The sequence below is a fragment of the Streptomyces sp. NPDC001902 genome (assembly GCF_042891295.1).
GTDB lineage: Bacteria > Actinomycetota > Actinomycetes > Streptomycetales > Streptomycetaceae > Actinacidiphila.
The window spans coordinates 54247-96799 of record NZ_JBIATA010000036.1; the positions used below are offsets into that span (position 1 = coordinate 54247).

37 protein-coding genes and 2 pseudogenes (1 of these 39 cut by a window edge) are annotated in these 42553 nt (G+C 73.8%); 13 read left to right on the forward strand and 26 right to left on the reverse strand.

What is annotated here, in order from left to right; translation table 11 throughout:
• On the reverse strand, window positions 1–312 hold the 5' portion of the coding sequence (locus ACFYYN_RS38540) for a phosphotransferase family protein (protein ID WP_500549480.1). Its footprint begins 516 nt before the window's first position; the window shows 312 of its 828 coding nt (coding positions 1–312); the start codon lies at window positions 310–312; the stop codon falls past the left edge of the window.
• A 29-nt stretch (window positions 313–341) separates the two neighbouring features.
• Window positions 342–1253 carry an NUDIX hydrolase gene (locus tag ACFYYN_RS38545; RefSeq protein ID WP_500549481.1) on the reverse strand — a complete coding sequence of 304 codons (912 nt, stop codon included), beginning with the start codon at window positions 1251–1253 and terminating at the stop codon, window positions 342–344.
• Window positions 1254–1456: 203 nt separating this feature from the next.
• Between ACFYYN_RS38545 and ACFYYN_RS38550 the strand changes: the two genes are divergently transcribed.
• Entirely contained in the window at window positions 1457–2380 is a 924-nt protein-coding gene (locus tag ACFYYN_RS38550; RefSeq protein ID WP_500549482.1) for an SAM-dependent methyltransferase, read from the forward strand.
• Between the two features lie 49 nt (window positions 2381–2429).
• On the opposite strand, the gene ACFYYN_RS38555 is transcribed toward ACFYYN_RS38550, so the two are convergent.
• Window positions 2430–4142: an ArnT family glycosyltransferase gene (locus tag ACFYYN_RS38555; protein WP_500549483.1), complete on the reverse strand. Its 1713-nt coding sequence runs from the start codon at window positions 4140–4142 to the stop codon at window positions 2430–2432.
• Window positions 4143–4298: 156 nt separating this feature from the next.
• On the opposite strand from ACFYYN_RS38555, the gene hemC reads away from it, so the two are divergent.
• On the forward strand, window positions 4299–5234 hold the full coding sequence (hemC, locus tag ACFYYN_RS38560) for a hydroxymethylbilane synthase (RefSeq protein ID WP_500549484.1): 936 nt from the start codon (window positions 4299–4301) through the stop codon (window positions 5232–5234).
• Between the two features lie 88 nt (window positions 5235–5322).
• Window positions 5323–5997, forward strand: coding sequence for a ThuA domain-containing protein (locus ACFYYN_RS38565; RefSeq protein ID WP_500331778.1), 675 nt, complete (start codon window positions 5323–5325; stop codon window positions 5995–5997).
• A gap of 20 nt (window positions 5998–6017) precedes the next feature.
• Here the strand turns inward: ACFYYN_RS38565 and lexA are convergent, their stop codons facing one another.
• Window positions 6018–6716, reverse strand: a complete 699-nt coding sequence (gene lexA, locus ACFYYN_RS38570) for a transcriptional repressor LexA (protein WP_500331777.1) — start codon at window positions 6714–6716, stop codon at window positions 6018–6020.
• Between the two features lie 437 nt (window positions 6717–7153).
• Here lexA and ACFYYN_RS38575 point away from each other — a divergent pair, with 437 nt between their 5' ends.
• Window positions 7154–8077, forward strand: coding sequence for an RNA polymerase sigma-70 factor (locus ACFYYN_RS38575; protein ID WP_500549485.1), 924 nt, complete (start codon window positions 7154–7156; stop codon window positions 8075–8077).
• Window positions 8078–8131: 54 nt separating this feature from the next.
• Here ACFYYN_RS38575 and ACFYYN_RS38580 read toward each other — a convergent pair whose 3' ends face one another.
• Entirely contained in the window at window positions 8132–8902 is a 771-nt protein-coding gene (locus tag ACFYYN_RS38580; protein ID WP_500549486.1) for a hypothetical protein, read from the reverse strand.
• A gap of 245 nt (window positions 8903–9147) precedes the next feature.
• Here ACFYYN_RS38580 and ACFYYN_RS38585 point away from each other — a divergent pair, with 245 nt between their 5' ends.
• A complete protein-coding gene (locus ACFYYN_RS38585; RefSeq protein ID WP_500549487.1) occupies window positions 9148–10014 on the forward strand; it encodes an alpha/beta fold hydrolase in 867 nt (288 codons plus the stop codon).
• A gap of 22 nt (window positions 10015–10036) precedes the next feature.
• Here ACFYYN_RS38585 and ACFYYN_RS38590 read toward each other — a convergent pair whose 3' ends face one another.
• Window positions 10037–11437, reverse strand: a complete 1401-nt coding sequence (locus ACFYYN_RS38590; RefSeq protein ID WP_500549488.1) for an aldehyde dehydrogenase family protein — start codon at window positions 11435–11437, stop codon at window positions 10037–10039.
• 157 nt (window positions 11438–11594) lie between these two features.
• Here ACFYYN_RS38590 and ACFYYN_RS38595 point away from each other — a divergent pair, with 157 nt between their 5' ends.
• A complete protein-coding gene (locus ACFYYN_RS38595; protein ID WP_500549489.1) occupies window positions 11595–12245 on the forward strand; it encodes a TetR-like C-terminal domain-containing protein in 651 nt (216 codons plus the stop codon).
• On the opposite strand, the gene ACFYYN_RS38600 is transcribed toward ACFYYN_RS38595, so the two are convergent.
• From ACFYYN_RS38600 to ACFYYN_RS38645, 10 genes are all read right to left on the reverse strand, one after another.
• Complete coding sequence (locus ACFYYN_RS38600; RefSeq protein ID WP_500549490.1) at window positions 12229–13692, reverse strand: aldehyde dehydrogenase; 1464 nt, start codon at window positions 13690–13692, stop codon at window positions 12229–12231. The two genes, ACFYYN_RS38595 and ACFYYN_RS38600, sit on opposite strands and share 17 nt — an antisense overlap.
• Before the next feature lie 317 nt (window positions 13693–14009).
• Window positions 14010–14438: a hypothetical protein gene (locus tag ACFYYN_RS38605; RefSeq protein WP_500549491.1), complete on the reverse strand. Its 429-nt coding sequence runs from the start codon at window positions 14436–14438 to the stop codon at window positions 14010–14012.
• A gap of 254 nt (window positions 14439–14692) precedes the next feature.
• Window positions 14693–15052, reverse strand: coding sequence for a hypothetical protein (locus ACFYYN_RS38610; protein ID WP_500549492.1), 360 nt, complete (start codon window positions 15050–15052; stop codon window positions 14693–14695).
• Window positions 15053–15059: 7 nt separating this feature from the next.
• Entirely contained in the window at window positions 15060–15689 is a 630-nt protein-coding gene (locus tag ACFYYN_RS38615; RefSeq protein ID WP_500549493.1) for a DUF1349 domain-containing protein, read from the reverse strand.
• Between the two features lie 130 nt (window positions 15690–15819).
• Window positions 15820–17049, reverse strand: coding sequence for a PP2C family protein-serine/threonine phosphatase (locus ACFYYN_RS38620; protein ID WP_500549494.1), 1230 nt, complete (start codon window positions 17047–17049; stop codon window positions 15820–15822).
• Window positions 17050–17058: 9 nt separating this feature from the next.
• Window positions 17059–17910: a PP2C family protein-serine/threonine phosphatase gene (locus tag ACFYYN_RS38625; RefSeq protein ID WP_500549495.1), complete on the reverse strand. Its 852-nt coding sequence runs from the start codon at window positions 17908–17910 to the stop codon at window positions 17059–17061.
• A 54-nt stretch (window positions 17911–17964) separates the two neighbouring features.
• The gene (locus ACFYYN_RS38630; RefSeq protein ID WP_500549496.1) at window positions 17965–18531 is read right to left on the reverse strand and encodes an NADPH-dependent FMN reductase; all 567 of its coding nucleotides are present in this window, start codon (window positions 18529–18531) and stop codon (window positions 17965–17967) included.
• A 152-nt stretch (window positions 18532–18683) separates the two neighbouring features.
• Window positions 18684–19142 carry an ATP-binding protein gene (locus tag ACFYYN_RS38635; RefSeq protein ID WP_499509268.1) on the reverse strand — a complete coding sequence of 153 codons (459 nt, stop codon included), beginning with the start codon at window positions 19140–19142 and terminating at the stop codon, window positions 18684–18686.
• Between the two features lie 104 nt (window positions 19143–19246).
• Window positions 19247–19678 carry a response regulator gene (locus ACFYYN_RS38640; protein ID WP_500549512.1) on the reverse strand — a complete coding sequence of 144 codons (432 nt, stop codon included), beginning with the start codon at window positions 19676–19678 and terminating at the stop codon, window positions 19247–19249.
• A complete protein-coding gene (locus tag ACFYYN_RS38645; RefSeq protein ID WP_500549497.1) occupies window positions 19678–20058 on the reverse strand; it encodes a hypothetical protein in 381 nt (126 codons plus the stop codon). Before ACFYYN_RS38645 ends, ACFYYN_RS38640 begins: the two co-directional genes overlap by 1 nt.
• Before the next feature lie 168 nt (window positions 20059–20226).
• Between ACFYYN_RS38645 and ACFYYN_RS38650 the strand changes: the two genes are divergently transcribed.
• On the forward strand, window positions 20227–21858 hold the full coding sequence (locus tag ACFYYN_RS38650) for a sensor histidine kinase (RefSeq protein ID WP_500549513.1): 1632 nt from the start codon (window positions 20227–20229) through the stop codon (window positions 21856–21858).
• Window positions 21855–23099: a PP2C family protein-serine/threonine phosphatase gene (locus tag ACFYYN_RS38655; protein ID WP_500549498.1), complete on the forward strand. Its 1245-nt coding sequence runs from the start codon at window positions 21855–21857 to the stop codon at window positions 23097–23099. The genes ACFYYN_RS38650 and ACFYYN_RS38655 overlap by 4 nt, the downstream gene beginning before the upstream one ends.
• On the opposite strand, the gene ACFYYN_RS38660 is transcribed toward ACFYYN_RS38655, so the two are convergent.
• Window positions 23064–23999: a Ppx/GppA phosphatase family protein gene (locus ACFYYN_RS38660; protein WP_500549499.1), complete on the reverse strand. Its 936-nt coding sequence runs from the start codon at window positions 23997–23999 to the stop codon at window positions 23064–23066. The genes ACFYYN_RS38655 and ACFYYN_RS38660 overlap by 36 nt on opposite strands.
• Window positions 24000–24293: 294 nt before the next feature.
• Window positions 24294–25600: pseudogene (locus tag ACFYYN_RS38665) on the reverse strand (amidohydrolase).
• A gap of 437 nt (window positions 25601–26037) precedes the next feature.
• Here ACFYYN_RS38665 and ACFYYN_RS38670 point away from each other — a divergent pair.
• Both ACFYYN_RS38670 and ACFYYN_RS38675 read left to right on the forward strand, forming a co-directional pair.
• The gene (locus tag ACFYYN_RS38670) at window positions 26038–26241 is read left to right on the forward strand and encodes a cold-shock protein (RefSeq protein ID WP_018557881.1); all 204 of its coding nucleotides are present in this window, start codon (window positions 26038–26040) and stop codon (window positions 26239–26241) included.
• Between the two features lie 154 nt (window positions 26242–26395).
• The gene (locus ACFYYN_RS38675; protein WP_500549500.1) at window positions 26396–27157 is read left to right on the forward strand and encodes an MBL fold metallo-hydrolase; all 762 of its coding nucleotides are present in this window, start codon (window positions 26396–26398) and stop codon (window positions 27155–27157) included.
• A 45-nt stretch (window positions 27158–27202) separates the two neighbouring features.
• On the opposite strand, the gene ACFYYN_RS38680 is transcribed toward ACFYYN_RS38675, so the two are convergent.
• Entirely contained in the window at window positions 27203–27643 is a 441-nt protein-coding gene (locus ACFYYN_RS38680; RefSeq protein ID WP_500549501.1) for a GNAT family N-acetyltransferase, read from the reverse strand.
• 133 nt (window positions 27644–27776) lie between these two features.
• Between ACFYYN_RS38680 and ACFYYN_RS38685 the strand changes: the two genes are divergently transcribed.
• Window positions 27777–28655, forward strand: a complete 879-nt coding sequence (locus ACFYYN_RS38685; RefSeq protein WP_500549502.1) for a DMT family transporter — start codon at window positions 27777–27779, stop codon at window positions 28653–28655.
• 42 nt (window positions 28656–28697) lie between these two features.
• On the opposite strand, the gene poxB is transcribed toward ACFYYN_RS38685, so the two are convergent.
• Window positions 28698–30437, reverse strand: a complete 1740-nt coding sequence (gene poxB / locus ACFYYN_RS38690) for a ubiquinone-dependent pyruvate dehydrogenase (protein WP_500549503.1) — start codon at window positions 30435–30437, stop codon at window positions 28698–28700.
• Window positions 30438–30622: 185 nt separating this feature from the next.
• Window positions 30623–31618, reverse strand: a complete 996-nt coding sequence (locus ACFYYN_RS38695) for a helix-turn-helix transcriptional regulator (RefSeq protein ID WP_500328909.1) — start codon at window positions 31616–31618, stop codon at window positions 30623–30625.
• A gap of 169 nt (window positions 31619–31787) precedes the next feature.
• Here ACFYYN_RS38695 and ACFYYN_RS38700 point away from each other — a divergent pair, with 169 nt between their 5' ends.
• The gene (locus ACFYYN_RS38700) at window positions 31788–35237 is read left to right on the forward strand and encodes a S8 family serine peptidase (RefSeq protein WP_500549504.1); all 3450 of its coding nucleotides are present in this window, start codon (window positions 31788–31790) and stop codon (window positions 35235–35237) included.
• A gap of 142 nt (window positions 35238–35379) precedes the next feature.
• Here ACFYYN_RS38700 and ACFYYN_RS38705 read toward each other — a convergent pair whose 3' ends face one another.
• From ACFYYN_RS38705 to lepB, 4 genes are all read right to left on the reverse strand, one after another.
• A complete protein-coding gene (locus ACFYYN_RS38705; protein ID WP_500549505.1) occupies window positions 35380–36864 on the reverse strand; it encodes a SpoIIE family protein phosphatase in 1485 nt (494 codons plus the stop codon).
• A gap of 59 nt (window positions 36865–36923) precedes the next feature.
• Window positions 36924–38186 (reverse strand): PP2C family protein-serine/threonine phosphatase, encoded by a 1263-nt coding sequence (locus ACFYYN_RS38710; protein WP_500549506.1) that lies wholly within the window; start codon window positions 38184–38186, stop codon window positions 36924–36926.
• A gap of 475 nt (window positions 38187–38661) precedes the next feature.
• A complete protein-coding gene (locus tag ACFYYN_RS38715; protein ID WP_500549507.1) occupies window positions 38662–39450 on the reverse strand; it encodes an IclR family transcriptional regulator in 789 nt (262 codons plus the stop codon).
• A 132-nt stretch (window positions 39451–39582) separates the two neighbouring features.
• Entirely contained in the window at window positions 39583–40329 is a 747-nt protein-coding gene (gene lepB / locus ACFYYN_RS38720; RefSeq protein WP_500549508.1) for a signal peptidase I, read from the reverse strand.
• 128 nt (window positions 40330–40457) lie between these two features.
• On the opposite strand from lepB, the gene ACFYYN_RS38725 reads away from it, so the two are divergent.
• Window positions 40458–41384: a hypothetical protein gene (locus ACFYYN_RS38725; protein ID WP_500549509.1), complete on the forward strand. Its 927-nt coding sequence runs from the start codon at window positions 40458–40460 to the stop codon at window positions 41382–41384.
• A gap of 53 nt (window positions 41385–41437) precedes the next feature.
• On the opposite strand, the pseudogene ACFYYN_RS38730 reads toward ACFYYN_RS38725, so the two are convergent.
• Window positions 41438–42553, reverse strand: a pseudogene (locus ACFYYN_RS38730) (M4 family metallopeptidase); the annotation flags it as partial.

Below are 42553 nucleotides of genomic sequence, written 5' to 3' on the forward strand. Positions count from 1 at the left end.
GAACATCGCTTGTTCCTCCTCCGGGGGCCGGACGCCGACGTGGAGCGGACGTCCGGGGACGGCGGTCACGACGATCGCGCGCAGTCGTTCGTCGGCCGCCACCAGGCGTGGCGTGGCGGCTCCCAGGGCCCGCACCCAGGTCCGGTAGGCCGTCACCTCCCGGTGGTGGAAGCGGTCGTTCTGGTGGATCTTGACGTAGCCGACGAGGCCGCCCGCACCGCATACCCGCCACACCCGACTGCTCTCGCGGGGCCAGGACGTGTCCGTCCACCGTTCGATCGGGCCGACGGCGCGTTCCGCGAACCGTCGCACCCGGGCTTCCGGCAGGCCCGGTCCGCAGGTCATGCCCAGCCCGACTCGGTGTAGTGGCGGCCGGCCCGGATGCCTTCGATCGCGGCCCGGGTGTACGGCACGAGGCGTTCGGGGAGGGCGTCCGGGTGCCACCAGCGCCAGGACAGGCACTTGTCGGGCTCGCGGACCACCGGTTCGCCCTGCCAGCGGCGTACGCGGAAGACGAGTTGCAGCCGGGGGCGGCCGCCCGGCGCGTCGACGAGGTGCACGGCGTGCGCGAACTCGGCGTCCTCCGGCCTGATCCGCAGGCCCGTCTCCTCGTCCGCCTCGCGGACCAGGCACGCGACGGCGCTCTCCTGCTCGCAGTGCCCGGCGGGGAAGTGCCACTCGCCGCCGGCGAAGGCGGAGTCGGGGTGGCGCAGTCCGAGCAGGACCTGGCCGCCGGGGTTCTCCAGGTACAGGTGCGCGCCGACGACGTGGAGGACGCCCCGCCCGGCCGCCCGGGCCCCGGTGCCCGGCGGCACGGCCAGGCCGGCGTGCCGGCGGACGAGCTCCAGGGTCGCGTGGCCCAACCGCAGCCGCGGCATGACATCGGGCCGGAACCAGCGCAGCAGGACGCCTTCGGTCAGTCGCAGGGCGTCGGGATCGCCGTTCCAGCGGCCGGTGAACACCTGGACCGGCAGGAGCGACCCGTCCGGCTCGTGGACGTGCTCCACCGCGAAGGCGCGCAGCGCGGGCAGGTCGAGCCCCGCCTCCTCGCGCAGTTCACGCCGGGCGGTCGCCTCCAGGGACACGTCGCCCGGCTCACGGCCGCCGCCGAGCAGTGACCAGGCGCCGGGGTTGCGGATGTCCGGGCGGTGGTCGCGCAGGTGCAGGAGGTACTCGCCCCGGTCGTTGTGGATGAGCACCGAGGCGTTGCGCGGTTCACCGGCAGCCGGTGCACCGTCGTGGATCGACGTCAAGCGAGCCTCCAAGCAAGCTCCGGGGGTGTGCGGTCACCAAGGTCAACGAGCGGGGACGGCCAACGGGAGGGCAGGTTCCGGCCTTTCTGCGCGCCCCTGTACGGGCCGCCCGCAGGAGCGGGCAGGGATGGCGCCAACTCGCAGCTTCAACAGCTAAGTTGTGTGCAGATCAGTTCGCGTATTCGAGTCCCCAGGGGATGGCCATGACCAGCGGCAGCGACGCTCCCGACGACTACGACTCCGCCGAGCAGCTCCGCCGGCGGATCGACACCACCAAGGCGCACCCGGCGCGCGTCTACGACGTCTTCCTCGGCGGCAGGGACAACTACCCCGTCGACCGTGAGGCGGCCGCGGCCGCGCTGGCCGCAAATCCCCGGGGCTACCTGGACGTGCGGCACAACCGCGACTTCCTGCGCCGCGCGGTGAACCACATCGCGGGGGAGACCGGCACACGCCAGTTCCTCGACATCGGCACCGGCCTGCCCACGCAGGAGAACGTGCACCAGATCGCGCAGCGGATCGCCCCCGACGCGCGGGTCGTGTACGTCGACAACGACCCCGTCGTCCTGGCCCACGCGCGCGCCCTGCTGACCAGCGGCCCCGAGGGACGGACCGACTACATCGACGCGGACCTGCGCGACCCCGCCGCGATCCTGCGCCAGGCGGCCGGCACGCTGGACCTCACCGAGCCCGTCGCGCTCGTGCTCGTCGCCGTCCTGCACTTCGTCGAGGACGACGAGGCGTACGGGATCGTCAAGCACCTCGTCGACGCGCTGCCCTCGGGCAGCCACGTCGTGCTGAGCCACCTCACCTCCGACCTCAACGCCGAGCAGATCGCCAAGGTCGCCAAGACCTACCAGGACCGCGGCTTCTCCTTCGTGCTCCGCGAGCACGCCGAGGTCCTGCGCTTCGTCACGGACAACGGCCTGGAGATCGTCGAGCCCGGGCTCGTCCCCGTCCACCACTGGCGCCCCGACGACGTCGATGACACCCTCGCCACCCACGCCGACGCCTCGCCGGAGTTCGTCGAGGGCCTCGAGGACATCGACGCGATCCGCTACCGGAGCATCACCGACGTCACGGACGCGGACATCAACGTCTACGCCGTGGTGGCCCGCAAGCCCTGACCCCGCCGTGCCCGACGCCGCCCCTCCCGGACGGGGGGCGGCGCGGTCGTCAGCCGCGGCGGTAGATCGTGATCGAGTGCCCCACCTGGTCGATCGGCTCGCTAGTGGCGATGAGTTCGGCCAGCGCGCCCTCGGCCTTCGCGACCGAGGAGTCCGACACCACGAGCAGCCCGTGGACCTGGTCCTCGGGGACCTGGCGCGGATCGACGGCGTGGATGCCGTAGTGGGCGGGGACCCCGCTGCCCTTGTAGACCAGCCAGACCCGCTCGCCGGGGTAGCGGTCGCGAAGCCGGTCCGCGAGGCGGCCCAGGTCCTGGCCCCAGTCGACGTTGGAGTCGTGCAGGCGCAGATGGGTCCGGGACGTGCCGCCGAAGGCCTCGTTGGAGTACTGCAGGTAGTAGGGGAAGGTACGCAGCGAGCTGACGGCGACGAAGGCGAGGAGGGCCGGCGCCGCCACGTCCGCCCACCGCCGTCGCAGGGCGGTGACGCAGGCCGCGGCGACGGCCCCGAACATCGGCAGGAAGACCACGTAGCGGACGCCGAAGTCGCGTGAGCCGGTCATGGCGGCGGCCGTCAGCACGGCCGCCGGGACGAGCAGGTACGGGGCGGCGGGGCGCAGCCGGGGGAGGGCGAGCAGCGCGGCGGTGCCGGCGAGCCACAGGGCCAGCATGCCGAGCGGAGTCTTCACCAGCACCGCGGCGGGCAGGTAGTACCAGAGCGCCCCGCGGTAGTGGCGGCCGAAGAGGAACCCCTCGAAGGTCGAGTCCTCGAAGCCGAACTGGACGGCCATCCCGTCCCGGTACGCCCGCGGGAGCGGGAGCGCGTCCACGGCCCAGCCCCGAAGTCCGTGCAGGGCCGGCAGGGTGTCCGGCGCGGTCCAGCGCAGACGCGGGTCGATGACGAGGTAGGCCGCCCACACCACCGCGACGGCGACGAGCCCGACCCCGCCCGCCGCGATCGCGGCGCGCCGCAGCGACCGGGCGGTGCCGGGCCGCTGCGCGCCCCGCGCACCAACGTGCCGCACCGACAGCGCTGCCAGGAGCAACAGGACCGGCACCGCGGGGAGCGTGCTCATCCGCGTGGCGACCGCCGCGCCCAACGCCGCACCGGCGAGCGGCAGGTACCGCCGGGGACGCTCCCGGGCCCGCCACAGCGCCCACACCGACGTCAGCAGGAAACCGGCCGCCGGGACGTCGAGGGTGGCGAGCGAGCCGTGCGCGATGACGTCCGGCGAGAACGCGTACAGGGCGAGCGCGAGCAGCCCCCCGGCGGGCCCGGTGAGATCGCGCGCGAAGGCGAGCACCACCAGCCCGAACAGCAGGGTCAGCGCGATCACCGGCAGTCGGGCCGCCAGCATCAGGCGCCGGGGATCGTTGCCCGACTCGTAGAGCACGCTGCGGCCGAGCTCCGTCTGGTCGCCCTCGAAGGCCGGGTCGAGGTGGGGGTGGGCGAACGCCAGACCACCGGCGATGAGGAGCTTGCCGAGCGGCGGGTGCTCGGGGTTGAAGCGCAGGCTGTGCTCGCGCAGATACACCGTAGCGGTGCCCACGTACACCGGCTCGTCGATGGTGGGCGTCTGCTGGACGGCCGTGGTGACCATCGCGAACGCCATCTGCGCCAGGAGCACGAGCACGGCCAGGACGTACAGCGGACGCCGGTGGCGCAGACCGGCCGGGAACCCGCGGACCGGGACCGTGGCGAGGGTGGTGGGCGTCGCCGGTTCGGGGGACACCGCGGCGGGCGAGGGCCGTTCCTGCGTCATCGTGCGCTTACCCCGTCGCCTGTACCTGTGGCGCCACCGCTCCGCGCCGGCGCCCTCCCGGTGGGCGCCGCGGGACACACTAGCCCCGCCGTCGTCACGGCGCGTGGGGTTCGGGGTGTTGCGCGGGACGTGTGCCGGACGCCGTACCGTGGGCGCATGGCAGTCCCCGAGCTGATCCGCATCGTCTCGCGTTCCTCCCCGATGGCGCTGGCCCAGGTCGAGCGCGTCCGCACGGAACTGGCGGCGCTCCACCCCGGCATCCGGACGGAGGTCGTGCCCGTCACCACCTCCGGTGACCGCTGGATGGGCGACCTGGCCCAGCTCGGCGGCAAGGGTGCGTTCACCAAGGAGGTCGACGCCACGCTGCTGGAGGGCCGGGCCGACCTTGCCGTCCACTGCGTGAAGGACGTCCCCGCCGACCGGCCGCTGCCCGCCGGGACGGTCTTCGCCGCCTTCCTCAAGCGGGACGACATCCGCGACGCCCTGGTGCACCCCGGCGGCCTCACCCTCGACCGGCTCCCGCCCGGCACGCGCATCGGCACCTCCTCCGTACGCCGCATCGCGCAGATCATGGCCGCGCACCCGCACCTCACCTGCGTCCCCATGCGGGGCAACGCCAACCGCCGCCTGGAGAAGCTCGCGGCGGGCGACGCGGACGCGCTGCTGCTGGCCGTGTCCGGGCTCGAGCGGATCGGCAGGACCGACGTGATCAGCGAGGTGCTCCCGGTCGAGACGATGATCCCGCCGATCGGCGCGGGCGTCCTCGCCCTGCAGTGCCGGGAGGGCGACGCCGGGACGATCGACGTCGTGAGCGACCTCGGCGACCCGGCCGCGCACCGGGAGACCACGGCGGAGCGGATGTTCCTCCACGTCCTGCAGGGCCACTGCAACAGCCCCATCGCCGGCTACGCCCACGCCGAACGCGACGGCCGGCTCTCGCTCCGGGCCCGGGTCTTCTCCCCGGACGGCAAGACCGTCCTCGACGCCCACGAATGGGCAGGACCGCTGGACCCCGCCACCCTCGGGACGTCGGTCGCGGTGGCACTGCTGCGGCAGGGTGCCCGCGAGCTGATCGACAGCATCGGCCACTGACGGGACCCGGGCCGCCGCCGGCGCCCGGACCGCGGCGGGGAGACTGGTGGGCGCTGCCCGTCGTCCGTCACCGTCCTGGGAGAGCCGATTGTCCCGCCGCGACCCCCGTGTGCTCGTCTACACCCGCACCACCGACTACCGGCACGAGTCGATCCCCGACGGCGTCAGGGCGCTCACCGAGCTGGGAGCCGGGCACGGCTTCCGGGTGGACGCCACCGAACGGCCCGAGGACTTCGAGGGGGCCGGCCTGCGCGCGTACGACGCCGTGGTGTTCCTCTCCACCAGCGGGGAGGTGCTCAGCGACGCGGGCCGGGCCGCCCTCGCGGCGCACCACGCCGACGGCGCGGGGTTCATGGGCGTGCACGCCGCGGCCTGCACGGAGTACGACTGGCCCTACTACGGGGAGCTGCTGGGCGCGCGCTTCACGGGGCACCCGCCCTTGCAGGCGGGCACGGTCCTCGTCGAGGACGCCGCCCATCCGGCGACCGCGCACCTCGGCGCGGCGTGGAAGGTCACCGACGAGTGGTACGACTTCGACCGCAGTCCCCGCCCCGGGGTGCGGGTCCTGGCCTGCGCCGACGAGTCCTCGTACACGGGGGGCTCGATGGGCGCGGACCATCCGCTGGTGTGGTGCCACGAGTACGGCGGAGGGCCCGTCTTCTACACCGCGCTGGGGCACTCCGCGCAGGCCTACCACGACGCGGCCTTCCGGGCCCATCTGCTCGGCGGGCTCCGGTCGGTGCTGCCCGCGGCGACGGACTGAGCGGGAGCCGGCGGACGGCCTCAGAGGCGTCGCAGCACGGCGACCACCTTGCCCAGGATGACCGCCTCCTCGCCGGGGATCGGGTCGTAGGCGGGGTTGTGCGGCATGAGCCAGACCCGGTCGCCCTCGTGCTTGAGCCGCTTGACGGTGGCCTCGCCGTCGATCATCGCGGCCACGATGTCGCCGTGGTCGGCGGCGTCCTGGCTGCGCACCGTGACCCAGTCGCCGTCGCAGATCGCGACGCCCGTCATGGAGTCGCCGACGACCTTGAGGGCGAACAGCTCGCCCGCGCCGACGATCTGCCGGGGGAGTACGAAGACCTCGTCGACCTGCTCCTCGGCGAGGATCGGGGTGCCGGCCGCGATCCGGCCGATCACCGGCACGCGCGCGGACGGGGAGGCGCTGACGGGCACCGCACCCGGCTCGGAGTCGTGCTGCGACGGCCAGGAGCACCGCACGCGGTAGGCGCGGGGCCGGTGCGGATCCTGCTCGAGCACGCCCTTGCGCTGCAGCACCGCCAACTGGTGGGCGACCGAGGAGGTGCTCGCCAGCCCGACGGCCTCACCGATCTCGCGCATCGACGGCGGGAAACCGCGGCTCTCCACCGAGCCCAGGATCGCCTCGACGATACGGGTCTGACGGTTGGTCAGCCCGTCGGGGCCGGGGTTGTCCGAGCCCTGCGGGCGCCCACGGCGCACTGTCGTCCTGGTGGGCTCCATGCCCCGTCCCTCCCTGTGCGGATCTTGCTGCGATACGTAACGTTACCCTGCTCCACGGCGTTTTTGGAACGCGTGTGCGAAATCCCGTGAAGATCTGTGAGCACACCGCGCGGAACCGGCCGGGACCACCGGCGGAATCCCGCTGTCACAAACGGCGCCGCTGTCCGGTCAGAACTTGGGGTCCGTGCGCCCGGAGGCCGCGACCGGAATGGGTCCGCAATGGCTCCGGAATTCCCCGACCCGGCCGGAAGGCCCCCCGGTGGGCCCGCCACGGCAATTCGCGCGCGGCGCGGGAAATGCCTGCCGTACCGCGACGTCGCTCCTCAACTGCGCTGAATGGGGCCCGGGCGAAGTGCCCCCGGGCCCGGAGGAAATCGCCGTCTGTGTACGCTGGAACGGGCAGTCGGGCGGATCTGACGGTGGAGGAAAACGCGACGATGCAGCCAGGCGACGCGGAACGCGGCGGCTCGCTCGACGAGGCCGCGGAGGTGTTCACGGCCCTGCGCCCCCGATTGTTCGGCATCGCCTACCGGATGCTCGGCAGCGCCGCGGAGGCCGAGGACGTCGTCCAAGACGTCTGGCTGCGGTGGCAGGCCGCCGACCGCGACGCCGTGGAGAATCCGACCGCGTTCCTGACCACGGCGACGACCCGGCTGGCGATCAACGTCACCCAGTCCGCCCGCGTGCGGCGCGAGGGCTACGTCGGGCCCTGGCTCCCGGAACCGGTCGACACGCGCGCCGACCCCGTGCTCGGCGCCGAGCGCGGCGAGGCGGTGGAGTTCGCGGTCCTGCTCCTGCTGGAGCGGCTGACGCCCACCGAGCGGGCGGCGTACGTGCTGCGCGAGGCGTTCGACTACCCGTACCGGGAGATCGCCACCGTGCTGGACCTGAGCGAGGCCAACTCCCGCCAGCTCGTCAGCCGCGCCCGCAAGCACATCGCCGCCGGGCGGCGCGAACAGGTGGGGAGCGCGGAGCACCGCCGGCTCCTCGAGGCGTTCGTGGCGGCGGCCAGGGCGGGCGACCTGGCCGGCCTGGAGAAGCTGCTCGCCACGGACGTGGTGAACTACGGCGACGGCGGGGGCGCCGTGCGCAACGCCGCCAAGATCCCCGTGGTCGGCAGCGCCAAGGTGGCGAGGTTCGTCACCGCCTTCGCCCCGCGCTTCTGGCCCGACACCGAGGTGGTGTGGGTCGAGGCGAACGGGCAGACCGCGGCGCTCGTGTCCCAGGCCGGCACGCCGATGGCCCTGCTGGCCATCAGCGCCTCCGAGCAGGGCATCGACCAGCTCATGTGGGTGCTCAACCCGGCCAAGCTGACCGGCTTCAGCGCCTTGGCGGCGGGCCCGGACGCGCCGTCCGCGTAGGACCGGGCCCGGGGCGGCGCCCCGGGCCGCACATGGAGACCGCCTGGCCTCCGGTCAGACGTCGGCCGCTGCCCGGCCCGGGGCGCCGTCGCCCGCCCGCAGCAGCCGGAGGAAGGCCTTGAGACCCGTGATGATCTCCTCGTTGTCCGTGAGCCGGTTGACCGTGGCCTCGAACTCCCGTGCCAGCGCGGTGATCCGGCGGTCGGTGTCCTCGGCCCGCTCGTAGACCGACACGCCCAGCACGTCCACCGTGCGCCGCAGCTCCGCCAGGGCCCGGTACTGCTCCTCGGCCTTCTCCTCCAGGACCTTGATGCCGCTGTCCGTGCGCTCGACGCCCTTCTTGAGCTCCAGGACGTCGTCGCGTGGGTAGGTGACGTCCTTCAGCAGGGTTCCCAGCCGCTGCCGCATCTGCCCGAACCACGCGCCCGCCGGGCGGAACACCGTGCTGAGCAGGAAGAACCCGGCGATCCAGTACCCTGCGCCGTGACCGGTCGCAAGCGTCACCGCCAGCACCCCGGCCGTCGTCAGCAGGTGCCCCGCCAGGGCGGCCCGCAGCATCGTCCGGGCGATCCGCGCGGCCTCGGCGTCCCGCGCCCGGGGGACCACCAGGCCCTTCTCCCGGCTCACGGCGATCTCGGCCAGCACCGCGTGCGCCCGGAAGTAGACGTTCCACGGCACCGTGAGCAGCACCAGCAGCCACAGCAGGCAGAGCACCCCCGCGCCCACGCCCAGGACCACCGGCAGCGGCGCGCCCACCGCGTAGACCAGTGCCAGCGCCCCCGCGGTCACCGCCAACGCCAGCACCGCGCCAAGGAATCTCCCCATCGCCGTCACCAACCTCCTCCGTCCGAGGGTTCGTTGCCGCCATCGTCCCGCCCGGTCGGCCTGCGGGCATGAGTACGGCTACTCACCCCGCCTGCGCCCCGGTGCTGTGGCGCGGGGGCCGGTGGGACCGAATCGCATGCCTGCCGGAGAAGCGAGCAGCAACCGCGTGAATCCGTCCGCCGGAACGTGATTCCCCTGCCCCACGTGGCATGCGACAGGAAGGTCGTGCTCCCAGGAGGTCAGCGATGGTCCCGGTCCACCACCTCACGGCCGCCGTCGCGGACCGGGAGGTCTTCTACCGCGAGGCGGGCCCCCGCGACGCCCCCGTCGTCGTCCTGCTGCACGGCTTCCCCGCCAGCTCCCACATGTTCCGGCACCTCATCCCGCTGCTCGCGGACCGTTACCGGGTCCTCGCGCCCGACCACATCGGCTTCGGCCGGTCCTCGATGCCGTCCCTGCAGGACTTCCCCTACTCCTTCGACGCCCTCGCCGACGTGACGGCCGCCCTGCTGGAGCACCTCGGCGTCGGACGCCACGCGATGTACGTCCACGGCTACGGGGCGGCGATCGGCTGGCGCCTGGCACTGCGCGCCCCGGCGCGCATCACCGGGATCGTCACGCAGAACGGGAACGCCTACGCGGAGGGCCTCGTCGACTCCTTCTGGTCCGACGTGCGGGCCTACGCCGCCGACCCGTCACCGGGGAACGAGAAGGCCGTGCGCTACGCCCTCACCACGGACGCCGTCCGCTGGCGGTACCTCAACGGCGTCCCCGACCCGGACCTGGTCAGCCCGGACACCTGGGCCCACGACGCCGCGCTCCTGCAGCGTCCAGGCAACGACGAGATCCAGCTGCGGCTGTTCCGCGACCACCCCCGGGACGTGGACCTCCACCCGGCGCTGCACGAGTACTTCAGGGCCGGCCAGGTGCCGCTGCTGGCCGTGTGGGGCGCGAACGACGAGGTCTACGCCCCGGCCGGTGCCCGCGCCTTCCTCGGCGACCTGCCCGAGGCCGAGGTGCACCTCCTCGACACCGGGCACTTCGCCCTGGAGAGCCACCTGGACGCCGTCGCCGGGTACGTGCGGGGCTTCCTCGGCCGCGTCGTGCCTTGACCCCCGGGCGGACCGGGTGCGCTCAGCGGGGCCGGGTGATCGTCCGGTGCGCGACGTACGCGTCGACGCCGACCGTCCCGTCGAGGCCCGCCGGGGCCCCGTTGACGGTCACCGGGCCGGTGCGCAGCCTGCGCGCGACGGCGACGGCGCGTCCGGGGTCGGTGGACCACACCCCGCCGGACACCCGGTACTCGCAGTCGTCGGCGATCCGTACCGCGTCGTCGTCCCCGTCGTGCGGGATGACCGTGACCACCGGGCCGGAGACCTCGTCCTGGGCGATGCGCATGCGGGGGTCGACGTCCGCGAAGAGCGTCGGTGCCACGTAGTAGCCCTCCTCAAGGCCCGCGGGGACCCGGGGACCGCCGGTCACCAGCCGGGCGCCCTCCTCGATGCCCAGCTCGATGTACGACATCACCCGCTGCTGCCGCTCACGGCCGGCCATCGGCCCGATGCGGGTGTCCGGTGCCGCCGGGTCACCGACCTTCAGCGACGTGACGGCTTCCTCGACCGCCGCGACGAACTCCTCGTACCGGCGGCGCGGGGCGAGGACGCGGGTCCGATCGGCGCACGTCCCCCCGTCGTCGCCGGGTGACGCGAACAGCCCCCGCACCGTCCGCGGGACGTCGGCGTCGTCCAGGACGATCGCGGCCGCCTTGCCGCCCAGTTCCAGCCGGACCCGCTTGAGCTGCTCGCCGGCGAGGGCGGCGACGCGGCGGCCGGCCCGGGCGGAGCCGGTGAAGGCGATCGCGTCGACGTCCGGGTGGGTGACCAGGTACTCGCCGGTGTCCCGGTCGGCGGGCAGTACGCTCAGCGTGCCCTCGGGTAGTCCGGCCTCGGCGTACAGCTCGGCCAGCAGTCCCATGCCCAGCGAGTTCTCCGGCGTGACCTTCAGGATGACGGTGTTGCCCGCCAGGAGGGCCGGGGTCAGCTGCGCCGTGGCGGCCGCGAACGGGCACTGCCAGGGGATGACCGCCGCGACCACGCCGACCGGATCGCGCCGCACGATGGTGTCGAAACCCGGGGTGGGGTCACAGGGACGGACGGCCTCCTCCCAGCCGACTTCCCCGGCGGCCTTGAGGCAGGCGTCGACCCGCCGCGTGAGGGAGGCCTGCTCCGCATCGGTGAACCGGCGGGGCGTCCCGGTCGAGGCGGACACCCGTGCGGCCGCCTCCTGCGCACGCTCCTCGCGCAGCCCGTTCACCCGCCGGACCACCTCCTGCCGTTCCTTGGGGCCCAGATGCGGCCACGGCCCGCTGTTGAAGGCGGCGCGCGCCGTGGCGACGGCGGCGTCGGCGTCGCCCGGCGCGGCCTGGGCGGCGCGTCCGACCAGGGAGCGGTCGTGGGGTGAGCGGATGTCCAGCAGCCCGGGATGCGCCGGGGCGGTCCAGGCACCACCGATGTACAGCCTGTCGTACACGATCATCGAGTGTTCCTCTCGGAGTCCGGGTCCGGGACGGTCCTGTCGCTCCGGGGAATCGACGGGATGCCCGATATAGGCTCGTTGGCAGTGATTTCCGTGATCAGCCCGCAGCGGCGCCCCACCGCGGGGCGGGCGGGCGGACCGCAGGACGGAGCCGGGAATGAGCGCAGCGCGCGGAGCGGGCGCCTGGGCGGCCGGGGGGACCGACGAGGCGCCGCGGCCCGGGCAGGGCCGCAGGCCGGCCGCCCTGGTCCGCGGCGAGGTGCTCGCGGCCGCGCGTGAACTGCTCCTCGCCGAGGGCATGGCCGCCTTCACCGTCGAGAAGGTGGCGCGGCGCTCCGGGGCGAGCCGGATGACCATCCACAAGTGGTGGCCGTCGCGGGGCGCACTGGCCCTCGACGCCTACGTCGCCGTCGTCGACGAGCGTCTGGTCTTCGAGGACACCGGCGACATCGAAGCGGACCTGACGGCCCACATGCGGAAGTTCGTGCGGCATCTGTGCGGCACCCCCGCGGGACGGGTCGTGTCCGAGCTCATCGGCTGCGCCCAGACCGATCCACCGCTCGGCGAGCTGTTCCGCGAGCGCTACTCCGGGCCGCGCCGCGCGCGCATGGCCGCCGTCCTGGAGCGGGCGCGGGACCGGGGCCAGCTGGCGGCGGACATCGATCCGCAGGTGCTGATCGACCAGTTGTGGGGGGCCTGCTACTTCCGGCTCCTGGTGGCCGACCACCCCGTCAGCGAGGGGTTCGCGGAGACCATCGTGCATAATCTGCTGCACGGCGTGGGCGGCCATGTCACGGACCCGGCATGAAGACGGCCTTGGTCTCCAGGTAGGCCTCCAGCCCCTCGGGGCCGCCCTCGCGCCCCAGGCCCGAGGACTTCCGGCCGCCGAACGGGACCGAAGGTGCCAGTTCGAATCCGTTGACGCTCAGCTGGCCGGTCGTCACCCGGCGTGCGACCTGGTAGGCGCGTTCGGGATCGGCGCCGTGGACGCTGCCGCTGAGGCCGAAGTCGGTGGCGTTGGCGATCGCCACCGCCTGGTCGACGTCCTCGTAGGCCTGGACGGTCACGACCGGGCCGAAGATCTCCTCGCGGGCGATCTTCATGCCGGGCTCGACGTCGGCGAACACCGTGGGCAGCACGTAGTGGCCGTGCTCGTGGCCCGGGCTGCGGCCGCCGCCGGTCACCACCCTCGCGCCCTCGCGGCGGCCGCTGTCGATGTAGCCCAGGACGCGGCGCAGCTGCCGTTCGTTGAGGACGGGGCCGACCTGCGTCGTACGGCTCCAGGGGTCGCCGACCCTGAGCAGGCGCACGCGGTCGGCGTACGCCCCGAGGACCTCCGCGATCCTGGAGCGCGGCGCGAGGATGCGGGTCTGGGCGAAGCAGATCTGTCCGGCGAAGGGCATGCTCAGCGGGGTGAGGGTGTCGAGGGTGTCCTGCAGGTCCACGTCGTCGAGCAGGATCGCGGCGGACTTGCCGCCCAATTCGAGGGTGACCCGGGCGAAGCGCTCCAGTGCGGCCGTGGCGACGGCGCGGCCCGTCGGCACGCTGCCGGTGAAGCTGATCTTGTCCACGCCGGGCGAGGCCACCAGCGTCTGCGACTCCTCGCGATCCGCCGTGATCACGTTGACGGCCCCCGGCGGCAGCCCGGCCGCCTCGGCGCACTCGGCGACCACCAGGGCGTCCAGCGGGCTCTCCGGCGGCGACTTCACGACCACCGTGCAGCCTGCCGCCAGGGCCGTGGGGATCTTGTGCGCGAAGATGTTGAAGGTGGCGTTCCACGGGGCGAACAGCGCGGCGACGCCGACGGGTTCACGGGTCACACGGGCGTGCCCCCGGGAGGTGGGACGGCGGTCCTCGAACGCGTACGAGCCGGCGAGCTTGGCGAAGTAGTCGAAGCGGCTCTGGCCGGCCTGGACGAGTCCCTCGGCGAAGGCGACCGGCGCCCCGACCTGGGCCGTCCACAGACGTGCCAGCAGCGGCAGCCGCCGGCGCACCTGGTCGGCCAGCTGTCTGAGGTGCGCGGCGCGTTCGTGCGCGGACATCCGCGGCCAGGGACCCTCGTCGAAGGCCGTGCGCGCGGCGGCGACCGCGCGTTCGACGTCCCGGGTGTCCGCGAGCGGCACGTGCAGCAACTCCTCCTCCGTGGAGGGGGAGACGATGGGTGCGCGGCGGGTCCCGCTGGGGGAGACCCAGCGGCCGCCGATGTAGAAGCCCTGGCCGGTTCCCGCGGAGACTGCTGAGGACAGGTCGAACATGGCGCTTCCCTGAGGTCGGCCGGACCGCCGCCACCCCATCGGCCGGATCCGGCGATATGAGCACAGTGTCAATATAGTACGTAAGGAATGTTTCACGGGAAACATTCTTTATCGGGCAATTCGGCGCACGGAAGTGGTGCACCGGGGCACGGAGACGTGAAGAGCGGAAGCCGCGCCCACCGGTCTCCCGTGGGCGCGGCTTCCGCTTCCGTGAGGTGCGCGACCGTCCAGTCGCTGGTCAGAGGCCTGCTGTGGCCGGTCGCCAGATGTTCGGCTGGTGTCGGGGGCCGGTCGAGGGCCGGTCCCCGGTCGGGGTGTTACCGGCCGCCGCCACCGCCGCCGCCGTGGCCGCCGCCGCCACCGCCGCCGCCGTGGCCGCCGCCACCGCCGCCGTGGCCACCGCCACCGCCGCCGCCGTGGCCACCGCCACCGCCGCCGTGGTCGTAGCCGCCGCCCCAGCCACCGCCGTAGCCGTGGTCGTAGCCGCCGCCCCAGCCGCCGCCGCGGTCGTAACCGCCGCCACCGTAACCGCCGCCACCGTAACCGCCGCCGCCGTAGCCGCCGCCGCCGTGGCCGCCGCCACCGCCGCCGTGGCCACCGCCACCGCCGCCGCCACCGCCGTGTTCGGCGTAGCTGACTGCTGAGGCTGGTGAGCTCGTCGGTGCCGCGACGGCCGCTGAGGCCGCACCCCCAAGGGCGAGCGCGAGGCCTGCCATTGCGGCGAGGGGCCACTTGGAAATACGCATGAGAACTCTCCTAGCCCGGTCGGTTCCTGGGCGTGGACGAGGTTCAAAGGCCGCTGCGCCGGACGGTAAGAGCGGCGCCCCACCGCTCTGCGGGTTGTGAGGTCCGCAGTCAAGTAGGTGATGTTCGAAATGTTGCCTTTGCCACTATTTGTCCACGCCCCCCACGCTGCGACTGTCAGGTCGTGACGTCAAGGAGCGAGCCTGGTAGTGCCACTACCAGGCTCAGGGGGAGGGGGGTGCCGAGGGCGGGGACGTCAGTCGCTCGGCGAGTCGTCGTCGAAGGGCTCGTCACTCCACCGGAACCAGGCCCGGTCGTCCTCGATGTGCAGCAGGAACTCGGCCACGGGCCCCGAGGGCGAGCGCAGCGACACCGCACGCCGGACCTCGTCGTACGCCGCCTCCCACGCGGCCCAGGGCTCGTCCTCCTCGGCCGGCGCGGTCATCGCCGTCTCCATCAGGGCGAGCTCGCGCGCGAACAGCGGCCGGACCCGGTCGAACGCCGCGGCGGGCTCGAACCGCCCCGACAGCCACGGGAAGTCGGCCTCCTCGACCGTGATGTCCCCGACGGGATCCCCGTCGCTCAGCACCCGCCAGATCCCGCCCACGAACCCCATCGTGTGCTCACCGGCCCTCAGTGGCCTCGGCGCCCGCCTGCTGCGGCTCCTCGTGCAGCGCCGAGTCGGCCGCGCCCCGGGTGAAGCCCGTGAAGGCCACGCACAGCCCCGCGCGTTCGGGCGAGCAGCAGAAGGGCCCCGCGGTGGCGGCGGCGTCCGGGGACAGCGGCGCCAGCCGGACCAGCCGCCAGGGACCGTCGTCGCGGCGGGCACGGATCGTGAGGGCGTCACCGGAACGGCTGGCGCGCACGGTCACCGCGTGTCCGGCCCAGTCGGGCACCGGCGCGAGCGACCAGTCGGACACCCCGCGGGTGACCACCGCGCCGAGGTGCGGCACGCCGTCGGACATCTCGATCCCGGCCTTGACCCAGTTCTCGGCGTCGACGCGGATCATGAGCCCGGCCTGGTCGTACAGCGTGTCGAAGTCCGCGCGGAAGGTCACCTCCATCGACGTGTCCCCCGGGAAGGCGGTGAGCAGGGCGTGCCCGTCGTCGCGCACGAAGCCGTAACCGGTGGTGCGCCAGAAGTCGCTGCGGTCACGGGTGGTGACGAGCATCCCGGATCCGTCCGCCGTGGCCTCCTGCGGGGTGTTGAGCCACGTGGCCTCGTCCCAGTCGATCGGGCGCTGCTCGTTCATGGACCGTCCTTCCGGTCGGGCGGGCCTCTGGGCAGGGTGCGTCGGGGCCGCCGGTCGCGTGGGCGGCCCCAGCGTAGATCAGCGCTCCGACAGCGGGACACGGCCGGGGGTGAGGGGGCGCGAGGGCGGGTCATTCCCGCTCGGGGCCGAAGGGCGGCACCTTCGTGGGGGGACCGGGTTCCGGGCCGCCCGACAGGGCCGAGGGCCCGTCGACCGCCCGTGGCTCGTACGACAGGCCGAGACCCAGCGGCTCCCTCCGTACGGTGATCAACGCCGCGTCGTCGCCGAGTCGGCCCCCGCAGTACAGGAGGAGGTCCTCGCGTACGTGCCGCACCAGGTCCTCCGGGGTCTGTTGACCCGGCCACGACGCGATGCGCTCGGCGAGGGGGTAGAAACGGCCGGACGCGTCACGGGCCTCGGTGACCCCGTCGGTGTAGAGCAGCAGCATGTCGCCGGGTGCGAAGGGGAAGGTGTCCACGCCCGGGTGCGAGGGCTGCAGCAGCCCCAGGCCGATGGGCGGCGCGGGCTGCGTCGGGTCGAGGGGCGCGAGGCCGTCGGCGGCCAGCCGGTACGGGGACGGGTGGCCGCAGTTGAGGATGCGGACCTCCGGACGGTCGTCGGGGAAGTCGACGAGGATCGCGGTGATGAACGACTCGACCGCCGTGTCCTCGTCCAGGCCGTAGGCGCAGCCCTGCGCCGCCTTCCAGGACACCGTCGCCTCCAGGTGCGCGTACATCGCGGGCAGCGGCGGGGCCCGGTAGGCGACGCTGCGGAACGCCCCGAGCAGCAGTGAGGCGTCGCCGATCGCCGGCAGGCCCTTGCCGCGGACGTCCCCGATGAGCAGCCGGGTGCCGCCGGGCGTGCGCACCGCCGCGTACAGGTCGCCGCCGATCCGGGCCTGGTCCTCGGCGGCCTGGTAGTCGAAGGCGATCCGCAGCGGGCCGATGCGCTCCGGCAGGGGCTGCAGGACGACCTGCTGCGCGGCCTCCGCCACCGAGCGCACCTGTTGCAGCTCGGCCTGGTGCCGTTCGCGCAGCCGGCAGAAGAGCACGGTGAGGGCCGAGACGAGGACGAGCGCGATGATCTCGCTCTGCCGGTACGACGTGGTGATGGTGCCGTCGGCCACCGACACCACGGTGAGCGACGCCACCGCCAGGGCACCGATGAGGGCGGTGAGCCGGAGCCCGCCGAACGACGCGGTCAGTGCCGGTGCCACCACCAGGAGCGGTCCCAGGTGCCCCTCCGTGGGGATCACCAGGTCGCTGATGACGATCGCCACGATCAGCAGCACCGGGACCGCGATCAGGGCAGGGGTCCGCTCGGCTGACCAGTACGTGCCTGCGCGTGGTGCAAAACGCATATCTCTTGCTTACACCCCTCCCGTCGCCCCCGCCCGTGGCGGGACCTCGGCGGGAACGGGGAGGAGCAGCGCCGTCACGTTGTCGTGCCCGCCGGCGTCGAGCGCGTACCCGACCAACGAGCGCGCGCCCTCCAGAAGCCCGCCGCCGCGGGAGCCGGGTGCGGGAGCCAGCCGGGCCCGCAGCGCCTCCGCGCCGGGGAGGTACCGCCACAGCCCGTCGGTGCACAGCAGGAGACGGCCGGGCACCGCCGGCCGGCTGCTGCGCACCCGCGGTACGGGCTCGCCGTTCCCGGCACCCAGCCAGCCGGTCAGGACGTCGAGTTCGCCGGTGTCGTCCTCGGTCAGCGCGATGGCCAGGCCCTCGTCCGGCAGCCAGTACGCACGGCTGTCACCGATCCACGCACACCACAGGCCGTCCGGACCGGCGACGCCCGCGACGAAGGTGCAGGCCGGTGCCTCGTCCGGTGCCACGGCGAGTGCCGCGACCGCGCGTCCCGCGCGCCCGGTGGCGTCCTCGAGCGCGACCTCCGGTACGGTCCCCGCCCGCAACGCCGAGGCCAGCGCGGCCGAGGCGACCTCGGCCGCGAGCAGGGCCGCCCGCTCGGACCGGGGTGACATGGACACCCCGTCGCACACCACCCCGATCGTCCATGCGCCGGCCGTGGTCACGGCCATCGCGTCGGCGTTCACCTCACGCCGCTTCCCCCGGTCGCTGACGCCCGCCGCGCCGCCCGCGGATACCTCCACCCGCGACCGGAACGCCGCCTGGGCGACACCGCAGTCCCAGCAGTAACCGTCCGGGGCCACCGTCCCACCGCAGCGTTCGCACGTCGGCGTACCGCCCCCCTGTCGTCCGTCCATGACAGGACCCTACGAGGGGCCGTGCGCTACGGGAGGGGCGGGGCGGGACCGAGGTCAGGACGGCGCCCGGCGCAGCGGCTCCAGCGCCTTGGTCCAGGCCAGGACCTCGTCGAGGACGACGCCGAGCTCGCCCGCGCGGCGCGGGCCGGGCTCGAAGCGGCTCATGTCGGCGAAGTCGCGGAAGAGGGAGAGCGCCACCTGGGCACGCACGGTGGCCACCCGCAGCTCGGCCATCACCAGCCGCAGGTGCTCCACCGCGCGGCTGCCGCCGACGCTGCCGTACGCGACGAACCCGGCCGCCTTGTTGTTCCACTCGGCGAAGAGGTAGTCGATGGCGTTCTTGAGCGCCCCCGGGATCGAGTGGTTGTACTCGGCCGTCACGAAGACGTAGCCGTCGAAGGAGCCGATCTTCTCCGCCCACGTGAAGGTGTGCGGCCGGCTGTACTGGCCCAGTGACGGCGGCAGCGGTTCGTCGAGCAGCGGGAGGTCGTAGTCGGCGACGTCCACCAGTTCGTACTCGGCGTCGCCGCGCAGCGTGGCGTTCTCGTACACCCACCGGGCGACGGCCTCGCCGAGGCGCCTGGGGCGTGTGCTGCCGAGGATGATGGCGATCCTGGTCATGGCGTTGCTCCTGGACGGTCCTGTTCCGGTGGCCGGGCGGGGCGCCGGAGGCGGCGGACCGGCGCGTGAGGCACCTTCCATGCGCGCCCGCCGGTGAACCCGGCGGGGCCGGGGGTTCACCCGATCGCCGTGACGGCGGCGCCTGCCGCGGCTCAGCGGGTCCGGGGCTCCAGGGAGATGCGGACCGTGATGCGCTTGCCCACCGGCTGCCGCTGCACGTCGTAGCCCTCGCACAGGGCCAGGATGATCTCCAGGCCGTGCTGGCCGATCCGTCCCGGCTCGGCGGCGCGGGCCAGGGGCAGGGTGCTGCTGGTGTCCCACACGGACACCAGCAGCGTCGCCGTGTCGACGTCCACCTCGAGGTCGAGCAGACCGGGGCCCGGAGCGTACTTGCAGGTGTTGGTGATCAGCTCGCTGACGACGAGCTGTGCGGTCTCGACCGTCTCCACCGGTACCGGGACGCCGTGCTCGCCCTGGACGCGGGCGAGGAACCCGCCGGTGAAGCGCCGCGCCGCGGAGATCGCCTCCGAGTCGCCCTCGTGCGCGAATCCGGCGTGGATGCACGGCCAGTCGGCCAGGTGGGCGGGGTGGCCGTCCAGCCTCGGTTCCATGGTGGTGCCTTTCGTACTGCTTCCCGGCCGGCCGCGCTCAGGCGCGGCCAGCCGTCCGTCTACCCCGTTTTCCGCGACTGACGCTCATCCGCTTCCGGTCGCGTTCACTGGCGGGGGAGCTTGGTGACGGTGTCCAGGTAGAAGGCGTCGATGCTGTGCACGGCGCGCTCGAAGTCGTCCAGGTTGACCGGCTTGGTGACGTACGCGTTGGCGTGCTGCCGGTAGGCGCCGGTCACGTCGTCGGGCGCCGCGGAGGTGGTGAGGACGACCACCGGGACCGCGCGCAGTTTCTCGTCGTTCTTGAGGATCGAGAGCAGTTCGTGGCCGTTCATCCGCGGCATGTTGAGGTCGAGGACGATCAGGTCGGGGAGCCGGTTGGCCGGGTCGCGCAGGTACTCCAGCGCCGCGAGGCCGTCCTCGACCTGGGTCAGGTTGCGGGCACCGCGCTCGGCGAGGGCGTCCCCGATCAGCATGGCGTCCGCAGGGTCGTCCTCGACCAGCAGCACGTCGTGGGGGCGGGCGGGGGCGATCATCATCATTGGCTCCGGGTCCGGTCGGTGCGCCGCGGGGGACGGTGGGGGGTGTCGCTGGTCACCAGGCCGGGCCAGCGGCGGCGGGCGCCCTGGCGGCTGATGTTGCAGGCGCGGCCGATCTGGGGGTATCCGGCACCTGCGGCGGCCGCCTGCTCGGCCGCCTGGTTCTCCAGGTGCTCGACCGCCTGCTGGAGGAGGCTGAGCATGTACAGGTACGCCAGGGCCTCCCCGCGGGCTTCGGTACCGTCGTCGGTGGCCCCGGGGACGGCGAGCGGGCGGAGGGCACGACGGGCAAGGTGCCGGGCGAGGTCGTCGACCGCGCCGATCGCCAGGGCGGCGAGCTCGTCCTCCGGCAGGCGCGGAGCGAAGTGGGTGCCAGGCATGGCCCCCACCTTAGGACCTGCACAATCGCACGACAACAAGTGTTGTCGGTGGCCGATACAGTGGTTCCGTCCTCGGGCATCCGGCGGCGGCGAGCGAAGCGGAGGGCGCACAGCGTGGCAACGGGCGAGACGATCGTGCAGGCGACCGGCAGGCCGGAGACGGCCCGTGTGCCCGATGACGCCCGGCGCCCGGGCCGGCTGTCGGCGTGGACCACCCGGCGGTGGCTCCGGGTGGGGGTGAGCCTCGCACTCGCGGTGCTCGCCGCGCTCGGCGCGCTCGGCATCTGGGCGCTGGACCGCAGCTCGGCCCTGACGGACCAGCTGGTCGACGTGCGGTCCCCGGCCCTGGTCAACTCCGTCCGGCTGGAAGCGGCGCTGGTGAACCAGGAGACCGGTGTCCGCGGCTACGGCCTCAGCGGGCAGCGGGAGTTCCTCGACCCGTACACCCAGGGGCTGGCGGACGAGCGGACCGCCCTCGACCGGCTGCGTCCCCTCGTCCAGGGTGACGCGCGGGCCCGCGCCGACCTCGACGCCGTCGTGGACGCGGCCACCGCCTGGCAGGGGCTGATCGCCCGGCCCGTCGCCTCGGCGCCGGCCACGCCGGGGGAGCCGGTGCCGCTCGCCACCGAGCGGGCAGACGAGGGCAGGGCCGCCTTCGACCGGGTCCGCGACGCCCTCGGCTCCCAGCAGGAGCACCTGCGGCAGGCCCGCATCACCGCCGGCACCCAACTCGACGCCGCCGTGCGGCTGCGCAACGTGGTGCTCACCGCCATCGCCGCCGTCATCGTTCTGCTGGCCGTGCTCGTCTTCGAGGGCCTGCGCCGCGGCATCACCAGGCCCCTGGAGCTGCTGGGCACCGAGGTCCGGTACGTGACGCGGGGCCGCTTCGACCACCCCATCACCGTGAACGGCCCGGCCGACCTGCGCCGGCTCGGCGGGGACGTGGAGGGCATGCGGCGCCGGCTCGCGGAGGAACTCTCCTTCGCCGAGCGGGCCCGGCAGCTCCTCGACGAGCAGTCCGCCGACCTCAAGCGCTCCAACGCCGAGCTGGAGCAGTTCGCCTACGTCGCCTCGCACGACCTGCAGGAGCCGCTGCGGAAGGTGTCGAGCTTCACCCAGCTCCTGCAGCGCCGCTACGGGGACCAACTGGACGAGCGGGCCGACCAGTACATCGCGTTCGCCGTCGACGGCGCGAACCGCATGCAGACCCTCATCAACGACCTGCTGGCGTTCTCCCGGGTGGGCCGGGTCCACAACCAGCAGGGCACCGTGGACCTGGAGCGGATCGCCGGCGCGACGGAGGAGGCGCTGAGCGTCGCCCTGGAGGAGTCCGGCGCCGAGATCACCCGCGACCCGCTGCCCACCGTCGTCGGCGACACCACGCAACTGGGCATGCTCTGGCAGAACCTGATCTCCAACGCGGTGAAGTTCCGCCACCCCGACCGGGCACCGCGGATCCACGTCGCGGCCCGGCGCGACGGCGACCTGTGGCGGTTCTCCGTCACCGACAACGGCATCGGCATCGACCCCGAGTTCGCCGAGAAGGTCTTCGTGATCTTCCAGCGGCTGCACACCAAGGACGCCTACCCCGGCAACGGGATCGGGCTGGCCATGTGCAAGAAGATCGTCGAGTTCCACGGCGGCACCATCGGCATCGACCCGGAGTACGGCCCCGGTACCCGCATCGCCTTCACCCTCCCCGCACAGCGGCCCGACCCCGGGCAGGAGTCCGGAACCGCGTCCGCCGCCGCGGAAGACGCCGCGGACGACGCCGGAGGCACGGGGGAGCCCCGACCGTGACGACACCCCCCACGCCGCTCAACCCTGTCGCGCACCACCGGATCCTGCTCGTCGAGGACGACGCCGGCGACGCCCTGCTGGTGACCGAGATGCTCGCCGACACCTCGCTGCGGTACACGCTCGTCTGGCACAAGACCCTGGCGGACGCCTGCTTCGAGCTGTCCGCGCGGGCCGCCGACTGCGTCCTGCTCGACCTGCACCTGCCCGACGCGGCGGGCCCCGGTGCCGTCGCCGAGATCCAGCGCGCCGACCCGAACACCGCCGTTATCGTGCTGACGGGCCTGGCCGAGGGGCAGGCTGGTTCCGAGGCCCTGGCCACCGGCGCCCAGGACTACCTCGTCAAGGGCAAGGTCGAACCGGAACTCCTGCAGCGCGCCGTGCGCTACGCCGTCCAGCGCAAGCAGGCCGAACGGGCCGGCGCCGACCTGCAGGCCGGAAGACTGCGCGCACAGGAGAACGCCCGCCTCGAACGGGGCCTGCTGCCGCAGCCCCTGCTGGCCACCCCCGCCGTCACCGCCACCAGCCGCTACCTCCCCGGGCGGGAGAGCGCCCTGCTGGGCGGCGACTTCCTCGACGTGGTGCAGACCGACGACGGGCGCGTCCACGCCGTGATCGGCGACGTCAGCGGCCACGGCCCCGACGCCGCGGCACTCGGCGTCTGCCTGCGCATCGCCTGGCGCGCGCTGACCCTGGGCGGCCACCGCGGCCCGGAACTCCTGCGCCTGCTGGAGCGCATGCTGGTCGCGGAACGTTCGCACCCCGACCTGTTCACCACGTGCACCCTGCTCACCCTGGACTTCGCCGCGTCCCGGGCCACGGTGCACCTGGCCGGGCATCACGAGCCCCTGCTGACCACCGGCGGCGTCACGCGACCGGTCCAGGCGGCCCACGGCGTCGCCCTCGGCATCGCACCGGGTCTTGACCAGTGGCCCGCCACGGCCTTGGACCTGCCGGAGCGGGGCACCCTGACGCTCTACACCGACGGCCTCATCGAAGGCCATGCCGGCCCCGGCGGTGAGCGGCTCGGCGCGGAGGGGCTGCTGCGCCTGCTGGCCCGCACCTCCGTGACGGCGCCCGACGCGCACCTCGACGCGCTGATCGGGCAGGTCCGTGACCTGGACGGGGAACGCCACACGGACGACCTGGCGGTGCTGCGCCTGGACTGGGGCGCGGGGGGTGACGGCGCGGCCGTGCCCGCCGACGGTTCAGCCGGCCCGGCGGTGAACGGCCGGGGCCACTGACTCCAGGCGCTCCAGGAGCAGTCCCTCGCGCGTGGACCAGGGGCAGATCTCCACGCTGTCCACCCCGCACATCTCCATCAGGGTCTCGGCCACCAGCGCCCCCGCCAGCGACTGGCCCGCGCGGTGCCGTGAGATGCCCGGGAGCTTGGCGCGCCCCGCCGGGCCCTTCGCTGCCAGGACGGGCACGATCTGCCGCACCTGCTTCAGCGTCAGCCGGTCCGGGCCCTCGTCGGACGTGCCGCGGGCGGCCGCGAGCCGCGCCAGCTGGGTGAACGTCTTGGAGGAGGCCAGCACCCGTCCGTCCCGCGGCGCCCGCGGCAGCGCGTCGCCCAGTTCGCCGACCGACGCGCGTAGACGGTCGCGGACCTCGTGCAGCCGCCGCTTGGAGGTGACGGCGTCCACCAGGTCCCAGCGGCGGTTGACGGCGCGGGCTCCGAGGGGGAGCGAGTGGACCGCGTGCGGCTGCTCCCCGGTGCCGGCCGCGATCTCCAGCGTCCCGCCCCCGATGTCCAGCACCAGCAGCGGCCCACCGTCCCGGCCCGCCCACTCGCGGGCGGCCACGTAGGCCAGCCGGGCCTCCTCCTCGCCCGACAGCACCCGCAGCCGCATGCCCGTGGTCCGTGCGACCTGCGCGATGACCTCGTCGCGGTTCGGCGCGTCCCGGATGACGGAGGTGGCGAAGGCGTACACCGAGGGCAGCGAATGCCCGCTGTCGGCCGCCAGGGTCCGCGCCACCGCGTGCTGGACGCTGCGCACCCCCGACCTGTCGAGCCGTCCCGCCGCGTCGAGCGTCTCGTGCAGCCGCAGCCGCACCTTGCGTGCCAGTACCGGTTCCAGCGGCGAGCCGGCCCGTCGTTCCACGATCGTGAGCAGGGCGCTGTGGCACCCGACGTCGAGCACTCCCGTTCTGCGTACCTTCCTCTGCGTCTTCAATCCGTACCTCCACCCCTCATCGACACCGCACCCTCCTCATTCCCCGGATCGACGGCTGTGCCTCCCCGGAGACGGGCGGGCGCCGTCCTATTCAGGGCCCCGCGGGCGCGCAAGTCAAGATCCTTTGACGAGATCGTTGCGGAGAGCACCCGATCGGTCACGGCCGCGCCGGTACGGCTCCGGGGGCTGGAGCGGCGAATTCCGCGCAGGTGGCGGCTGGTTGCGCCGTCACGGCGCCGTCACCGCGTCCTCACCGCGTCCTCACCGTGCCGGCTCCGCCAGCCGCGCCAGTGCGGCCGCCGTCAGCGCGGTCACGCCCGCGGGGACGGCGAGCCGGGGATCGGGACGGAACCCGGGGGAGTGGTTCGGCGGCAGGGCCGCCATCTTGGCCGCGGCGCTCGTACCCGGGGTCCGCGCCCACTGCTCCGGGCCGACGCACCCGAGCATCCAGTAGGCGGTGCGCACCCCGGTCGCGCCATGCAGACCGGCGCCGGCCGGGCCGTACAGCGGGAAGTCCTCGGTGGCCGTGGACGCGGGCCAGACGGCGACGCGGGCGGCGCCGAGGGTCCGCTCGTGAGCGCCCCGCACGGCGGCCGCGATGCCGGGGTCGGCAAGCGTGGGCTGCGACTGCGCGAGGACCCGGACGGAGGGTTCGCGCGGGCAGCCGGAGGCCGCGCACTCGGCGGCGACGATGCGGTGCACGGCCGCCGTCACACGCTCCAGCGCCTCGTCGCCGAACGCGCGCACCGAGACCTCCAGCGTGGCCGAGGCGGGCACCACGTTGCCCCGGGTGCCGGCGTGGAGCGAGCCCACCGTCAGCACCACCTGCTCGGCCGGACTGGTCTCCCGCGACACCACGGTCTGCAGCCTCAGCACGATCGCGGCCGCGGCGACCACGGGGTCCACCGCCAGGTGCGGGCTGGCCGCGTGGCCGCCCGAGCCGTGCACGACGACCTCGAGCAGCCGGCTGCCCGCCAGCACCGGTCCGTGCGCGTGGGCGACCATCCCGGCCGGCAGCGGCGCGGTGTGCTGGGCCGGACGACGTCGGGGACCGGGAAGCGGGTGTACAAGCCGTCCTCCAGCATGGCGCGGGCCCCGTCGAGGGTCTCCTCCGCGGGCTGGCCGACCGTCATCAGGGTGCCCGACCAGTGACCGGTGGCGCCGGCGAGCAGCGCCGCCGTACCGCCGAGGCACGCCAGGTGCAGGTCGTGGCCGCACGCGTGCATGACGGGCACCGGGCGGCCCTCGCCGTCGAGGGCGACGGCCTCGCTGGCGTACGGCAGACCGGTGGCCTCCAGGACCGGCAGCGCGTCCAGTTCGGCGCGCAGCATCACCACCGGGCCGGGGCCGTTGCGGAGCACGCCGACCACGCCGTGCCCGCCGACGCCGGTGGTGACCTCGAGCCCGGCGGCACGCAGGCGCTCCGCGTGCCGCGCCGCGGTGCGCTCCTCCGCACCGGACAGTTCGGGATGCCGGTGCAGGTCGAGGTAGTCGGCCACGGTGGGCCGCAGGACCCGGGGCAGGCCGTCGAGGACTTGGCGGTACGGGCCGTCCGCGGAGGGGGTCACAACTGGCTCCCGTCGGTGGGGTGTCGGGGCGGAAGGGCCGCAGGACGTCTGACAGCGGGGTGACAGCGGGACGCGCACGGATCGGCCAGCGGGCCCCGTTAGAAAGGAACCCGGGTACGGAGCAAGAAAAAGTCCGCCGGACTCCTCCGGCCGACTTCGGGCATTGCTCCACGAATGTGCGGAAGTCGGTGCGCAGCGGTGCGGGGAATCACGGCCCTTTCGCGCCTGCGCCCTAGCGCGGTCCGTCCGCCGGGTGGGGGGCCCGGGATGCCCGCCGCGGGGCGGTCCGTTGCGGCAGGGGACGTACAGATGCGAGGACCCGGCGTAAAAACGCCCCGCGTCGGGTAAAGAGGGCTCCGTGGCCGTCTCCGTCAGGAGGCGACTCCGGGTCACGCAGTCGGCGTGGCTCGGCGGCTGGCACGTGAAGGATGGACGCGGTGGCGACAGGCGTCGTGAAGTGGTTCAACTCGGAAAAGGGCTTCGGCTTCATCGCACAGGACGGAGGTGGCCCCGATGTGTTCGCGCACTACTCGAACATCGCCGGCAACGGCTACCGCGAACTGGTCGAGGGTGAGGCCGTGACGTTCGACGTCACCCAGGGACAGAAGGGACCGCAGGCGGAGAACATCATCCGCAACTGACGGTCCGCGACCGGGGTGGCCGGGTCGTCACCGGCAGCGCGCACATGGCTGCCGGAGAGGCCCGGCCACCCCGTCCCCGTCTTCGGCCCCGCCCCTGCCCCACTCGTGGACCCCGCCTCCGGGCCGGCGTCCGGGGCGAGGACACTGGGGCGGTATGACGCACTGGTACGAGCGACGCGACGTCGAGGACGGAATCGTCCGCATCAGCGAGCCGCACGCCCACGAGATCGTGAAGGCCAACGTGTGGTGGCTGCGCGGCTCCGAACGCGACCTCGTCGTGGACGCCGGACTCGGGGTGGTGCCCCTGCGCCGGGAGGTCCCGGACGTCTTCGCGAGGGAGCCGCTGCTGCTCCTCACCCACGCACACCTCGACCACGTCGGCGGCGCCCACGAGTTCACCGAGCGCGTCGCCCACACCGCGGACGCCGCGGCTCTGGCGCGCGGCGTGCCGGCGAGCCTGTACGGGCCCGAACTCGCCGAACGGCTCGGCACCGAGGACGTGGGCGCGTCCTTCCCGGACCTCCTCCTCGACGCCCTGCCCGGCCCCGGGTACGACCCCGGCAGCTACGGCATCGGTCCGGTGACCCTCACCCGCACCCTGAGCGGGGACGAGCGGATCGACCTCGGCGACCGCACCCTCACCGTCCTCCACCTCCCGGGGCACACGCCGGGCTCCGTCGCCCTCCTCGAGGAGCGCACGGGGGCGCTGTACTCCGGCGACGCCGTCTACGACGGCTACCTCGTCGACGACCTGCCCGAGTCCGACGTGACGGCCTACCGGCGCACCGCGGCCTTCCTCGCCGACCTGGACGTCTCCGTCGTCCACCCCGGCCACGGGCGGAGCTTCGGCCGTGACCGGCTGCGCGAGGTGGCGGAGCGTTACCTGCGCCGCAGCGCTCCCGCGGACCGCTCCTGACCCTGCTCCGCCGGGGTCAGCGGGCCGCGGGTACGGGTGGGGGCCTCAGGCCAGCCGCAGGGTGACGTAGGCGATGGTGTCCCCGGGCAGCACGTAGCGTTCGACCTCGACAAAGCCCCGCGCCTCGGCGAAACGCAGCCCCTCGGTGTTGGACGCCAGGACGACCGTCTCGACCGCCACCGCGCCCAACTCGCGCGCCCGGTCGATCCCCCGGGTGTAGAGCCGCATGCCGAAGCCCTGCCCCCGGTGGTCGGGCAGCACCCGGGCGATGACCGTGGCCGTGGCTTCCTCGCCGGTGGGCGGCCGCACGGTCGTGCAGCCCACGACGGCGTCACCGAGGTAGGCGACCTCCAGGTGGTTGCGCCGCGATCGCTCGCGCACGTCGTCGAGGGAGAGCGGGCCGGTGGGGATGATCGTGTTGTGGACGAACCGCCAGTCCTCGAGCATGGCGTCGCCATGGGGCCGTTCGATGCGAAGGGTCGACATCGCAGCAGGAAACCGGTGGACGGCGAGCGGCGTCAACCGCATTTGCCGGAGGCCGGAGGGCCTGCGACGCGTCGCGCGGCGCGGTGGGGGAGCGCAGCGGTTAGCGTGGGCCGGGATCCGGAGGAGAGCCCTGGTGCAGACCACCCTTGCCGTGTTGTTCGCGCTGCTCGCGGCCGTCAGCAACGCCCTGGCCACCGTGCTCCAGCGCTACGCGGCCCGCACGGTCCCGCTCTCGGTGGGGCTGCGTCCGGCCCTCATGGGCGAACTGCTGCGCAAGCCCGTGTGGCTCGCCGGATTCGGCGCGGTGATCGCGGCGGCCGCGTTCCAGGCTCTGGCCCTGCTCAACGGCGCGCTCTCGCTCGTCCAGCCGCTGTTCGTCCTGGAGTTGCCCTTCGCCCTGTTCATCGGCGGCCTGGTGCTGCGCCGCCGGCTTCCGCCGCGTGGCTGGGCCGCCGTCGCCGCCATGGTGGTGGGGCTGGGCGTGGGGTTGTGGGCCGCGTCACCGAGCGGCGGGGTCGACCGGCCGCGCACCGGCCTGTGGGCGATGGCGGTGCCGAGTTGTGCCGCCGCCGTCCTGGTGCTGGTCGGCACCGCCGTCCGGCGTCCCGAGGGCCGGGTGCGCGCCGCCTGCTTCGGCCTGTCGGCGGCCATCTGCTACGCGCTGACCGCCGGGTTCCTGAAGGACGCCACGCAGGTGTGGGCCACCGACGGTGCGGCCGCCTTCTTCACCGCGTGGCAGACCTACGGCTTCGCGCTCGTCGGGGTCGCGGCCGTCTTCCTCCTGGAGAACGCCATGCAGTCCGGTCCCCTGGTGGCCTCCCAGCCCGCGCTGACGCTGGGGGACGCGACCGTGAGCCTCGCGCTGGGCGTGACGGTGTTCGAGGAGCGCCTGCGGGGAGGCTGGTGGCTCCTGCCCATGCTGCTGGGCGCGCTGCTCGTGGTGGCGGGCGCGTTCGTCCTGGTCCGGGTGCCGCTCGTCCGCACGCTGGTGGCGCCGGACGCACCCCGCTGAGCGGCACCCGGCGGCCGTCCGCGGTCCCGCCCCGCCGCGCGTTCAGTCGAAGCCGAGATCCCGCAGATTGGTCTTCGCCAGCTCCACGATCTCGTCCGCCCGCCCGGACAGGATCGTTCGGGTCGCGAAGAGGGTGAACCCCTTGAGCTGGCCGTAGGTGATCTTCGGGGGCAGCGACAGCTCGTGGCGCGCGGTACGGGCGTCGACCAGCGCGGGGCCGTCGTGGTCGAGCGCGGCCGAGAGCGCCTCGGCGAGCTGGCCCGGCTGTTCGGCCCTGGCGCCGAACAGCCCCGCCGCCCGGGCGACCCCGGCGTAGTCCGCCTCGCCCAGGTCGGTGCCGAAGTTGACGATGCCCGCGGCCTTCATCTCCAGCTCCACGAAGGAGAGCGCGGTGTTGTTGAAGACCACGATCTTGACGGGCAGGTTCAGCTGACGGAGTGTGAGCAGCTCCCCGAGGAGCATGCTCAGGCCGCCGTCCCCGCACAGGGCCACGACCTGGCGTCCCGGATGGGAGGCCTGGACGCCGATGGCGTGCGGCAGGGCGTTGGCCATCGTGCCGTGGTTGAACGAGCCGATGAGCCGCCGGTGGCCGTTCATCGTCAGGTAGCGGGCCGCCCACACCGTGGGGGTGCCGACGTCGGCGGTGAAGACGGCGTCCGGGGTCGTGAGCTTGTCGACGGTGGCGGCGACGTGCTGGGGGTGCATGGGGGAGTCCGAAGGACCGGCCGCCGCGAGGTGGTCCAGCCGGCCGCGCACCTTCCGGTAGTGGCCGGTCATCCGGTCGGCGAAGGACCGGTCGGCCCGGGGACGGAGCAGCGGGAGCAGCGCGGCGGCGGTGTCCTTGACGGTGCCGACCAGCGGCACGTCGACGTCGGTGCGCCGCCCGATGTGCTCGCCGCGGACGTCGACCTGGACGACCGGCACGTCGGGGCCCGGGTAGAACTGGCGGTACGGGAAGTCGGTGCCGAGCATCAGCAGCGCGTCGCAGTGCTCCATCGCCCGGTAGCCGGAGCTGTAGCCGATCAGGCCGGTCAGCCCCACGTCGTACGGGTTGTCGTGCTCCAGGAACTCCTTGCCGCGCAGCGCGTGCACCATCGGCGCCTTCAGCGCGTCGGCCAGGGCCACCGCCTCGTCGTGCGCGTCGTGGCAGCCCGCGCCGCCGAGGATGGTGACCCGTTCCGCCCTGTTGAGGACCTCCGCGGCGCGGGCAAGGGCGGCGTCGTCCGGCCGCACGTGCGAGGAGGTCCCGACCACGGGCCGGGGCGGGACGGGCAGGTCGATGCCGGCCAGGAACAGCTCGCCCGGGATCACCAGCACCGCGACGCCCCTGCGCTCCAGCGCCGAGCGCATCGCGATGCGCAGCAGCCGCGGGACCTGCTCCGGCAGGCTCGCCATCTCGCGGTAGACGCTGCACTCGCGGAACAGTTCCTGCGGATGCGTCTCCTGGAAGTACTCGCCGCCGATCTCGGTCCGCGGGATGTGCGCGGCGATCGCCAGCACCGGCACACGGCTGCGCTGTGCGTCGAACAGCCCGTTGATGAGGTGCAGGTTCCCCGGTCCGCAGCTGCCCGCCGCCACCGCGAGCCGCCCGGTGACCGCGGCCTCGCCCGCCGCGGCGAAGGCCGCGGTCTCCTCGTGCCGCACGTGGGCCCACGCGACGGTCCCGTTGCGGCGCAGGGCGTCGGTGAAGCCGTTCAGCGAGTCCCCCGGCAGGCCGTACACCCGCCGTACACCGGAGGACGCGAGAGCCGCGACCATGACATCTGCGACGGTGGTACCCAAGAGGACTCCCTGGCGGCTCGTCGGAACGGCGCGGTGCCCGCGGCACCCCGGACATTTTGTGACATCCCGTCCGGTCCGCGGGAGCGACACGGCGCTCAGAGGATCCGTAGGGTCTCGCCGGGACGCGGGACGCGGGGCGTGAGGCGCCGGGGCTTCGGGGCGTCGGGGCGTCGGGCGGAGCCTCGTCAGATCCACCCGCGGCGGGTGGCCTCCATGGCGATCTGGAAACGCGTCTGGGCGCCGAAGCGCTGCATGAGCCGGGTGACGTGGCGCTGGACGGTCCGTTCGCTCCAACCCAGGGCGCGGCCGGCCGATTTGTCGGTGGCGCCCGCGGCGAGCAGCGTCAGCAGTTTCGCCTCCTCGGCGGACAGCCCGTCCGGCGCCGGCTCCAGCCTTCCCGGGGAGGCGCCGTTCGCCGGGAGGCGTACCTGAACCGCGCGCTCCCAGACCGCCTCGAAGAGGGCGATCAGCGCGTCGAGCAGGGGGGAGGGGTGGATCAGGTAGGACGCCGTCACCGCGTCGTCGCCGGGGCGCAGCAGGGGGATGATGGCCAGCCGGTCGTCGGAGATGGCCAGCTTCATCGGCAGGCCGGCCGCGACCCGGGCCTGTTCGCCGTGCCGGACGCCGACGGTGACGTCCGCGAGCCAGCCGGGCAGGGCGAGCACGGTGCTGTCGTAGATGACGCGGTAGGCGACGCCGCGCTTGAGCAGTTCGAGCTCGATCGGGTTGGGCTCGGTGTGCTCCTCGACCGACGCGTACGGCGGCCGGTCGAAGCCCCGGACCTGCGTGCGCGTGCTCTGCTGGAGCTGCGCCCAGCGGCGGTTGACGTCGTCCCGCCCCGAGACGACCTCGACCAGCTCGCCGGGGTTCACGAACCGCGTGCCCGCACGGTACAGGTCCATCAGGCCGGAGACATGGGAGCGCACGTCGTTCAACGCCCGTTCCCTGTCGCGCAGTACGGCTTCCAGGGCGCTGTCCGGTGAGACCGCGGCGTAGGTGACGGGGCGTCCGGTGGAGCGCACGGCGAGGCCGAGGGAGACCAGCGACCGCACGCTGCGCCGCGTCGCGGGAGCGGGCAGCCGGCAGTCGTGGGCCAGGTCCGCGACCGTGGCGTGCACCCGGCGCACGAGGGACTCGTACACCGATTCGTCCTGCCGGCTCAGGCCGATGGATTCGAGCATGGTCCGCGGTCCGCCTTCGTGCTCTCTTCATGTGTCGTACTTCCGTCACCTGACGGGAAGTCGCCCAGCGATCATCTTGTCAGCCCGGTGAACCGGATGTCAGCGTTCCCCGCGGTACGTCGACATTCCGGTTCGAGGACGTGGACACACGTCGCACGAAGGAGCGCCCATGCCGCTGCCCGCCCGCCGCTCGCTCCGACAACGGCGCCACCGCGTCTGGTTGCCGGCCCTCGGGTTGTGCACGCTGCTGCTCACGGCGCTCCCGGCCGCGGCACAGGAGAACGGTCCGGCGGCGCCGGGCCCGGTGAAGGCCGGCCGGGAGAAGATCGACCCCACGCTGCTGCGCAGGATGGACGCCGTCCGGGCACGGGGTGAGGGACGCATCGAGGCGGCCGTGGTGCTGCGCGACCGCGCAGGACTCCCCGGGCAGGCCGCGGACCCGGGCGCGGTGCGGGACGAACTCACCCGCAGCGCAAGGTCCGTGCAGTCCCCGGTCGTGGACCTCGTCGAGTCGCGCGGCGACCAGGTGCTCAACACCTTCTGGCTGAAGAACATGGTCCTGGTGAAGGTCACACCGCAGACCCTCCAGGAGCTCGCCTCCCTCGCCCCGGTCGACCACATCATCCCCAACTTCACCCTCCAGGCGCCCCCTGCCGAGCCGGACAAGGACGCCGAGGCGACCCGCGCGGCGGCCGCCGCGCCGAGCACCTGGGGCCTGACGAAGATCGGGGTCGACAAGGTGCGCGCCGAGCAGGGGCCCACCGGCGAGGGCGTACGCGTCGCCGTCCTGGACACCGGCGTCGACATCGACCACCCCGACCTCGCCGGGAAGCTCACCACCGACGACGCCAAGGACCCCGCCCACCCCGGCGGCTGGCTGGAGTTCAGCGGGACCGGTGAGCCCGTGGCCTCCCGCCCGCACGACAGCAGCTACCACGGCACCCACGTGGCGGGCACCATCGCGGGCGGCGACGCCTCGGGCACCGCGATCGGCGTCGCACCGGGCGCCGACCTCATGGCCGGACTGATCATCCCCGGCGGCTCGGGCACGCTCGCCCAGGTGATCGCGGGCATGGAGTGGGCGATCGCCCCGTACGACGCCGAGGGCAGGCCCGCAGGCGAACCCGCCGACGTGGTCAGCATGTCGCTCGGGGCCGAGGGCTACGCGGACGAACTGATCGAGCCCACCCGGAACATCTACCGCGCCGGCGTGTTCCCCTCCTTCGCCATCGGCAACCAGTGCGTCAGCGGCTCCGCCAGCCCCGGCAACGTGTACGAGGCCGTGTCCGTCGGCGCCACCGACGACGCCGACGACGTGGCCGACTTCTCCTGCGGCGAGGTCGTCGACCGCAGCGACTGGATCGACGCGCCCGCCGAATGGCCGCAGTCGTACGTGGTGCCCGACGTCTCCGCCCCCGGCGTGGACGTCCTGTCCACCCTCCCGGGTGGCGAGTACGGGCTGCTCAGCGGCACCTCCATGGCCACGCCCCATGTGTCCGGCACGGTCGCGCTGATGCTCCAGGCCCGCCCCGGCCTCACCGTCGACGACGCCCTCGGCATCCTCACCGGCACCTCCTTCTTCGACCAGCGCTACGGCGCGCGCCCCAACCCGCGCTACGGCTGGGGCCGCATCGACGCCTACGCCGCGGTGAAGGAGGCCGCGCTGCGCAGCGGCGTGCGCGGCACGGTCAAGGACACCAGGACCGGCCGTCCGCTGGCCGGAGTCACCGTCGCCCTCACCGGCACCGGACGCACCGTCACCACCGGCGCCGACGGCCGGTTCGAGCTGCGCCTCGCCGCCGGCACGCACGAACTGCGGCTCACCCGCTTCGGCTACGTGGCGCAGGAGATCACCGCGCGGGTGCAGACCGACCGGTACACCGACGTCTCCCCGCGGCTCGACCGGACCCGCCGCGGGGTGATCACCGGCCGGGTCACCTTCGGCCCGACGGGCTCCACCGTGCCCGGGGCGACCGTCACCGTCCTCGACGTCCCCGACCCGCTGAAGGCGACGACCGACCGCGAGGGCCGCTACACCATCCGCGACGTCCCCGTCGGCGCCTACGAAGTGTCCGCGAACGCCCCGGGGATCTCCCGCTCCAAGCCCGTACGGGTCGTCGTCCGCGGATCGGGTCCTGCGGCCCGCGCCGCCCTGCAACTGCCCCGGCCGTCCGCGACCGAACGCGTGTCGCTGACCTCCGAGGGCAAGCAGGGCAACCACGAGGCGTGGTGGCCCAAGCTGAGCGCCGACGGCTCCGCGGCGGCCTTCGCCAGCCCGGCCTCCAACTTCGCCCCCGGCGACACCAACGGCGAACTCGACGTCTTCGTCACCGACCTGAACACCGGGGAGACCGAGCGCGTGTCGGTCGCCTCCGACGGCGCCCAGGCCGACAGCTTCTCCCTGACGCCCACGCTCAGCGCCGACGCGCGGTGGGTCGGCTTCAACAGCGGCGCCACCAACCTCGTGCCCGGCGACACCAACCAGCAGACCGACAGCTTCGTGCACGACCGCAGGACCGGCACCACGGAACGTGTGTCCGTCGCCTCCGACGGCACCCAGGGCAACGGGCTGTCCTCCGCTCCCGCCCTCAGCGCCGACGGGCGCTACGCGGTGTTCAACAGCGAAGCCGACAACCTGGTGCCCGGCGACACCAACAACACCACGGACGTCTTCGTCCGCGACCGGCAGACCGGCACCACCAGCCGGATCTCGCAAGGCGCCGACGGCGGTCCCGGCGACGGCGCCTCCAGGGAGCAGTCGGTCAGCGCCGACGGACGGTACGTCGCCTTCCAGAGCGCCGCGGGCAACCTGGTGCCTGGCGACACCGACGGCGAACTCGACGTCTTCGTCCGCGACCGGCAGACCGGCACCACCACCCTGGTGCCCGGCCCGCGGCCCGGCGAGAACACGGGTCCCGTGATCAGCGCCGACGGCCGGGTCGTCGCCTTCACCAACAACTGGCAGCTCTTCACGCAGGACCTGCGGACCGGCACCTCCGAGCAGGTCTCCGTGAACTCCGCCGAAGCCCCGGCCGACGACTGGGCCTTCGCGCCCGCGCTGAGCGACGACGGCAGCAAGGTCGCCTTCTACAGCTACGCGACCAACCTCGCCACCGTCGACACCAACCGGCAGTTGGACGTCTTCGTCCGCGACCGCACGGCCGGTACGACCGAGCGCGTGTCCACCGGTCTGGAGGGGGCGGAGGCAGACGGCGCGTCCGACCTCCCCTCCCTCAGCGGGGACGGGCGGTACGTGGCGTTCGAGAGCGCCGCGACGAACCTCGTCGCCGACGACACCAACCGCCGGTACGACGTCTTCGTCCACGACCGGGTCGCGGGCCCGGAACCGGTCTTCGCGCTGAGCGGGCTGTCCGTGACCCCGCACGGCGCCCGGGCCGGCAAGGCGGTGCACGTCTCCGCCCGCGTCAAGAACGTCGGCGAGCGGACCGGTGACTACGAGGCCGTGCTCCTGGTCGGGGACGCGGTCGAGCAGCGCAGCACGGTCCGCGTCCGGGCCGGGCACGACGTCCGCGTCGAGTTCACCGTGCGCCGTGGCACGGCCGGTACCTACAGCGTCCGGCTCGGCGCGCTGACGGGGGAGTTCACCGTACGGAAGTGATTCCTGCGAGCGGCCGACACAGGCGGTCCCGCGCCCGGGCTTACCGGGCGCGGGACCGCCGCGTTCGTCGTCCCCTGTTCGTCGTTCCTCGTTCCCATTCCTCGTTCCGGCGGCCGTTCCGTGCCGCGACGGCGATGACGGCTCAGCAGGGCTGTTTGGCCCAGATGGTCTTGCCCTCCTGGGTGTGGCGGCAGCCCCAGCGCTGGGTGAGCTGGGCGACGATGAACAGTCCGCGGCCGCTCTCGTCGAGGGTGCGGGCCCGCCGCAGGTGCGGCGTGGTGCTGCTGCTGTCGGAGACTTCGCAGGTCAGGCCGTCGTCGTGGCGGATGAGACGGAGCCGGACCGGCGGAAGGGCGTGGCGGATGGCGTTGGTGACGAGTTCGCTGACGATGAGTTCCGTCGTCGGTGTGGCGTCCGGAAGCCCCCAGGCGGCGAGCTTCCCCGCCACGTGCTTGCGCGCGTGGGAGACGGCGGCGGGGTCGGCCGTCAGGTCCCAGGTGGCGACGGCGCAGCTGTCGAAGGTGCGGGTACGGGCGGCGAGGACCGCGGTGCAGGGCCGGTCGGCCTCGGGCAGGGCGCGCAGGACGGAGCGGCACACGGCGTCGAGGGTGGGGCCTTCCTGGCGGACGCTGGTGAGGGTGCGCAGCAGTTCCTCGGTGGCCGGCCCGCCGAGGCGGGTGTCGGTGTGCACCAGCAGGAGACTGCCCGCGGGCAGGTCCAGCTCGGTGGCCTCGGAGGACGGCCGTGCCTTCCCCAGGGGCCGGGACGGCGGGAGCACGACCGTCGTGACCGCGCCGTCGGGAGTGAGGACGACCGGCGCGGGGTGCCCGGCGCCGGCGAGCGAACACCGGCCGGACACCGGGTCGTAGACCGCGTACAGGCAGGCGGCACTGACGCCCGTGCCCGCGGGGCGCAGCCGGCCGAGCACGTCGTCGAGATGGGTGAGCAACTCGTCCGGCTGGAGGTCGATGTCGGCCAGCGTGCGCACCGCCGCCCGCAGTTCGGCGGCCGCCTCGCCCGCCGCCGGCCCGTCCTGGGCGGAGACCGAGCCGGCCACGAGGGCGACCCGGGCGCCGGGCAGCGGGATGGCGTCGAGCCAGTGGGCACTCGGCCCGGAATGGTCGCAGGCGGGCAGGCAGCGGCCGACGACCTCCACCGCCGCCGACCGCGGCAGGGACGTGACCGGAAGGCCGTCGGGGGGCGCCGGGGCGATCTTGTTCCCGTCGTGCGAGGGTTCCGCCGACGCCGTGACGGCGGGTTCCGCGGAGAAGCACGACCCCGCGGCCGCGCACTGCCGGCGCTGCAGCCACAGGCGGACCCGGCACAGAACGAGGCTGAGGGCGAAGGACAGCGCGGCCGCCAGGATGACCACGGTCCGCCCGCCCACCGACACCCCGTGGATCGCGAAGCCGTAGATCACCACGCTGGCGGCGAGCGTGGCGGCGCCGATGACGAAGGTGCGCCTGACGGGCATCAGGGAGGCTGCCACGAGGGGCACGAACGCCGAGTACTCCGACCATCGGACCAGGCCGCCCGAGGACGCCTCCAGCTGGACCGCGCAGATGGCCCCGAGGTAGCCGAGGAGCAGCAGGGGGCCGATGCCCCACGGGAACCGGAGCGCGGTCATGCTCGCCAGCACCCTGCCGTGACCGGTGCGTCCGTTCGCCCGCACCGTCCGCCCGCCGTTCACGGGGCGGCCTCCGCCGGATGGTGCGACCGGGGGGCGGGCGGGCCCTGGCCGGCGCCCGGCACGGACGGGCGCTGCACCGCCACCATCGCGAGGTCGTCGTCGAGGTGCCGCCCGGTGTGGGCGTCCAGGTCCTCGCCGACGTTCCGCAGCAGTTCGTCCGGCGCCTCCCAGCTCCAGGTGCCGGCCCGTTCGTGGAGCGGGTAGAAGCCGCCCGAGGCGTCCCGGGCCTCGATGGCGCCGTCGGTGTACAGCAGGAGGGTGTCCCCGGCGCCGAACGCGAAGGTGTCGAGGTGGTAGTCGTCCGGGGCGTCGCCAGCCAGCCCGAAGGGCGGTGCGGGCCGGTGCGCCTCCAACGTGGTGACCCGGCCGCAGTGCCGCACCAGCGGCGGCGGGTGCCCGCAGCTGACGACCCGTACGACGTCGGTGTCGTCGGGGACCTCCACCAGGAGGGCGGTGACGAAGCGCTCACCGGCCTCGGGGTCGGCCTCGGTGAGCTGGGCCAAATGCCTTTCGACACTGAGTTCCAGCGAGGCCGCCAGCCCGGGCAGGGTCGCGTGGTGGTGGGCGGCCTCGCGGAACGCGCAGAGGAGGACGGACGCGTCCTCCACGGCCGGCAGCCCCTTGCCGCGGACGTCGCCGATCAGGAACCTCGTCGTCCCGCCGGTGCGGGCGGCGCCGAACAGGTCCCCGCCCACCAGGGCGTGCGCGGCGGCCGCACGGTAGACGGAGGCGACCCGCAGCGGGCCCATGCGTGGCGGGATCGGCCGCAGCAGCACCCGTTGGGCCGCCTCGGACACCGCCCGCACCTCGTTGAGTTCCCTCAGGTCGCGGTCGTGCAGCGTGCGCGCGGCGATGACGAAGCCGGAGACCGCCAGCAGCGCACCTATGTGGATGGGCAGGACCGACGAGTGCAGCAGCCCGTCGTGGCGGTCGACGACCAGCATCGCGGCGCTGGCGACAAGGGCCACGAACGCGGTGAACCGGGCGCGCGCGAACGCGGCCGTGGAGGTGGGGGCGGCCACCAGCAGCGGGGACAGGTGGATGGCCACGGGGGCGACGGACCCGGCCAGGGTGATCGCCGCGATCAGTCCGGCCGGCAGGGACACCTGGGTGTGGATGCCCGGCTTGGGGACGCGCTCGCCGGCCCGGCCGGTGCGCCTGAGGTGCCTCCCCCGTCCGCCGGCGAGCCGCGCTCCGGATGGGCGGATGCGGGCCCCTGCCTGCGCTGTTGTCGGGACGGGGGAAGAGAAGAGATTCATGGAGGGTCCTGCGGGTGGTTCGTACGCCGTGCGCGGACGGGACGCATGCGGTGCGCCTGCGTCTTCCGGCACGGTGGGAACGCGTGGCCGCGTCCCTGCGGACGGACGGGACGTCACCCGGCCCGGTGGGGGTCCGGCCGGTCGGCCGGGACGGTCAAGGGCGGCCTGCGCGGGGGGACCGGGACGCGGCCGCCCTGGTGGGGCCGTACGGGGCGGGCGGTAACACCGGCAGCCGCCGGTCCATGACGGGGCATCCGTCGCCGCCGGGCGCCAGGGGCGGGCGAACGGAGCCCGCACCGGCTGTGTCCGGACACCGGCAGGCGCGCGGACTCGTCTGGATCATGGCTCCACCGTCCTCACTTTGCCGCATCGTGGAAGCCATTGCCGCAATGCGGTATCCACTGTGCGACCCGCATGGGACATCGTCAAGGCAACCGGGTCGGCGCCGGGACGCGGCGGGTGCGCGCCGCGTGCGCTAGCCGTCGTTGCCCCGCCACATACGCCCCTCGGCGATGGCCGACGCGCAGTCGATCGCCTGGACCGCGAGGTCCTTGGCCCGGGCGGAGGTGAGGCGGTGCGAGGGTCCCCCGAGGCTCACCGCGGCGATCACCCGGCCGTCGCTGGAGCGGACCGGGACGGCCAGTGAGTTCAGGCCGGGCTCGAGCTCCTCCTCGGAGAACGCCCAGCCCTGCTCCCTGACCTCCTCGAGCTGCCCCCGCAGGACCGCCGGGTCCACCACGGTCCGCGGGGTACGGGCCCTCAGGCCCTCGTCCAGGACGAGGGCGAGGACCTCCGGGTCGAAGGCCATGAAGACCTTGCCCGCCGCGCTGGGCTGCAGGGGCATGACCTGGCCGACGTGGCCCCGGTAGACGATCGAGTGCGTCGACTGCGCCCAGATCACGGTGACGCGCCTGCCGCCCTGCCGGACCTGCAGGCCGCAGCACTCGCCGCACCGGTCGCGCAGGGCCGTCACCAGTGGTCTGGCCGTGGCGATGAGGTCCGAGGCGGCGGTGGCCGCGGCCGACCAGGCGATCACCCGCAGACCGATGCTGTAGGCGGTCCCCTCGCGCTGGAGGAGGTTCTCCCGGACGAGCGTGCGCAGGATGCGTGCGACGGTTGAGGACGGCAGCCCGGTCCTGCGGACGATCTCCGACGCCTGGAGGCGGGGGGTGGTCGCGGAGAAGCAGTCCAGGATCTGGGCGGACTTCTGGACCACCTGCACGGAGCCGTTCGCCGCCCCGTTGCGATCGCGATCGGCGCTCATGGGCGCATCGCCTTCTCTCGTCCTCGCATGGCGGGAAGCGGTCCCGCATCGTGGCACCTCCCTACTGTCGGTGCCGTGCTGCGAGGGGTCAAGCAAGGCGGCCCTTGCCGTGCGGGGCCGGGCCGCCGCAGGTCAGGACCGGTCGAAGGTCGCGGGCACCGGCAGCGTGGACCACCGTGGCACCGGCCAGGCGACGACGAAGGCGCGGCCGACCACGTCGTCCAGGGGTACGAAGCCTCCTCCGGGTTCGTTCACGTGGGCGCGTGAGTCCCACGAGGCGTCGCGGTGGTCGCCCATCACCCACAGGTGGCCCTCGGGGACCGTGACCTTTCCGACCGGGAGGTCGTCGCACGGCGTGGCGCCGGGGTAGACGTACGGCTCGTCCAGCGGCTTCCCGTTCACCCTGACCGGCTCGCCGCGCTCGCACTCCACGGTGTCGCCGCCGACCGCGATCACGCGCTTGATGAGGTCCCGCTCGTCGGAGGAGGGCGCCAGTCCGATGAACGCGAACGCCTTGGTGATCACGTTGCCGCCGCTCTGCTGCGGCTGGCCGTCCAGCCAGCCGCCGGGATCGCGGAAGACGACCACCTCGCCGCGCTGCGGGGTCGCCCCGAACCACGGGGTGAGCTTGTCGACCAGGACCCGGTCGCCCACCTGCAGGGTGTTCTGCATGGAACCCGACGGGATGGAGAAGGCCTGCACGAAGAAGGTCTTGATGCCCAGGGCCATGACCAGTGCCACGACGACGAGGATCGGTAGCTCCTGCCACCAGGGACGCTGCGCCCGGACCCTTCGGGGCCGTCTCCGGCGGGCCGGCGCCTCCGGTGCGCCCTCCCCGGTGCCGCGGAACCCCGTCCGGCCGTCCTCCCCAGCGGTCATGCCTGCTCCTTCACGGTGTCGGTACGACGGGCGCGGTACGTGCCCGTACACCTGAACGATCAGGAGTTCCCGCCCCGCTCTCCCGCGGGCGGGGAACCGGGGCACCGGCCCGCGCGTGGTGAAAGGACATGATCGGGAAGAACGACGCGACCGCCGTGGCCGCACATCTGGCAGCGGTCTGGTGCGTGGGCTGCGCGCTGACCGCCGTCCAGTTCCAGGCGGTGCTCTTCGCGCTGTTCCTCGGCAGGCCGGCGGTCCTGGCGGTCGCGCTCGCCTGCGGGGTGGCCCTGGCGGCGGCCCTGCTCGCAGGGCTGGCCCGTGCCGCCCGGCCCGTCGTGCCGCTCACCCGGCGGGCGGCGGGGCTGTGGGGCTGGACGGCCGGGGTGTACGCGTCCGGAACCGCCGGGGCGCTCGCCGTGGCCGTGGTGCTCCACCACGTCGGCCACCTGGCGGACCGGGGCGTGCTGTTCGCCGCGGGAGGGACCTGTCACGCGCTCGCCGCCGCCTTCCTCCTGCCCGGCGCCAGGGCCCGGCTCACCGCTCTCGCTGCGGCCGGCGTCCTCGCGGCGGGCGGGGCGTACGCCGCCTGGGACGCCGCACGCCCGCCCACCCTCGACGCATGGCTGAGCGCCAACGGCGTGGACCGCGCCCTGCTGCGCGTCGGTGACCCGCCGCCCGGTTACACGCTGCACGTCGGGGGCGCGAGCGCCGACGGTTTCGGCGCCCGCTACGAGAGCACCGACTCCCCGGCCTTGGGCCTCCAGGTCGAACGCGCCGGACACGACACACGGCGCGTCGACGCGCGTGGCTGCCCCGTTCCGTTCGGCCAGGAGATCCACTGCCGCGACGATGGGGGCGGCCGCCTGCTGATCGTCCACGGCGGCGACCACCCCACCCGTGAACTGCGGCTGCGTCGCGACGACCTGGTCCACACCGTCACCCTGCAAGGGTCGGGCGAGGCCGGGCTCCCCGCGGCCCGCCTGGTCCTGTCGACGCTCCGGCCGGCGACGCGCGCCGAACTCGCCGCTCTGGTGGAGCTGCCGATGCCGGGCTGACGGTGCCCGTTCCCGGTGGGCCGGGGCGCCGCCCCGACCCACCGGACGCACCGTCAGCGGCATTCGCCCGCCGGGCGGTTGCGGGTCACCAGGTCGAAGGACGTGGTGGTCGTGTCCAGCCACAGCACACGGCCGCCGGTGGCGGCCACCGCGTGCGTCTGCCGGCCCGGGGCGCACGAGACGCGGCCCAGCGGCGCGCCCTCGGACGTGTACTGGTAGAGCTTCGTGTCCAGGTACGGCAGGCCCGTCGGGGCCATCGGGTCGACCGTGAGCGTGACGGCCGTGTCCGACGCGGTCAGGGTCCAGGCCCCGATGGTCGCGGACGAGGTCGCGGGGATGACGTCCGTGGTGCCCGTGGCGTCGAGGCCGCTCCTGCGCAGGGCCGACTGCCCCTCGTCGAAGGGGTCCTCGTCGGCGAGCCAGTACACGCCGGAGGAGGTCGCCACGGGCGGGCTGGTCCACACCGCGCGGCCCGGGGTGCCGAGCGCGGTCCTGCCCGTCCGCGTGTCGTAGACGTCGACGACGGCGCGCCGGTGGCCGGGGTCGTCGCCCCACCAGCCGCTGACGGTGTAGGCGATGCGCCCGTCCTTCACGGAGGGCGACTCGGCCCGGACGTCCGCGTCCCCCGCGGTGGCGTCGGGACGGTTCAGCGGGACGGTGCGCGGGGCGGGGTCGGAGCCCTTGAGGTAGCGGAGGGTGGTGTGGGCCTGGTCGTCGTTCTCGTACCAGGCGACCGTGTCGCCGTCCATGCTCAGGCTGCCGATCGAGGCGGAGGAGGTGCTGTAGAGCCGCTTCGCCGGGCCGCCGGTCACGGGGGCGGACATGAGGTCGTAGGTGTCGCCGACGGCGAGCCACACCACGTGCTTGCCGTCGGTCACGGGGCTGAGGTGGTAGCGCCCGTCCTCCGGTGAGACCTGGCGGGGCCTGCCCTTGCCGTCGGTGCGGCCGGTCCACACGGCGTACGGGGCCGCGCTGTCGGCGCTGGAGCGGGGGACCGCCCACCAGCCGCCGCCCGTGGCGGGGCCGATGTCATTGGCGAGACCGGTCTCCAGGGTGCCGAGCCGGCCGAGCAGGACGTCGCTGTCGAGGCCCAGGTCCTGCTCCCAGCCGGGGACGATGCCGTGGGCGTCGAAGGCCTTCTTCACCTTGGCCAGGCGGTCGCCCTTGAC

Excerpts from the sequence above, each read along its gene's own strand:
- ACFYYN_RS38645 (WP_500549497.1), bottom strand. The coding sequence starts at position 20,058 with ATGCCTGGCACCCACTTCGCTCCGCGCCTGCCGGAGGACGAGCTCGCC.
- ACFYYN_RS38620 (WP_500549494.1), bottom strand. The coding sequence starts at position 17,049 with ATGCGTTTTGCACCACGCGCAGGCACGTACTGGTCAGCCGAGCGGACC.
- ACFYYN_RS38680 (WP_500549501.1), bottom strand. The coding sequence starts at position 27,643 with ATGTCGACCCTTCGCATCGAACGGCCCCATGGCGACGCCATGCTCGAG.
- ACFYYN_RS38605 (WP_500549491.1), bottom strand. The coding sequence starts at position 14,438 with ATGCGTATTTCCAAGTGGCCCCTCGCCGCAATGGCAGGCCTCGCGCTC.
- ACFYYN_RS38715 (WP_500549507.1), bottom strand. The coding sequence starts at position 39,450 with ATGAGCGCCGATCGCGATCGCAACGGGGCGGCGAACGGCTCCGTGCAG.
- ACFYYN_RS38695 (WP_500328909.1), bottom strand. The coding sequence starts at position 31,618 with ATGCTCGAATCCATCGGCCTGAGCCGGCAGGACGAATCGGTGTACGAG.
- ACFYYN_RS38575 (WP_500549485.1), top strand. The coding sequence starts at position 7,154 with ATGCAGCCAGGCGACGCGGAACGCGGCGGCTCGCTCGACGAGGCCGCG.
- ACFYYN_RS38580 (WP_500549486.1), bottom strand. The coding sequence starts at position 8,902 with ATGGGGAGATTCCTTGGCGCGGTGCTGGCGTTGGCGGTGACCGCGGGG.
- ACFYYN_RS38590 (WP_500549488.1), bottom strand. The coding sequence starts at position 11,437 with ATGATCGTGTACGACAGGCTGTACATCGGTGGTGCCTGGACCGCCCCG.
- ACFYYN_RS38635 (WP_499509268.1), bottom strand. The coding sequence starts at position 19,142 with ATGGAACCGAGGCTGGACGGCCACCCCGCCCACCTGGCCGACTGGCCG.
- ACFYYN_RS38550 (WP_500549482.1), top strand. The coding sequence starts at position 1,457 with ATGACCAGCGGCAGCGACGCTCCCGACGACTACGACTCCGCCGAGCAG.
- ACFYYN_RS38615 (WP_500549493.1), bottom strand. The coding sequence starts at position 15,689 with ATGAACGAGCAGCGCCCGATCGACTGGGACGAGGCCACGTGGCTCAAC.
- ACFYYN_RS38640 (WP_500549512.1), bottom strand. The coding sequence starts at position 19,678 with ATGATGATCGCCCCCGCCCGCCCCCACGACGTGCTGCTGGTCGAGGAC.
- ACFYYN_RS38555 (WP_500549483.1), bottom strand. The coding sequence starts at position 4,142 with ATGACGCAGGAACGGCCCTCGCCCGCCGCGGTGTCCCCCGAACCGGCG.
- ACFYYN_RS38585 (WP_500549487.1), top strand. The coding sequence starts at position 9,148 with ATGGTCCCGGTCCACCACCTCACGGCCGCCGTCGCGGACCGGGAGGTC.
- ACFYYN_RS38705 (WP_500549505.1), bottom strand. The coding sequence starts at position 36,864 with ATGACCGCGCTCCGGTTCCCGTGGGGCATCGGCCCCCTGCTGCTCCTC.
- ACFYYN_RS38630 (WP_500549496.1), bottom strand. The coding sequence starts at position 18,531 with ATGACCAGGATCGCCATCATCCTCGGCAGCACACGCCCCAGGCGCCTC.
- ACFYYN_RS38600 (WP_500549490.1), bottom strand. The coding sequence starts at position 13,692 with ATGTTCGACCTGTCCTCAGCAGTCTCCGCGGGAACCGGCCAGGGCTTC.
- ACFYYN_RS38710 (WP_500549506.1), bottom strand. The coding sequence starts at position 38,186 with ATGAATCTCTTCTCTTCCCCCGTCCCGACAACAGCGCAGGCAGGGGCC.
- ACFYYN_RS38625 (WP_500549495.1), bottom strand. The coding sequence starts at position 17,910 with ATGGACGGACGACAGGGGGGCGGTACGCCGACGTGCGAACGCTGCGGT.
- ACFYYN_RS38700 (WP_500549504.1), top strand. The coding sequence starts at position 31,788 with ATGCCGCTGCCCGCCCGCCGCTCGCTCCGACAACGGCGCCACCGCGTC.
- ACFYYN_RS38725 (WP_500549509.1), top strand. The coding sequence starts at position 40,458 with ATGATCGGGAAGAACGACGCGACCGCCGTGGCCGCACATCTGGCAGCG.
- lepB (WP_500549508.1), bottom strand. The coding sequence starts at position 40,329 with ATGACCGCTGGGGAGGACGGCCGGACGGGGTTCCGCGGCACCGGGGAG.
- ACFYYN_RS38610 (WP_500549492.1), bottom strand. The coding sequence starts at position 15,052 with ATGGGGTTCGTGGGCGGGATCTGGCGGGTGCTGAGCGACGGGGATCCC.
- lexA (WP_500331777.1), bottom strand. The coding sequence starts at position 6,716 with ATGGAGCCCACCAGGACGACAGTGCGCCGTGGGCGCCCGCAGGGCTCG.
- ACFYYN_RS38675 (WP_500549500.1), top strand. The coding sequence starts at position 26,396 with ATGACGCACTGGTACGAGCGACGCGACGTCGAGGACGGAATCGTCCGC.
- hemC (WP_500549484.1), top strand. The coding sequence starts at position 4,299 with ATGGCAGTCCCCGAGCTGATCCGCATCGTCTCGCGTTCCTCCCCGATG.
- ACFYYN_RS38595 (WP_500549489.1), top strand. The coding sequence starts at position 11,595 with ATGAGCGCAGCGCGCGGAGCGGGCGCCTGGGCGGCCGGGGGGACCGAC.